Origin of the sequence: Neobacillus muris (assembly GCF_943193175.1) — a bacterium.
Lineage (GTDB): Bacteria > Bacillota > Bacilli > Bacillales > Cytobacillaceae > Neobacillus > Neobacillus muris.
The window spans coordinates 1-57,671 of the sequence record NZ_CALPDF010000021.1; the positions used below are offsets into that span (position 1 = coordinate 1).

Annotated in this window: 61 protein-coding genes and 1 pseudogene (1 of these 62 running past the window's edge); 10 read left to right on the forward strand and 52 right to left on the reverse strand. The window is 40.5% G+C overall.

Annotation, left to right across the window (positions count from 1 at the left end):
- Window positions 1–214: 214 nt before the first annotated feature.
- The 11 genes from NFS43_RS14085 to NFS43_RS14135 all read right to left on the reverse strand — a co-directional run bounded on the left by NFS43_RS14085 (window position 215) and on the right by NFS43_RS14135 (window position 10,080).
- Window positions 215–388, reverse strand: a complete 174-nt coding sequence (locus NFS43_RS14085) for a YozD family protein (RefSeq protein ID WP_251552321.1) — start codon at window positions 386–388, stop codon at window positions 215–217.
- Between the two features lie 334 nt (window positions 389–722).
- Complete coding sequence (locus tag NFS43_RS14090) at window positions 723–1,418, reverse strand: hypothetical protein (protein ID WP_251552322.1); 696 nt, start codon at window positions 1,416–1,418, stop codon at window positions 723–725.
- Between the two features lie 133 nt (window positions 1,419–1,551).
- Window positions 1,552–1,779 carry a YozE family protein gene (locus NFS43_RS14095; protein ID WP_251552323.1) on the reverse strand — a complete coding sequence of 76 codons (228 nt, stop codon included), beginning with the start codon at window positions 1,777–1,779 and terminating at the stop codon, window positions 1,552–1,554.
- A 102-nt stretch (window positions 1,780–1,881) separates the two neighbouring features.
- The gene (locus tag NFS43_RS14100) at window positions 1,882–2,169 is read right to left on the reverse strand and encodes a YokU family protein (protein ID WP_251552325.1); all 288 of its coding nucleotides are present in this window, start codon (window positions 2,167–2,169) and stop codon (window positions 1,882–1,884) included.
- A gap of 18 nt (window positions 2,170–2,187) precedes the next feature.
- Window positions 2,188–3,585, reverse strand: coding sequence for a lysine 2,3-aminomutase (kamA, locus tag NFS43_RS14105; RefSeq protein ID WP_251552327.1), 1,398 nt, complete (start codon window positions 3,583–3,585; stop codon window positions 2,188–2,190).
- Window positions 3,586–3,713: 128 nt separating this feature from the next.
- A complete protein-coding gene (locus NFS43_RS14110) occupies window positions 3,714–5,105 on the reverse strand; it encodes a sigma-54 interaction domain-containing protein (RefSeq protein WP_251552398.1) in 1,392 nt (463 codons plus the stop codon).
- A 64-nt stretch (window positions 5,106–5,169) separates the two neighbouring features.
- Window positions 5,170–6,024: a putative beta-lysine N-acetyltransferase gene (ablB, locus tag NFS43_RS14115; protein WP_251552328.1), complete on the reverse strand. Its 855-nt coding sequence runs from the start codon at window positions 6,022–6,024 to the stop codon at window positions 5,170–5,172.
- 64 nt (window positions 6,025–6,088) lie between these two features.
- Window positions 6,089–7,354: a peptidase gene (locus tag NFS43_RS14120; RefSeq protein ID WP_251552329.1), complete on the reverse strand. Its 1,266-nt coding sequence runs from the start codon at window positions 7,352–7,354 to the stop codon at window positions 6,089–6,091.
- 24 nt (window positions 7,355–7,378) lie between these two features.
- Window positions 7,379–8,044 (reverse strand): 3-oxoacid CoA-transferase subunit B, encoded by a 666-nt coding sequence (locus tag NFS43_RS14125; RefSeq protein WP_251552330.1) that lies wholly within the window; start codon window positions 8,042–8,044, stop codon window positions 7,379–7,381.
- Window positions 8,029–8,721 carry a CoA transferase subunit A gene (locus NFS43_RS14130; protein WP_251552331.1) on the reverse strand — a complete coding sequence of 231 codons (693 nt, stop codon included), beginning with the start codon at window positions 8,719–8,721 and terminating at the stop codon, window positions 8,029–8,031. Before NFS43_RS14130 ends, NFS43_RS14125 begins: the two co-directional genes overlap by 16 nt.
- Complete coding sequence (locus NFS43_RS14135) at window positions 8,722–10,080, reverse strand: aspartate aminotransferase family protein (protein ID WP_251552332.1); 1,359 nt, start codon at window positions 10,078–10,080, stop codon at window positions 8,722–8,724.
- Window positions 10,081–10,284: 204 nt separating this feature from the next.
- Between NFS43_RS14135 and NFS43_RS14140 the strand changes: the two genes are divergently transcribed.
- Window positions 10,285–11,640 (forward strand): TrkH family potassium uptake protein, encoded by a 1,356-nt coding sequence (locus NFS43_RS14140; protein ID WP_478354353.1) that lies wholly within the window; start codon window positions 10,285–10,287, stop codon window positions 11,638–11,640.
- Between the two features lie 41 nt (window positions 11,641–11,681).
- Here the strand turns inward: NFS43_RS14140 and NFS43_RS14145 are convergent, their stop codons facing one another.
- The gene (locus NFS43_RS14145) at window positions 11,682–11,840 is read right to left on the reverse strand and encodes a YjcZ family sporulation protein (RefSeq protein ID WP_277613947.1); all 159 of its coding nucleotides are present in this window, start codon (window positions 11,838–11,840) and stop codon (window positions 11,682–11,684) included.
- A gap of 121 nt (window positions 11,841–11,961) precedes the next feature.
- On the opposite strand from NFS43_RS14145, the gene NFS43_RS14150 reads away from it, so the two are divergent.
- Complete coding sequence (locus NFS43_RS14150; protein WP_251552400.1) at window positions 11,962–12,573, forward strand: DUF502 domain-containing protein; 612 nt, start codon at window positions 11,962–11,964, stop codon at window positions 12,571–12,573.
- An 11-nt stretch (window positions 12,574–12,584) separates the two neighbouring features.
- Here the strand turns inward: NFS43_RS14150 and msrB are convergent, their stop codons facing one another.
- From msrB to NFS43_RS14175, 5 genes are all read right to left on the reverse strand, one after another.
- The gene (gene msrB, locus NFS43_RS14155; protein WP_251552335.1) at window positions 12,585–13,025 is read right to left on the reverse strand and encodes a peptide-methionine (R)-S-oxide reductase MsrB; all 441 of its coding nucleotides are present in this window, start codon (window positions 13,023–13,025) and stop codon (window positions 12,585–12,587) included.
- Window positions 13,015–13,560: a peptide-methionine (S)-S-oxide reductase MsrA gene (gene msrA, locus NFS43_RS14160; RefSeq protein ID WP_251552337.1), complete on the reverse strand. Its 546-nt coding sequence runs from the start codon at window positions 13,558–13,560 to the stop codon at window positions 13,015–13,017. Before msrA ends, msrB begins: the two co-directional genes overlap by 11 nt.
- Window positions 13,561–13,710: 150 nt before the next feature.
- Window positions 13,711–14,289 carry a YpmS family protein gene (locus tag NFS43_RS14165; protein ID WP_251552339.1) on the reverse strand — a complete coding sequence of 193 codons (579 nt, stop codon included), beginning with the start codon at window positions 14,287–14,289 and terminating at the stop codon, window positions 13,711–13,713.
- A gap of 5 nt (window positions 14,290–14,294) precedes the next feature.
- Window positions 14,295–15,119, reverse strand: a complete 825-nt coding sequence (locus NFS43_RS14170; RefSeq protein ID WP_251552340.1) for an SGNH/GDSL hydrolase family protein — start codon at window positions 15,117–15,119, stop codon at window positions 14,295–14,297.
- 107 nt (window positions 15,120–15,226) lie between these two features.
- The gene (locus NFS43_RS14175; RefSeq protein WP_251552341.1) at window positions 15,227–15,805 is read right to left on the reverse strand and encodes an SCO family protein; all 579 of its coding nucleotides are present in this window, start codon (window positions 15,803–15,805) and stop codon (window positions 15,227–15,229) included.
- 160 nt (window positions 15,806–15,965) lie between these two features.
- Between NFS43_RS14175 and NFS43_RS14180 the strand changes: the two genes are divergently transcribed.
- Window positions 15,966–16,859, forward strand: a complete 894-nt coding sequence (locus tag NFS43_RS14180; protein ID WP_251552342.1) for an MBL fold metallo-hydrolase — start codon at window positions 15,966–15,968, stop codon at window positions 16,857–16,859.
- 54 nt (window positions 16,860–16,913) lie between these two features.
- Here the strand turns inward: NFS43_RS14180 and hypE are convergent, their stop codons facing one another.
- The 13 genes from hypE to NFS43_RS14245 all read right to left on the reverse strand — a co-directional run bounded on the left by hypE (window position 16,914) and on the right by NFS43_RS14245 (window position 28,287).
- Window positions 16,914–17,915, reverse strand: coding sequence for a hydrogenase expression/formation protein HypE (gene hypE / locus NFS43_RS14185; protein WP_251552343.1), 1,002 nt, complete (start codon window positions 17,913–17,915; stop codon window positions 16,914–16,916).
- Complete coding sequence (gene hypD, locus NFS43_RS14190) at window positions 17,915–19,027, reverse strand: hydrogenase formation protein HypD (protein ID WP_251552401.1); 1,113 nt, start codon at window positions 19,025–19,027, stop codon at window positions 17,915–17,917. The genes hypE and hypD overlap by 1 nt, the downstream gene beginning before the upstream one ends.
- The gene (locus NFS43_RS14195; protein ID WP_251552344.1) at window positions 18,984–19,235 is read right to left on the reverse strand and encodes a HypC/HybG/HupF family hydrogenase formation chaperone; all 252 of its coding nucleotides are present in this window, start codon (window positions 19,233–19,235) and stop codon (window positions 18,984–18,986) included. The genes hypD and NFS43_RS14195 overlap by 44 nt, the downstream gene beginning before the upstream one ends.
- A complete protein-coding gene (gene hypF, locus NFS43_RS14200; protein ID WP_251552345.1) occupies window positions 19,226–21,517 on the reverse strand; it encodes a carbamoyltransferase HypF in 2,292 nt (763 codons plus the stop codon). Before hypF ends, NFS43_RS14195 begins: the two co-directional genes overlap by 10 nt.
- Complete coding sequence (hypB, locus tag NFS43_RS14205) at window positions 21,502–22,161, reverse strand: hydrogenase nickel incorporation protein HypB (protein ID WP_251552347.1); 660 nt, start codon at window positions 22,159–22,161, stop codon at window positions 21,502–21,504. The genes hypF and hypB overlap by 16 nt, the downstream gene beginning before the upstream one ends.
- Window positions 22,124–22,516 carry a hydrogenase maturation nickel metallochaperone HypA/HybF gene (locus NFS43_RS14210; protein ID WP_251552348.1) on the reverse strand — a complete coding sequence of 131 codons (393 nt, stop codon included), beginning with the start codon at window positions 22,514–22,516 and terminating at the stop codon, window positions 22,124–22,126. Before NFS43_RS14210 ends, hypB begins: the two co-directional genes overlap by 38 nt.
- On the reverse strand, window positions 22,509–22,952 hold the full coding sequence (locus NFS43_RS14215) for a hypothetical protein (RefSeq protein ID WP_251552349.1): 444 nt from the start codon (window positions 22,950–22,952) through the stop codon (window positions 22,509–22,511). Before NFS43_RS14215 ends, NFS43_RS14210 begins: the two co-directional genes overlap by 8 nt.
- Window positions 22,949–23,425, reverse strand: coding sequence for a HyaD/HybD family hydrogenase maturation endopeptidase (locus NFS43_RS14220; RefSeq protein WP_251552350.1), 477 nt, complete (start codon window positions 23,423–23,425; stop codon window positions 22,949–22,951). The genes NFS43_RS14215 and NFS43_RS14220 overlap by 4 nt, the downstream gene beginning before the upstream one ends.
- Window position 23,426: 1 nt before the next feature.
- Entirely contained in the window at window positions 23,427–24,110 is a 684-nt protein-coding gene (cybH, locus tag NFS43_RS14225) for a Ni/Fe-hydrogenase, b-type cytochrome subunit (RefSeq protein WP_251552402.1), read from the reverse strand.
- Window positions 24,111–24,232: 122 nt separating this feature from the next.
- On the reverse strand, window positions 24,233–25,954 hold the full coding sequence (locus NFS43_RS14230) for a nickel-dependent hydrogenase large subunit (RefSeq protein WP_251552351.1): 1,722 nt from the start codon (window positions 25,952–25,954) through the stop codon (window positions 24,233–24,235).
- Window positions 25,951–27,024: a hydrogenase small subunit gene (locus tag NFS43_RS14235; RefSeq protein ID WP_251552352.1), complete on the reverse strand. Its 1,074-nt coding sequence runs from the start codon at window positions 27,022–27,024 to the stop codon at window positions 25,951–25,953. The genes NFS43_RS14230 and NFS43_RS14235 overlap by 4 nt, the downstream gene beginning before the upstream one ends.
- A 230-nt stretch (window positions 27,025–27,254) precedes the next feature.
- The gene (gene tatC, locus NFS43_RS14240; RefSeq protein WP_251552353.1) at window positions 27,255–27,989 is read right to left on the reverse strand and encodes a twin-arginine translocase subunit TatC; all 735 of its coding nucleotides are present in this window, start codon (window positions 27,987–27,989) and stop codon (window positions 27,255–27,257) included.
- Window positions 27,990–28,092: 103 nt separating this feature from the next.
- Window positions 28,093–28,287 (reverse strand): twin-arginine translocase TatA/TatE family subunit, encoded by a 195-nt coding sequence (locus tag NFS43_RS14245; protein WP_251552354.1) that lies wholly within the window; start codon window positions 28,285–28,287, stop codon window positions 28,093–28,095.
- A 322-nt stretch (window positions 28,288–28,609) separates the two neighbouring features.
- Here NFS43_RS14245 and NFS43_RS14250 point away from each other — a divergent pair, with 322 nt between their 5' ends.
- A complete protein-coding gene (locus tag NFS43_RS14250) occupies window positions 28,610–28,831 on the forward strand; it encodes a hypothetical protein (protein WP_251552356.1) in 222 nt (73 codons plus the stop codon).
- Window positions 28,832–28,880: 49 nt separating this feature from the next.
- Here NFS43_RS14250 and NFS43_RS14255 read toward each other — a convergent pair whose 3' ends face one another.
- From NFS43_RS14255 to NFS43_RS14280, 6 genes are all read right to left on the reverse strand, one after another.
- Entirely contained in the window at window positions 28,881–29,384 is a 504-nt protein-coding gene (locus NFS43_RS14255; RefSeq protein WP_251552358.1) for a dihydrofolate reductase, read from the reverse strand.
- Entirely contained in the window at window positions 29,381–30,175 is a 795-nt protein-coding gene (locus NFS43_RS14260; RefSeq protein ID WP_251552359.1) for a thymidylate synthase, read from the reverse strand. The genes NFS43_RS14255 and NFS43_RS14260 overlap by 4 nt, the downstream gene beginning before the upstream one ends.
- 132 nt (window positions 30,176–30,307) lie before the next feature.
- Entirely contained in the window at window positions 30,308–30,886 is a 579-nt protein-coding gene (locus tag NFS43_RS14265; RefSeq protein WP_251552360.1) for a TerD family protein, read from the reverse strand.
- Window positions 30,887–30,958: 72 nt separating this feature from the next.
- The gene (locus tag NFS43_RS14270) at window positions 30,959–31,570 is read right to left on the reverse strand and encodes a TerD family protein (protein WP_251552361.1); all 612 of its coding nucleotides are present in this window, start codon (window positions 31,568–31,570) and stop codon (window positions 30,959–30,961) included.
- Window positions 31,571–31,607: 37 nt separating this feature from the next.
- Window positions 31,608–32,711, reverse strand: a complete 1,104-nt coding sequence (locus NFS43_RS14275; protein ID WP_251552362.1) for a toxic anion resistance protein — start codon at window positions 32,709–32,711, stop codon at window positions 31,608–31,610.
- Window positions 32,712–32,714: 3 nt separating this feature from the next.
- On the reverse strand, window positions 32,715–34,358 hold the full coding sequence (locus NFS43_RS14280) for a YceG family protein (RefSeq protein ID WP_251552363.1): 1,644 nt from the start codon (window positions 34,356–34,358) through the stop codon (window positions 32,715–32,717).
- A gap of 216 nt (window positions 34,359–34,574) precedes the next feature.
- Here NFS43_RS14280 and NFS43_RS14285 point away from each other — a divergent pair, with 216 nt between their 5' ends.
- Window positions 34,575–34,823: a hypothetical protein gene (locus NFS43_RS14285; protein ID WP_251552364.1), complete on the forward strand. Its 249-nt coding sequence runs from the start codon at window positions 34,575–34,577 to the stop codon at window positions 34,821–34,823.
- Here NFS43_RS14285 and NFS43_RS14290 read toward each other — a convergent pair.
- From NFS43_RS14290 to NFS43_RS14355, 14 genes are all read right to left on the reverse strand, one after another.
- A complete protein-coding gene (locus NFS43_RS14290) occupies window positions 34,816–35,613 on the reverse strand; it encodes an HAD family hydrolase (protein WP_251552365.1) in 798 nt (265 codons plus the stop codon). The genes NFS43_RS14285 and NFS43_RS14290 overlap by 8 nt on opposite strands.
- Window positions 35,610–36,731 carry a cysteine protease StiP family protein gene (locus NFS43_RS14295; RefSeq protein WP_251552367.1) on the reverse strand — a complete coding sequence of 374 codons (1,122 nt, stop codon included), beginning with the start codon at window positions 36,729–36,731 and terminating at the stop codon, window positions 35,610–35,612. The genes NFS43_RS14290 and NFS43_RS14295 overlap by 4 nt, the downstream gene beginning before the upstream one ends.
- Window positions 36,732–36,737: 6 nt before the next feature.
- The gene (locus tag NFS43_RS14300) at window positions 36,738–38,087 is read right to left on the reverse strand and encodes a phosphoribosyltransferase family protein (RefSeq protein WP_251552368.1); all 1,350 of its coding nucleotides are present in this window, start codon (window positions 38,085–38,087) and stop codon (window positions 36,738–36,740) included.
- Window positions 38,029–39,225: an HpcH/HpaI aldolase/citrate lyase family protein gene (locus NFS43_RS14305; RefSeq protein ID WP_251552369.1), complete on the reverse strand. Its 1,197-nt coding sequence runs from the start codon at window positions 39,223–39,225 to the stop codon at window positions 38,029–38,031. Before NFS43_RS14305 ends, NFS43_RS14300 begins: the two co-directional genes overlap by 59 nt.
- Before the next feature lie 74 nt (window positions 39,226–39,299).
- Window positions 39,300–40,082 carry a TerC family protein gene (locus tag NFS43_RS14310; RefSeq protein ID WP_251552370.1) on the reverse strand — a complete coding sequence of 261 codons (783 nt, stop codon included), beginning with the start codon at window positions 40,080–40,082 and terminating at the stop codon, window positions 39,300–39,302.
- A 75-nt stretch (window positions 40,083–40,157) separates the two neighbouring features.
- Window positions 40,158–40,739 carry a TerD family protein gene (locus tag NFS43_RS14315; RefSeq protein ID WP_251552371.1) on the reverse strand — a complete coding sequence of 194 codons (582 nt, stop codon included), beginning with the start codon at window positions 40,737–40,739 and terminating at the stop codon, window positions 40,158–40,160.
- A gap of 103 nt (window positions 40,740–40,842) precedes the next feature.
- The gene (locus NFS43_RS14320) at window positions 40,843–41,436 is read right to left on the reverse strand and encodes a YpjP family protein (protein ID WP_251552372.1); all 594 of its coding nucleotides are present in this window, start codon (window positions 41,434–41,436) and stop codon (window positions 40,843–40,845) included.
- 154 nt (window positions 41,437–41,590) lie between these two features.
- Window positions 41,591–42,025 carry a BrxA/BrxB family bacilliredoxin gene (locus tag NFS43_RS14325; protein WP_251552373.1) on the reverse strand — a complete coding sequence of 145 codons (435 nt, stop codon included), beginning with the start codon at window positions 42,023–42,025 and terminating at the stop codon, window positions 41,591–41,593.
- A gap of 63 nt (window positions 42,026–42,088) precedes the next feature.
- Entirely contained in the window at window positions 42,089–43,225 is a 1,137-nt protein-coding gene (locus NFS43_RS14330) for a conserved virulence factor C family protein (protein ID WP_251552374.1), read from the reverse strand.
- Between the two features lie 80 nt (window positions 43,226–43,305).
- Window positions 43,306–45,195 carry an ABC-F family ATP-binding cassette domain-containing protein gene (locus NFS43_RS14335; RefSeq protein WP_251552403.1) on the reverse strand — a complete coding sequence of 630 codons (1,890 nt, stop codon included), beginning with the start codon at window positions 45,193–45,195 and terminating at the stop codon, window positions 43,306–43,308.
- Entirely contained in the window at window positions 45,192–45,839 is a 648-nt protein-coding gene (locus tag NFS43_RS14340) for an HD domain-containing protein (protein WP_251552375.1), read from the reverse strand. Before NFS43_RS14340 ends, NFS43_RS14335 begins: the two co-directional genes overlap by 4 nt.
- Before the next feature lie 74 nt (window positions 45,840–45,913).
- Window positions 45,914–46,762 (reverse strand): DegV family protein, encoded by an 849-nt coding sequence (locus tag NFS43_RS14345; protein ID WP_251552376.1) that lies wholly within the window; start codon window positions 46,760–46,762, stop codon window positions 45,914–45,916.
- A gap of 151 nt (window positions 46,763–46,913) precedes the next feature.
- A complete protein-coding gene (locus NFS43_RS14350; RefSeq protein WP_251552377.1) occupies window positions 46,914–47,453 on the reverse strand; it encodes a hypothetical protein in 540 nt (179 codons plus the stop codon).
- 17 nt (window positions 47,454–47,470) lie between these two features.
- Window positions 47,471–49,153, reverse strand: a complete 1,683-nt coding sequence (locus NFS43_RS14355; protein ID WP_251552378.1) for a formate--tetrahydrofolate ligase — start codon at window positions 49,151–49,153, stop codon at window positions 47,471–47,473.
- A gap of 205 nt (window positions 49,154–49,358) precedes the next feature.
- On the opposite strand from NFS43_RS14355, the gene metA reads away from it, so the two are divergent.
- Window positions 49,359–50,267: a homoserine O-acetyltransferase MetA gene (gene metA, locus NFS43_RS14360; RefSeq protein WP_251552379.1), complete on the forward strand. Its 909-nt coding sequence runs from the start codon at window positions 49,359–49,361 to the stop codon at window positions 50,265–50,267.
- 90 nt (window positions 50,268–50,357) lie between these two features.
- Window positions 50,358–50,570: a hypothetical protein gene (locus NFS43_RS14365; RefSeq protein WP_251552380.1), complete on the forward strand. Its 213-nt coding sequence runs from the start codon at window positions 50,358–50,360 to the stop codon at window positions 50,568–50,570.
- Between the two features lie 34 nt (window positions 50,571–50,604).
- Here NFS43_RS14365 and mntR read toward each other — a convergent pair whose 3' ends face one another.
- Entirely contained in the window at window positions 50,605–51,027 is a 423-nt protein-coding gene (gene mntR, locus NFS43_RS14370; protein WP_251552382.1) for a transcriptional regulator MntR, read from the reverse strand.
- Window positions 51,028–51,113: 86 nt separating this feature from the next.
- Window positions 51,114–51,800 (reverse strand): annotated as a pseudogene (locus NFS43_RS14375) (topoisomerase C-terminal repeat-containing protein); the annotation flags it as partial.
- A gap of 201 nt (window positions 51,801–52,001) precedes the next feature.
- Here NFS43_RS14375 and NFS43_RS14380 point away from each other — a divergent pair.
- The 3 genes in view from NFS43_RS14380 to NFS43_RS14390 are tightly spaced (at most 32 nt apart) and all read left to right on the forward strand, a layout consistent with a single transcriptional unit that may run on beyond the window.
- The gene (locus NFS43_RS14380; RefSeq protein ID WP_251552383.1) at window positions 52,002–53,357 is read left to right on the forward strand and encodes a site-specific integrase; all 1,356 of its coding nucleotides are present in this window, start codon (window positions 52,002–52,004) and stop codon (window positions 53,355–53,357) included.
- A complete protein-coding gene (locus NFS43_RS14385; RefSeq protein WP_251552384.1) occupies window positions 53,338–56,082 on the forward strand; it encodes a hypothetical protein in 2,745 nt (914 codons plus the stop codon). The genes NFS43_RS14380 and NFS43_RS14385 overlap by 20 nt, the downstream gene beginning before the upstream one ends.
- A gap of 32 nt (window positions 56,083–56,114) precedes the next feature.
- Window positions 56,115–57,671 carry the 5' portion of a site-specific integrase gene (locus NFS43_RS14390; RefSeq protein WP_251552385.1) on the forward strand. The gene runs 153 nt beyond the window's last position, so the window shows 1,557 of its 1,710 coding nt (coding positions 1–1,557); its start codon is at window positions 56,115–56,117; its stop codon lies beyond the right edge, outside the window.

The following is a 57,671-nucleotide window of genomic DNA, read 5'->3' on the forward strand; positions in this document are numbered from 1 at the left end:
CACGCCCGCGGAAAGCGAAGCGCCTGGAGCGCAAATCAACCGACAATTCGCATAGACAACTATTAATAATATTATATTATATTAACGCGGTGAATTAATAAAGAATAAAGATAAATAAAAGCTGTCGAAGGTTTTTCGACAGCCTGACGAGCTAAATTGCTCGTTTTTTCACTCATCTATAGATAGGAGATGATCTCCAAGTAAGCAGAGGTGGCTAATCTTCCTGAATTTCCTCGTCGATGATGCATTTTTCAATTAAATATTCGAATGTGATGTCAGCCAGTTCCTCCAATTCTTCTTCACTAGGAACGTATCCCCGTTTAACAAGCTGATGAAAGAAAAATTCCGCAATTTCTTCGGTATCAATAATGACTTCAATTTCTCTCAAGCAATCGCCCCCTTTATACAGAATGTATGAGCGGCATTCATGTTTCATGCTAGTTTCTTTGACATGCCGCTCGGTTAAAGCGTTTTCTCGGGTGACTTCTAATATTTAGGAATTTTCGTTTGCGGACAAGCATAGGATGTTTTAAAAAGATTCCTGAGGTGAGAAAATGTCAAATTTGCCTTTGAAGTTTGCGGCATGGGTCGAAGATGTCAATAGGGAGGATGGGGTAACCATCCAATTATTCGGAAAAATTATGAATAAAATGTTTTTTTTCATTAAATGGGGTTGTGTACCATATCTTTTCTATTTGCTCGTTAAACTTTTTAATTAAAAGCTATACATGGCTTTTTCCATCGTTATTGGTTAACATTTCCAACTTTTTAAGTATGACCCGCATCACTTGGTAATATTCCTGGTCATGAAATAACTCATAAAGAATGCGATAGTCATTGAAGATATCCAACAGATGGTCAATTAATTGCTTCTTCTCTTTTACCCGGATTATTTCTTCCACTTCCGACTTCCTATTTGTGTTATTAAGTTTCGGGCTTCCTTTGATTTTATCTTGTTTATTCACTAAGTATAAAAGACCGAGCTTTTGAATAAAGGTGTCAGCATTTTCAGCATCAGCCACGAGAGTCAGCTCTTCCTCACCAACCTCAAGCCATTCTCCATCGCTGACCCTTGATAGCTCATAAATCACATCTTCCCATGCATCTTCTTTATACCGCCATATCTCCGTCCGAAAACCAATGATTTTAAATAAGTCAGCCCCGTACCCACTTACTTGAACAAGGTCACCGATAAAAAACTTATACTCAATATCAATTTGCTCCTGTTCCAGTGATTTCCCTTCATATTCTGAAAGCAGCTGCAATGCTGATTCATTAAATAATCCCTGGCCTTTATTAACTTCATAGACATAATCCGATTCAAGCCACTTTACATCCGTTACCTTCCCTACTGTCCCGTAGATCGTAATGACGACGGTATCACCTATTTTATATTTTGGTTTTTTCCTTCCAGTCATTTCCTCCCCTCCTTTTATGCAGTCGAATTAATTGATTACAATAGTATATGCGGGCAGCTAATTTAAGCGCACGGCAAATTGCAGAAAGAAAAAAATCGCCTCTTTTTTGAGACGATTTACCCTTTTTATTTATCTAGCTGCCTGATTCCGTTTGACTGTATAACTGCCACGCTTCATCGAAGACAGACATGGACTCCAAATAATCACCGTTCAGTTCAAGATACGTACTCAGTTCATGGTAGTCACTTGTGTGTTTTGGAAAGCTATGATCCGCATAAGCATAGTTGGCAAAGACACTGATGGCATCTTTTGGCTCGGGATGCCGAAATTTCATTAAAAAATGATAAAATGATTTTCTCATTTGTTACCCCTCACTAAATACATTTACTATTATTGTATCTACTATAGACGATATAGTTGCAATCGTCCAGCTTGATCCATAGGGATATCTGCTGCTAAATGATCACGGTGAAAAGTAATCAAAATAATTTTTCTTCAATAATCTTGGCACCGCCATTAGGTCCAGGTAGCTAATGACTTTCCCTATCTTTTTACAGTCTATTAGAAATAGTTGATCTTCTATTTTTTTAACAATCTGCTCACTTTGATACACCATCGAACAATCCGGACAAGAAAACGTGGGAGTATTCGTTATTTCAATGGCTCTGGTTCCATCAGGCAATTCCCAGAAAACAGAACCCGAGATCTGGGTAACATTTTTGCTATTACACCATTCACAGGCTTGATTCAAAACAATTCCTCCCTTCTTTTATTCTGTCTTCTCATGCTTTTGAATTTGTGCCTGGTATTTCTTTTCCTTTAACTCATCCCGTTTGCTTCGTTTATCCTTTAATGTATGATGGTTTGGATTCTGGTTGTATTCCTTACGGCGCTTTAACCGTGATAACCCTTCAGGCACAAGGTTAAACTGCTGATCATTCATAATGCCTGCAACCCCATTTACAGATTTATAGTCTTCCATCTCTGGATAGAGTTCGTTAAAATAATCCTCTGCCCTTCCAGGAATATAGTTTTCAGGTTCAGGATAGGAGGTAATGACGCCTTCAAAATTGCGCAAAACTACCTTTTCCGGGCTTTGTGAAATAAGATAGTTCGGCTGAAGGGCGATTTTCCCGCCGCCTCCAGGTGCATCCACCACAAAGGTCGGAACAGCATACCCGCTCGTGTGTCCGCGCAGCCCCTCAATAATTTCAAGTCCTTTCGAGACTGGTGCACGAAAGTGCCCAATCCCCTCAGACAAATCACATTGGTAAATATAGTATGGGCGGACACGGATTTTTACTAAATCATGCATCAGCCGTTTCATTATCGGGACACTGTCATTAATACCTGCGAGGATAACGGACTGATTGCCCACGGGCACCCCGGCATTGGCCAGCATCTCACAGGCACGTTTCGAATCCTCTGTGATCTCAATCGAAGTATTAAAATGGGTATTGAGCCAAATGGGATGATATTTTTTCAGGATATTGCATAGATTTTCGGTAATTCTCTGCGGGAATACAACAGGAGCTCTTGTACCAATGCGAATGATTTCCACATGGTCAATATCTCTAAGATTTTTTATAATATATTCCAATATATTATCATTAATTAACAGTCCATCCCCGCCCGAAATTAAGACGTCCCTTACCTTAGGTGTTTGGCGGATATAGGAAATGGCTGCATCCAGCTGCTTTTTTGGCACTCCCATGCCAATTTGGCCGGAAAATCGTCTCCTCGTACAATAGCGGCAATACATCGAACATTGATTGGTTACCAAAAACAAAACGCGGTCCGGATAGCGGTGGGTAAGGCCTGGCACAGGGGAATCTTCATCTTCATGCAATGGGTCTTCTAAATCATATTTTGTTTTATAAATTTCTTTTGAAATGGGAACGGACTGCATTCGGATCGGACACCGAGGGTCATCTGGATTCATTAATGATGCATAATAGGGTGTAATGTTTAATGGAATGGTTTTAGTGGAGATACGGACGCCTTCTTCCTCATCCGGTGTAAGATGAATAACCTTTTTTAAATCTTCCAGCGTACGGATGGTATTGGTTAGCTGCCATAGCCAATCATTCCATTGCTCCTCTGTGACATCCTTCCAAAGTTCTATATCTTTCCAATGCCTTGATGGCTTATATAAAAACTGTTTCATGCTGACTCCTCCTAACTTGCTTTGCTAAATACAATGCAAGAATCATGCCAACATCTAAAGGAAGAAAGTTTCCAGATTAGCAGCGCCAAACACCTGCAAAAAAATAAAAGCGCCAAATATTTGGCACTTCATGACATTTTTTTGAGCTTATATTGCAATGTCTGCCTAGGGATTTCCAGCAATTTAGCTGCCTGATTGATATTTCCCTTGCACAGCTTCATCGCATCCATGATCATTTTCTGCTCCAGATTCATTAAATTTTTCCTTAAAGCCAGTCCCTCCGAATGTGGATCTTCATTTGGCCTATCTGTCCTGTGCTTTAACATCACAGGCAAATCTGGAAAAGACAGCCGTTCTCCCTCACAGACATTGACCATATACTCAATGGTATGTTTCAATTCCCTCACATTTCCAGGCCAAGGATAATCGGCGAAAAATCGCTCTACTTTCCTCTCCATTCCTTTTACAGATTTCTGCAATTTTTGATTAAATTCCTTAATGAACAGTTCTGCTAAAAATAAAATATCCTCCTTTCTTTCTCTTAATGAGTGAAGTGAAAAGGTAAATACATTTAACCGATAATACAAATCGGAACGGAGTTGTTTTTCTTGAAGTGCCTGTGCCGGGGGGACATTAATGGCTGCAATCACACGCACATTTACCAGTGAACTTTCCAAACTTCCAACCCGCCTGATTTGTCCATCCTCTAACACTCTGAGAAGCTTAGCCTGCAATTCGATCGGCATTGCATGCAATTCATCGAGAAATAGAGTACCGCCATCAGCCAGTTCAAATAATCCTTTCCGGTCAACGGCCCCTGTGTAACTTCCTTTCGCTGTGCCAAAAAGGATACTTTCCAGTAAAGTTTCAGGAATCGCTGCACAGTTTTGGGCAATAAACGGTCCATCCCCTCTTCGCGAATCGTGATGAATGCCTTGGACGAACAATTCTTTTCCAGTGCCGGACTCCCCATAGACAAGAATCGGAGAATCCGATTTTGCCAGCTTTTTGGCTTCCTGTTTCATTTGAAGGAAATCTGGATTGATCGTCTTTAAGTCATCCAGCGTATACTTTACTTGCTTTGTTGTTTTTTTTCTTTTTCCCTTGTTTACTTCCCTTTGCAAATCAAGCAATCTTTCTGCGAGCAGCTTCATCCGGGAATAATCTTTCGCAATTTCAACTGCCCCGACAATTTCTTTGCCAATAAATATAGGTAATGTGGTATTAATTGTATCGATTCGATCCCCATGCAAATTAACATAAACCTGGGCCTGGTTGTAGATCGGCTTTCTGGTAGCCATCACTTTTAGCAAAGTGCTAGTTTGTTCAGATAAAGAAGGAAAGGCTTCAAATAAATGTTTTCCGAGCACCTCCCGTACCTCCATGCCATCATGTCTGGCTGCCACTGCATTATAAAAAATGGTTCTTCCTTCCGTATTGACCACATGAATTCCCTCATCAATGCTGCTTAATATAGCTGCCAAAACTTCTTTGGTCAACGCATTCTGCTGCTGCTCCATTTTTCTCACCAGCCTTTTACGAATTGCTTATGGTGCCGAAAAATTGTGGTAAGGTGCCGAAATTTCAGCTGTTAGATAGGTCCTTGACCCACATATTCATATCTTCCAGTTTGTCAAAAATATAACAATTGTTCATTAATCGGCCCCGATATGAAAATCCCAATTGGAATAGCGCAGCATTCATGCCAAAAGATAATGCTCTTGCAATCGAATAAGCGCAAAAAATTCCGCTTCCTATCAATTCCTGTTCCAGTGCTTTTAAGAGGAATTTCATTAACCCGTCTTTTCTATAATCAGGAAGCGTAGCACAATCTGTCAGTTCAGCATTTTTATAAGTTGCATTCACTTCTGCCGATGCTGCACTGACGATTCTTTCTTGATGGGAAAAGGCATAGTAGACGGTTCCATCCGCCATGGTTTTTTTTATATAGCCAGGGTCATCGAGCGGTGTCGGGTATATCTGAAATACTTGGCCGTATAGGGAAGCAAGCTCGGATGCCGAGCTTTCATCCGCCCGTTTTAATACATAGTCTTGAGGAACCTTCGATCTTTGATTTGTGAGGTCCAGCTGAGACACACTTTGAATAATTTGATCCTCTGTAACCCAATGTTCATTTTTCTTCCGGTCAGCCGTATAAAACTTTGAGAAAAAATAGGCATGAGAACCGCAAAAATAACGGTCAATCATAGCTTCAGGCTGCAGCCCATGTTCAAAAAGTAAGCTGACATCTTCTTTGCGTGCCTTCATAATTAATTTTTCCACTTGATGCTGGGCTGCTAATTCTTCTGCCTTTTTTAAAACAGCCTGGATCTTCCCGCGGTAATCATCGATGCGGATTCGTTTATTAAATGGATCTAGATAAATTTTTACAGAAAAATCACGTTCATCCAGACAAATCGACGCTGCCAATTGTGCCATTCTTTCACTCCTCTTATCCCCATATAAAATATGCCTGGCCGTGTGTTAGCCAGGCACCTATCCACTAGTCTTCACATCCGCACCACGCCAGAATTGTCAGGGCTATGATCTCACTTGATGTAAACAGATCATCCAGATAAATATGCTCATTTGCATCATGAGCCACCTCGGTTATGCCTGGCCCAAATACAACAACTGGTGTATTTCCGACAGAGGAGAGAATGCCTCCATCTGTTCCCCAAGGGCTTGCTTCAATGACCGGTTCTTTCCCAGTGACTTGCTTGAAGGACTTGGATAACTCCTGCATTAATGGGTGATCCGGTTCCAAACTCCCCGGCTGCCATCTTCCCCCAAACCACTCAAGCCCCAGCGGATGACTAGAGAACCATTCATCCTGTTCATTGAGCTCCCGTAAGCAATTTTCCATCTCTTCCTGTGCGCCAAAAATCGTTTCTTCTGGAGCCACTCCCATTCTTCCCTCGATTATCGCCTTATCCGGAACGGATGAGGGCCATTCGCCGCTTTGGATTTTTCCAACATTGATCGGAATCGGAATCGGAATGTTTTCATACAGGGAATCGGTAATTTTAGCATTCCTGACTTTCTCCAACTGCAGCAGTCTCTGGATCACAAGCTGTGCCTTTTCAATTGCATTGACCCCTTCATAGCGAGTCCCTCCATGGGCTGCCTTGCCGGGCACCGTGATCCGAAACCACATCGAACCTTGCTGTTTGGGAAATAGCTTCATATTCGTCGGCTCTGGAATGAGGGCCCCATCAGCCTTGTACCCTCTTAACACTGCTGCGAGCGTTCCGGCTCCTCCGCTTTCTTCTTCAATGACGCTTTGAAAAATCAGGTCCCCTTTTAACTTCACTCCCGCTGCTACAATCGATTCCAACGCCATTAATAGAGCAACGGTTCCCCCCTTCATGTCGGTTGCCCCCCGGCCATAAAGCTTTCCAGATTCAATCCAGCCGCTGAATGGGTCACGTTCCCAGCTGCTCACGTCACCAACCGGCACCACATCTATATGGCCATTTAAGATGATTGACCTGCCTCCTCCAACCCCTTTTAGCACAGCAACGAAATTGGGGCTGCCTGCAAAACTGGATCGGTCACAGCAAAAGGCCGGATGGCCGGTTAATTCATTCCTGTCAATTTCCCAAATGTCCAATGTTAGCCCAAGCTGGCGGCATTTCTCTATAATGATCGCTTGTGCGCTGCTTTCATTTCCTCTGGTACTGTTTTCTCTCACCAATAATTGCAATAGTCTTGCCCCTCTAGCTCGATTTTCCTTCAGCCAACGCCTAATTCGATCTTCCTCTTTCATGAATCAGTCCTCCTTTAGGCATCCTTAGTAAGAGATTTTTCGTAAATCTTCACTCACGCAGAAATCGGCAGCTGTCTTTGATTTGACCGTATCGATATCAAATGGTTCAAATATTTCTGTGAGCACGAGACCTGAATTGGTTACATGGAAAACAGCTAATTCAGTTACTATGAGGTTAACCGATTCCGAGGAGGTTAAAGGCAACGTGCATTTCCTTACGATTTTCGGTTTTCCGTGTTTGTCACAGTGATTCATAAGCACAATTACTTTCTTTGCTTTTTGTGCCAGTTCCATTGCTCCACCCATTCCCGGCACTTTTTTCCCAGGCACAATCCAATTGGCTAGATCTCCTGTTTGGCTTACCTGAAGGGAGCCTAAAATGGTTAAATCAATTCTGCCGCTGCGGATTATTCCAAATGCAAGGGAGCTGTCAAAATAAGAGCCGCCAATGTTTAAAGTGACAGGAAAGCCGCCTGCATTGCATAAATTCTCATCTTCTTCCCCGTTTTTTGGACTTGGGCCCATTCCGACAATGCCATTTTCAGCGTGAAACATCACCTTGATATCCTTAGGAAGGTGATTGGGAACAAGTGATGGAATGCCAATGCCGAGATTGACAACCATGCCTGATTTGATTTCTTCAGCCGCTCTCTTTGCCAAGCGATGGCGTATCTCTACTCCCAAGCCCATTTCCAATTGACCCCCTTCGAAGGAATGATATAGTCGACAAATACACCCGGCGTAATAATTTCCTCCGGATTCAATTCCCCAAGACGGACAATTTCCTCGGCTTCCGCTATGGTTATTTGTCCAGCCATTGCCACCAATGGGTTCGTATTGCGGGCACTTTTATCGTAGATTAAATTTCCGTATTCATCCGCCTTTTTGGCATAAATAATCGAAACCTGTGCTGTTAATGCTGTTTCGATTAGATACTTTTTTCCATTAATGTCGACCATCGGTTTGTTTTTGGAAACAATCTCATTATCTGTTCCGATATCCGATAAAACACCCGGTAGACCTACACCGCCAGCTCGAATGCGCTCTGCCAGGATTCCTTGCGGAGAAAATTCCACCTCAAGCTTCCCTTCGTGCATCAGCCTGCCGGCAATCGGATTAGAGCCAATATGGGACGCTATGACCTTATCTGCACTGCCATTGCTGACTAATTTTCCAATGCCGATGTCCGGGAAACCTGTATCATTCCCAATCAACGTCAGGTGCTTGACCCCTTTATCCAGGATGCCGCTAATTAGGCCGGGCGGCGACCCCACACCGCCAAAGCCGCCAAACATCAAGGTCATTCCATCATGAAATAAATGAAGCACTTGGTTCAGCGTCGTAATTTTATTAAACTGATTATCCATCTATCCCTCACCAGCCGTCTCTTGGTCACCAAGCTGATTTGAAAATGCTTCTAAGGTTTTGTTTAATAAATCGATTAGTTCATCAATTTCTTTTTCTGAAATGGTTAATGGCGGTGCGATGATGATGGCGTCACCATTTACTCCGTCTATTCCTGCACCCGCCGGGTAAACCAGAAGCCCCTGTTCCCGTGCCAGACTAATGACTTTTTGGGTTACCGAAGCAGTTCTTGAAAAGGGCTGCTTTGTTTTTCGATTTTGAACAAACTCTATCCCGAGAAGCAAGCCCTTGCCGCGAATATCGCCAATAAAGGAAAATAGATTTTTAAGCTTTTCCAATGATTTCATTAGGTTATCAGATTTAGATTTTACTTGTTTCATAAGATTATTTTTTTGTACGTATTCGAGCACTGCCAATGAAACAGCACATGATAACGGGTTCGCGCTAAAGGTATGGCCGCTCATGACCGATTTCGTCCCGTTAAGGATTGGTTTCATTACTTTCTCACTGGCAACAGCTGCTGCAATTGGTGTATAGCCTGCCCCCAGCCCTTTTCCAAGTGCGGCGATATCCGGCAGCACTCCCCAATGTTCACAGGCAAACATAGTCCCCGTTCGTCCAGTACCTGTCATCACTTCATCGGCAATAAACAGAATCTGATGATCATCACAAATTTTCCTAATGGTTTTAAAGTAGTCTTTTGGGGGAGCAATGGCTCCTCCGGCCGCACCGATTACCGGTTCAGCAATGAATGCAGCGATTTTGTCGGCACCGATTCTTTTAATGGCGGTTTCCAATTCTCTAGCGCATAAATAATCACAGGAAGGGGCTTGAAGCTGGTAGGGGCAGCGGTAGCAATAGGGGGGATGGATCGCTGGAAAATCCTCAAGCAATGGAACAAAGCGCTCTCGTCTGCTTGTGTGCCCAGACATAGAAAGCGCACCAAGTGTTATCCCATGGTAACTGACCCATCTTGATAAAATCTTAGTCTTCGTATAAATCCCTTGTTCCTGCCAATATTGAATTGCCATCTTCATCGCTGTTTCCGTTGCCTCAGAACCGCTGTTAACAAAAAAACTCCAGTTCAGGTCTCCGGGGGTAAGTCTGGCAATTTTCTCTGCTAACTGTTCAGCTGCTGCACTAGTAAACTGGGATCGATAAACAAACGAAACCTTTTCAGCCTGGTCCGACATCGCCTTCAAAATTTCTGCCACTCCATGGCCAATATTAGCGGTAACAGCACCAGAGGAGGCATCCAAGTATTTTTTTCCCTCCTCATCGTATAGAAAAACACCTTTTCCATAGGAAATGACCGGATAATCCTCACCGAGCATCGGTTTTATTAAAAAAGAATGTGCCACAGAGAACACCGCTTTCTTTAAAAAAAATCAGTTGTTATAAAAATTGTATGACGGATTATTCTGTTTCTTTCGTGTTATTGACAGTAATGAAAAATAAATAGCTTATAAAGGGCTTGTCCGCATAAATCCCAGACAACCTTTTCTTTCTGCTGCAATTATTATAGAATTACAGGGAGATTTGTTTAAGGATGGGAAGAAATGAAAATACGGAATTTACAGCGGACAAAATTAAGGGATTTATCAGCCATTCAATTAATTGTGATTTTTTATATGTCTGCATTAATTGTATCCACTTTACTGCTGCTAATGCCATTGGGACATCGTCCCAATACTGGTTTGAGCTTTATTGACGCATTATTTACCTCCGCGAGCGCCATTAGTGTAACCGGTTTAAGTGTCGTATCGATAAATGATACCTTTAATAATTTTGGCATTTTTTTATTATGTGTGATCCTGCAGCTGGGAGGATTAGGTGTCATGTCTTTAAGCACCTTCTTATGGATTGTAGTCGGAAAAAAGGTGGGTCTTAAAGAGCGGCAGCTGATTATGATTGACCAAAATCAATCCAGCTTATCTGGCTTAGTCCATCTGGCCAAGAGAATTCTGATCATGATGTTTTCCATTGAGATAATCGGGGGCATCATTTTAACGATCGCCTATATGGATTATTATGAAAGTTTCGCCACTGCTTTAAAGCATGGATTCTTCTCCTCCATCAGTGCAACGACAAATGCAGGTTTTGATATTACCAATGCTTCACTCATTCCTTTTGAGAATAATTATTTGATCCAGTCTATCATTATATTCTTAATTATTTTTGGAGCCATTGGTTTTCCTGTCATTATTGAATTATATGAGTTTTTATTAAATTTTAGGGTTAAGAAAAAATTTCACTTCACCTTGTTTACAAAACTGACAACCACGACATTTGTGATCCTGACAATTTTTGGTGCGCTTGTTATCTTTCTGCTGGACATGGACCATTTCTTTCAAAATAAAGACTGGCAGGAATCTTTCTTTTTCTCTCTTTTTCATTCTGTTACTACAAAAAGCGCTGGACTCGCAACGACAGATATCAATCAATTTACACCAACCAATCAATTGTTTCTGTCCATCTTAATGTTTATCGGCGGGTCGCCAAGCAGCGCCAGCGGCGGGATTCGAACCACGACCTTTGCCATTGCCCTATTAGCGGTTTTCTTTTATGCACAGGGAAAAGGGTCCATAAAAATATTTAAACGGGAACTAAAGAGTGAGGATGTGTTTAAATCATTTATTGTGATAACGACAGGCGCTATGCTTTGCTTGTCTTCCATTATTATTCTCTCTATCACGGAGAAAGGCACAATGATGATGATTATTTTTGAAGTGGCTTCCGCTTTTGGGACCAACGGGTTATCAATGGGCCTTACTCCCAATCTGACAACCTTTGGCAAACTAGTAATTATCCTGCTCATGTTTATTGGAAGAGTGGGAATTATTACTTGCTTGCTGCTATTAAGAGGTAAAGGAAGTAAAGAAACCTTCCACTATCCTAAAGAGAAAGTGATTATTGGTTAAGAAAAAGAGATGGTCCACTTGGCCATCTCTTTTCAAATTTATTAGTAAGCCCAGCTTGCGCCAATAATAATTAATAAGATGAACAGAACGACAATTAGCGCAAACCCGCCAAAGCCGAAGCCAACTCCAACTCCTCCATAACCAAAACCGCCGCCCATTGGCTGTCCGCAGCCGCAGCCATCAAAGCCATATCCATACATTCGCATTCACTCCTCTAATTATTTGTTTCTTTTCCCTGTTAGATTATGTAATAGGTGCTTGACCTGTATGTGCATACGCCTATATTATTTTAGAGACGAAATGAAAGATGCAGGTGAAACCATGAAGACGATTATAAAAAGCTTTCTCAATGGAATTCTAACCATTGTTCCCATCATCCTGGTTGTTTATGTGATTTATAAAACCTTTTTATTTTTGGATGGGTTACTTGGCAACACGCTCAAGCCATATTTTAGAGAGGATTATATTCCTGGTATAGGACTATTAACTACGATTATTTTGATTACCTTGTTAGGCTGGATGTCTACCAAGTACGTAACAGGAAAACTGTTCAAACTGATTGACTATCTTCTTGATCAGATACCGGTTGTGAAAACGATTTATTCAGTCATCAAAGATACGATTCAATCGTTTCTTGGGGACAAAAAGTCCTTTTCGAAGGTGGCTCTTGTGGTGATTCCGGGGACAGAAATGCGCAGCCTTGGCTTCATTACCTCGGAGCAATTAGAAGAATTTTATAGTCCCTTAAAGGATTATATTGCGGTATATGTCCCGCAGACCTTTCAAGTTGCCGGCTTCACGTTTTTGATTCCAAAGCAACAGGTGGAGATCATTGATGTCAAACCGGAGGATGCAATGAAATTTATCCTGTCGGGCGGCATGACTTCCACAACCTCACAGGCAGCTGAAAAGGCGAAACTAAAAAGCCGCTAAATGGCGGCTTTTCAGTTTCCCTCAAACAACTTGAGATATTCCCCATATCCTTCTTCTTCCAGTTTTTCTTTTGGAATGAACCTTAGGGCTGCAGAGTTAATGCAATACCTTAACCCGGCAGGTTGAGGACCATCATTAAATACATGGCCAAGATGGGAATCAGCCGACTTGCTTCTAACTTCCGTCCGAATCATAAAATGGCTGTAATCATCTTTTTCAACCATTTCTTCCTCATCGATTGGTTTCGTAAAACTTGGCCAGCCGCAGCCCGCATCAAATTTATCCAACGAACTGAATAAAGGTTTGCCGGAGACAATGTCGACGTAAATTCCATCTCTAGTTTCATTCCAATATTCATTACGAAACGGAGGTTCCGTTGCACTATTTTGCGTTACTTCATATTGGAGCTCGGTTAATTTTTTCTTCAAATCCGCTGTTTCTTTATTTGCCATTGCTTTGATTCCCCCAATGTGCTTGAATAAATCCTGCCCGACCTGACCCAATCTGATATCTTGTATAGTGGACCGGATTTTTCTTATAGTAGTGCTGATGATATTCCTCAGCAGGATAAAACGGTTTTGCAGGGAGGATAGGTGTTACGATTGGCTTATCAAACCGGCCGCTTGAGGCTAGATGCTGTTTTGATTCTTCCGCCAGGCTCCTTTGTGTATCATTATGGTAAAAAATTGCTGTTTGATAGGACTGGCCGCGATCATAAAATTGGCCGCCTGGGTCTGTCGGGTCAATCTGCTGCCAAAATAATTCAAGTAATCTTTCATACGGAAAAATCTGCGGATCAAATGTAATTTGTACAGCTTCATAATGTCCGGTTGTACCTGAACATACCTGCTCATACGTCGGATTACTGACAGTACCGCCAGTATATCCTGAAATGACGCTGATAATGCCTGGCTGTTCATCAAATGGCTTTACCATGCACCAAAAGCAGCCTCCGGCAAATGTGGCTACTTGCCGATTGTTATCCATATTACCACCTCTTCTATAGAGATAACCCATCTAGTTTGAGTATACAGAATGGCAGAGGAAAAATAAAATCTCCAGGCTTGTACAAGTTTATAGAAGAGGAAAAAGCCGAACCATTCATTAGTTCCGCTTTTAGGTCCAAATTTCAACGCTCTATTTTACTGGAACTAAAATCGTAAAAGCAATATCATCATTTTTCAGGTCGAATTTATCAGCCTTAATTTTCATATCACTTTTCAGCTTTAATTGCTGCATATGAACATAAATCAATTGGTCGTCCGGTTTGATCTCTACCCCATTTGGCAGTTGATAATTCTCTGCAATAAACTGAAGTACATAGGATATGGGAAGAGGCAGCCTGCCGATTGACATGGATTTTTGCTTTAATCTTAAATCACCATTGTTGAGCGCCTCTGGTTCGAAAGTTAGTTTCATATTTACTTGATCATTAAACACTGGGAGGGTGCCATACAACTCCACCTCTTCACCAAGGTTCACACGATAATCGACTGCAGAGCCAGACGATTCTTCCTGCAAATAATGGTTAATCAGTTTATTTAAATCAGATTTATTTGAGTTAACATGAAAAGACACGTAATCACTTGTCTGTGCCGCCAATTGATCATTCTTCATTTCCTTTGGCGGGATAAGCATTAATGCGATAACAACTATTGTCACTAAAAGATTAACTCCCAGCAAAACAAGGAAGCCAATTTTCCATTTGTTCTTCATACCATCTAATTCCCCTCTGTACTTACCATGAACGGCTTATTCTCAATAGCAGGCAATACTTGTTCCTCCATTGCCTTATTAAGCCGGCCAGCAATCAATTCATACCCTTTGTCATTCGGATGAAAATTATCAGTGTATAATAGATCCTCAGTGGACTTTTCAAACAAGTCCTCAATTTCAACGAAATAGGCATTAGAATAGTTGGCAATGACTGTTTGGCCAGTTACATTCCATTCTTCTACAATTTCATCCAATTCCTGAATATCAGAGAACCACTTATAAAAAGGATTATAAAGACCTACCAACACAATCGAAGCATTTGGATTCTCTTGAACCACCGTATCCATAATCTGAGTTAAATGCTCCTGGTAGTTTTCTTTTTCCTCGATAAAATCATTAATCTGAAGGCTTGAAATATTGTCCCTTACCACCTTCATAATATCATTGCCGCCAATCGTTATAATAACCAAGTCTGCTTTTTGTATAGCTAATTTCATTTCAGTTGATTGCAGCCGTTTAAGCAATTGGGTGGTTCGATTCCCCTTTACTCCATAGTTTAAAAAATCCACTTCATTAATTCCTTTAGATTTTTCAAGCATCGATTTTAAATACGGCAGGTACCCGCCTTGACCCGTACTGTCGCCGATTCCTTCTGTCAAAGAATCACCGGCTGATACAATCGTTAAATGCCTTGGAAAGAAATCAGCAGGCAATGGAGCAAACGCTTCGAGCGCCGACTGCTTCTCCTTGTGCAGCACTACTGGATCAGACTCCCTGCAGGAGCTTAAAACAAAAATGGAGAGAAATAGAAGGATGATTAATTTTTTCATATCAAGCACCTTCCTTCTAAGATGCTTTTATTATAACACGTCTGGAAAACATACATGATTCTGTACTATTATCCTATACTTGGAAAAAAATAGACCATGTAAACGGTCTATTGTAATGCTTTTATATCATGAATCATTTCGTCATAGGGTACATTTTTATACAAATCATAGCTTTTTTTAATTTTCCCATCAGGACTGACAAGATAAACAAAGGTCTGATGAATGACTTGACTGCCTTCTTCTGGTTTTTTGACGATTGTTTTAAAGTTTTCCCGGGCAAAGGATTCAATAAACTCTTGATTATACCCTGTTAAAAACGTCCAATTAGTAAAGTCCGCCTGAAACTGCTGAGCATATCTAGTTAATATCTCAGGGGTATCCACAGCTGGATCCACACTAAAGGAAACAAATTCCACATTGTTTAGGCCTTCATCCTTAACTTTTTTTTGCAGATTTGCCATATTTGCCGTCATAGGCGGACAGACGTCAGCACAACTGGTAAAAATAAAATCTGCAATCCAAATCTTCCCCTTTAAATCTTTTAAGCCAATAGACTTGTTTTCCTGTGTTGTTGCGGTAAAATCCTTAACCGGCCAATCTACGGCATTTTCTATCTTTTGCTGCCCGCAGGAAACTAATAGCATGGAAATAATAAGAAGAAAAATAATTGAAATTCGTATTTTCATATCTTCACCTACAGCCTGTTCAATTTACCAAAATAAGTTTACCAAAGTTTCTTTAAAGAGGAAAGGAAATCAGACTCAAGAGTTTTCGAACCAAATTTGTTATGGTATAATGAATGAGCATTCACTCATAATATGGTAAAAAAACAATGGAGAGGTGATGATGATGCATCGTATAGGTCCGCTGCTGATTATTGAAGGCCCGAACAGAAGTAAGGTCCCCTATTCCCGAAGCCTATATATTGATTGTTCAGAAAAGGTGCTGATCGACACGGGGGCAGATCCACAAGCACTCCTGGATCTGGATCATGAATACGGGGTCGAGTTAATCATCAACACCCATTATCATCCCGATCATACCCTTCATAACCACCTATTTAAGGACACTGTCAAATTAATTAACCCCAAAGAATATGAAACAGCCCTAACCATAGAAGGTGTGGCCCAATTAAATGGGGTCTATCAAGAATGGGGGGAAAAAGGGGTTGAGCTGTGGAAGAAGTCCCTTCCGGAGGCATGGTCCAAAAATCTGGGAGAGATTTCAGGAGCGTATGAGTATGAGACAGAATATGCCTTTGGGGATGTCAAGGTTCATTTCTTACATATCCCCGGACATACTAGCGGCATCGCCTGTCCCTATTTTCCAGAATTAGGATCTGCCTTTGTAGGGGATTATGATATGACCACATTTGGCCCATGGTACAACGGAAGTGATGGAAATATTGAGGACTTTATCCGCTCCGGAAATCGATTGCTTGAACTTGATTGCCATACTTATATTACCGGACACCAAAAGGGAATCTTCACGAAGCAGGAGTTTAAACAGGCCATGGAAAAGTATCTGGCTGTTATTGATCATCGGGACCAGCTCATTGAACAATATGTTCTTAAAGGGCTGGATTTTAACGAACTGACCAGCATTGGCATCTTTTATCCTGCCCATTTGTTAGAGGGCCCTATCTTAAAAACATGGGAACGAAGCGGCATTCGAAAGCATCTTAAACGTCTCGGCTACACCGTTTCTGAGGCAACCCAAGAATTAGTCAAAACAAAATAGGATGGAGGGTCCTCCCTTCCATCCTGCTATTTTAATTGGACAGCCCTATTTTTGTTAACAAATTCTCGGAAACATGGATCCTGTTAATCTCGATAATCCTCGAGTTGAACCAAGAGGTGTTTCCAGCAATAATTGCCCTTTATCTTTCCCAATAATCGAGCCGATAATAGCGGCCTGTTTTCCTTCAGGATAGGTTCGTAAAATATCCAATACCATCTGTTTATCGTTATCTGAGCAGATAATGATGGCTTTCCCCTCATTGGCAAGATAAAGCGGATCGAACCCCAGAAGATCGCATACGCCATGAACTTCTCTTTTCACCGGAATTTCAAGTTCTTTAATTTTCATAGTTACATGAAAATCTTCGGCTATTTCGACCAAGGTTGTGGCTAGCCCTCCTCTAGTCGGATCACGCATAATCCGTATACCTTTTGTTTGTTCCAGAACATCCCAAAGCATCCGGTTTAGAGAGGCACAGTCACTGTAAATGGGTGAAGAAATCCCTAGTTCTTCCCTGGAAGAAAAAACAGCTATACCATGGTCACCAATCGATCCTGTGACAATAATGGCATCCCCTTCTTCAAAGTTTAGACTGCAGCCGATGCCAGTCTCATAAACACCAATCCCTGTCGTGTTAATATAAACTCCGTCTGCACTGCCCCGCTCCACCACTTTCGTATCACCCGCAATAATTTGAACCCCAGTCTTTTTCGCCTCCGCAGCCATATCCTCAACAATTCTTTTTAACTTTCCAATTGGAAATCCTTCCTCTATCACAAAGCCGCATGTTAGAAAGGCAGGCCTTGATCCGCTGACAGCGAGGTCATTTACCGTGCCTGCCACCGCCAGTTTACCAATAGATCCTCCTGGAAAGAAAAGCGGCTTAATAACAAATGAATCAGTGGTCACTGCCACTTGGCGGGAAGACATCGTTATGGCAGCTGCGTCAAATAACGCAGCCATTTTATCATCAAATGCTTCCACAAAAATATCACGAATTAACCGATGACTTAATTCTCCCCCATCTCCGTGTGCTAAACTGATTAATTTTTCCATTAATAGCTCTCCCTCATGTATTGGTAATAGGCAGCACAACTGCCCTCTGCTGAAACCATGCAGGGGCCAATTGGGTTCATTGGATGGCAGGCCTTCCCAAACAGCGGACATTCGTTTGGTGCAATTACTCCACGAATCACTTCGCCGCAGCGGCATTTTGTTTTGCGAGGTTCGATTGTTTCAACGCCAAACCTAATTTTGGCGTTATACTTGTCATACTCCTGTCTAAGGTCCAATCCGCTGCCCTTTATCACCCCTATGCCCCGCCATGCTTCATCGCACTTGCTTAAATAGCGGCCAATCCACCTTTGGGTCATTTGATTGCCTTTTTTTGTGACTACAGCTGGATGATCATTTTGAATTCTGGGCATTTCGGATAAGGCAAGCCCGATTAACTTATAGATTCCTGACAGCAGTTCCGCCGTTTCAAATCCAGTTATCACGCCTGATATATGATAATCCTTTACTAAAAACGAATAGGAGTCTTCTCCCAAAACGATGGAAACATGGCCTGGGAGAATAAACCCATCCAACTGAACATCACCGGCATCAAGCAGGTATCGCAGCACAGGCTCTAATAATTTTGTTGCCATCCAAATTGAAAAGTTATTGATTCCCCGTTTCTCTGCTTCCCCGACCATCAATGCCAGAATGGGTATCGTGGTCTCAAAGCCAATCCCCAAAAAAATCACATCTTTTTCCGGGTTTGCCTCTGCAATTGAAACCGCCTCTATGGGTGAATAAAGAACGCGAATATCCTTCCCGGCGATTTTGCAGTCTAGCAAAGATTTGTTGGAGCCTGGCACCCGCATCATATCACCAAATGTGCAGATAATCCGGTTATCCCCTTCAGCAAGTGCTATCATGCTATCAATAGAACGCTGGTCGGTTACGCATACTGGGCATCCTGGTCCAGAGATTAGTTGAACATGATCCTTTAACAATGGCTTTATCCCCGTACGGGCGAGCGCCATCGTATGCGAGCCGCACACTTCCATTAACACCGGGCGCCGCCCGAACGTTTCATGGAAGTGCTTTGCCCTCTCTATGACCGCTTTTGCCATCGGTTTACATATTTCTGGATTGCTGGATTGTTTCAGGACCTCGAGCATCGACAAGTTTTTTCCACTCCTCCACACTTTGCCTTGCATAAAATTCATCTACAATACTCATTGCCTGGCCTGCATGGACAATAACAAAATCCCCCACTTTTACTTCCGGAACTAAAATGATTCCTACCTGTGTACGGGAGCCCATTACATCCACTACGGCACTATACTCTTGTTTATTAATAATTTTGGCAGGTACGCCTACACACATTTAGATGCCCTCCTTTTTGCGGCTGCAGCTGCTAATTGGCCGTATGATATACCACCATCGTTACAAGGCACTTTTTCTGGCACATATACCTGAAATCCACTTTCCTGCAAAAGGGCTGAGAGCCTTTTTCTTAAATAACGATTATGGAAGCTGCCACCAGATAAAACCACTGTCCGTACAAGATCCAACTTTGTTTCTCCCAGTCGTTCAATTGCTGACATAATCGCTTGTACGACAGTTTCATGGAAGCTGCCGCTAATCTGTCCCTTGCTCTTCTTTGCTAATACATCTAATGCAATTTGTTTCAACATGGGTGAAAAGTCTATCGTTAAAATCGAGCTCTCCAGCAAATGAAAGGAATATGCCGGATAAATGAAATCTTCGTCAGCCAGTTCCGCTAATTGAATCGCTGCCTCTCCTTCGTAGCTGGAGAAGGTGGTGACCCCGGATAAAGCGCTGACAGCATCAAACAGCCTGCCGCAAGTACCGGCAAATACTGTATTCATGCCTCGGTCAATCATTAGTTTTAAAATGTCTATCTCTTTCACTTTATCTGGAAAAATCGCTTTTGCCAGCTGGAGTCCTTCAATACCGTGAAGATCGATCAGCATGGCGGCTGCATTTCTCCACGGTTCGCGGATACACTTTTCACCTCCAGGAAGTGGGGTATAGTGTAAATGGGCCAGACGTTCAAAATCCAAAGCATCTCCATAAAATATTTCAAATCCCCATACATTTCCATCCATTCCGTACCCGGTGCCATCAAGAATAATTCCCAACGCTTTTCCTGACAAACGGTGTTCTGCCATGCATGCTGCCATATGGGCATGATGATGCTGGATTTCAATTACTTCATCAAAATCATATTCCTTTACTATTTTCTGATTTTCATAATCGGGATGGGCATCAATGACTGCTGCCATTTTGGGTGTATCAATCCATTTTAGTAAATGGTCCAGTTCTTGCTTAAAATGTGCAATGGTTTCCATATTCTCCAAGTCACCAATATGGGGCCCAATAAAGATTTGCTGATTACGGCCGATGGTAAAAGTGTTTTTTTGCTGGCTGCCAAATGCAATCACTCCGGTTACATCCTCTGCTGCCGAAAAAGGATCTGGAACATATCCTCTTGAGCGTCTCAAAAAGTCCAATTTACCGTTATTAACTTGAATAACAGAGTCATCAACAGGATGAAGAATTTCCCGATTATGCACTAGATAGTAATCACTTATTCCTGCAAGGTACTGAAAAGCTTCTTCATCTTTGTAAAGAATCGGCATGCCCGAAGGATTAGCGCTAGTCATGACCAAACAGGATAAGCCAGCATTTGAAAACAATAAATGATGCAAGGGAGAATAAGGCAGCATGACACCTATTGTTTTCATATTTGGTGCCACACCGTCTGCCAGATCATAACTTTTCTGTTTCCTCAATATCACAATCGGCGCTTCGGGACTTTCTAGCAATTCCTCTTCAAAGTCGCTGATTTCTGCAAACTCTCTAGCGATAGATACAGATGCCGCCATGACGGCCAGAGGCCTTACCGGACGATTTTTCCGGTTGCGCAGCAATAAAACAGCTTGTTTATTTCGTGCATCGCAGCAAAGATGATACCCGCCTATCCCTTTTATGGCAATAATCTTTCCTTCCTTAAGCAGTGCAATTGTATCTTTAATCGGGTTTTCTGAAATGATTTCTTTCGCATCCTGATTCACCAGCCTCACTTTTGGGCCACATTTTGGACAAGCAATCGGCTGCGCATGATGCCTCCGGTTTGCCGGGTCTTCATATTCCCGGCGGCAATCTTCACACATCGGAAAACTTTTCATCGTTGTATAGGGACGGTCGTAAGGCAATTCTTCAATTATGGTGTAGCGCGGGCCGCATTGAGTGCAGTTAATGAATGGATACTGGTAACGAAAATCATTAGGATCATTCATTTCTTTTAGACAGTCATCACAAACTGCTGAATCGATGGGGATCACAAGTTTCGATGTCCCAGACCTCTCACTCTCGATGATTGAAAAATCCACTGCATGAAGAATGGGGCTGTCCTCAACCATGATTTCATCAATCTTTGACAGCCTAGGAGCCTTCTTTCGCAAATCTTCCAAAAATGCCTGTATCATCTCTAATTGCCCTTCAAGATAAATCTTTACCCCATCCATGTTATTTTGTACGGTTCCACAAAGCTGATAGGAATGGGCTAACTGAAAAACGAACGGACGGAAACCAACCCCCTGCACTCTGCCCCGGACGGCAATGTTTACAGCTGCAGGCATTTTTGGAAAGCCCCTTCAATCCAAGAGAACCATTCATCGAGCCCCTCTTTTGTTCTGGCAGACAATGGAAGCAGACTTGATGCTGGATTGATTTCACCTAGGTCCTTTCTGGCTTCCTCTACACTAAAATCAAGGAAGGGAAGCAGGTCGATTTTATTTAATAAAACGAGCTCAGTCCGCATAAACATCTGCGGGTATTTTGGGATCTTGTCATTCCCTTCCGGAATGCTTAATACCGCCACTTTATGATTTTGGCCGAGATCATAACCTGATGGGCACACGAGGTTCCCAACGTTCTCAATAAATAGCAAATCAATTACCTCTAAATCTAATTCCGCCAATGCTGCTGCCACCATTCGTGCATCCAAATGACAACCGCCATGTGTATTAATTTGAACCGCTTTTGCCCCCATTGCTCGGATCCTATTGGCATCCCTTTCGGTAGCTAGGTCCCCTTCGATGACAGCAATCCGATACTTTTCTGCTAGGGCTCTTACCGTTTCCTCCAATAGAGTGGTCTTTCCTGCACCAGGTGAACTCATTAGATTAACCACCATAACTTTCATTTTTTGGAAAAGGTCTCTATTGAATTCTGCAGCCTTATCATTATTCGTCAGTACGTCTGTTCTTAATGTTACTTTCATCTACCTTACTCCCTTCATAGGATAAAACTTGAAATGTGTCCCCCGATAGTACCCGTCCTGCGGGAACATGGCAGTTTGGACAAAGAGCTATTTTTTGGTCAGGACGATATTCCAAATCACAAATCACACATTTGGCTTTGGCTGCCTCAAGATGAATAATCAGCTCAGCTTTTTCAGTGAAAATTTGAGGGTTTTGCTCATGAAAAATGGCAAAGGCCATTCTTAAAGCATCAGGCATTGCATTGGAAATTTCCCCTACTGTCAGTTCAATCTTTTCTATCCTCTTAATGCCTCTTGTTGCAGCATCATCACAAACAAGCTGAATGATGTCACCCATCAATGACATTTCATGCATGTAACCCACCTTGTTTCTTTACACTTTGGAGTCCCACATAATACCTATGATCCTTTACCTTTATTGGAAGAGGATCTAGCCTTAAGCCCCCTTCATTTGTCTTAAAATTGATTTCTTTTTGACAATTCAAGCATTTTCCAGTTGAATATAGTGTTGTTAGAATAATAATATTCGAACATACTGGGCATACCCCGCTCATAGTCCTTATTTCCGTTCCTTTCTTGGAAACAATGATTGGTTTTCCTATAAGAAACCTCATTTCAAGATTGGAAATCTTCTCGTTCTCATTCATCAACGGAACCCAGTTGATGCCCAGTATTAAGTCAGCTGCCGTTTCTACTTTTTCTAAATCGTCTAGCAAAAAAGGGTCATAGGCGGACTTAATAGCATCTATCAGACCGCCTGCCATTTCCTTAAAAAACTCGCTGCGCTTCATGACAGATTTCTCCAGTCATTTATCTGCCCGACCACAAGGCTGGCAAGGTTACCTAGCTGCTCTCGATTGATTTCGGTTAATTCAACTCCTAATTCTAACGAAGTGGGCTGCATGCCCAACATAACAATTCGCTTAGGGTAGCGTTCCCGCATTTTTGCTGCCATTAAAACTTCTTGGAATCCGAGCTGGTGAATCGACATTTTAATTCCGAAATAGGCGGGGATTTTATCCCCCTCAAGCTTAATAATTGTCCCTCCTGGTTCTCCCGCGTTAATGGCATCGATGATAATTAAATTTTCCGCATCCTCTACCGGACCGAGCAACCTCATTCCATCTGTTGAACCCTCAATAATCTCAATATTTTCATAGTCTCTCAGAGCTTTCTCCAAGATTGGCAAAAGGTGGATGGCAACACCCTCATCTGAAAACAGAGTGTTGCCAATTCCTAAAATAGTAATAGGTTGACTGTCCATTTTATTTGTCATGTTCTTCACCAACAGCATGTTTCGGTTCTGTTTTATATCCGGTAAACATGGAGGAAATGGAACCGCAGCGTTCCAGGTAATCATCACGGAACGCCAAGTACACGTGCAAAACAATAAACAGCATAAAAGCCCAAGCAACTAAATGATGCCATGAACGGAGTGAATAGCTATCCCCAAATATGTATGGCACCCAAGCAAACAGTTTTCCCAAGACTGATTGCTTTTGCGGCTCTGCATACATATAGAACCCAGTTAATATGATAATGGCGGAACCTAAGTAATTAAATATCCAATAGCTCAAAAATGCGAGCGGATTATGCCCCATAAAATGGGGTTTTTTATTTTTGAGAAATAGATAAAACTTAATTGTTTCCCATAAATCTTTCCAAAAAAGCAGCCGTAAAGGATTAAATCTTGCAAATTTATTACCTGCAAAGCACCAAAACATCCGATAAATAAAAGCAGCTGTGAACACAAAGGCGGTAAAGAAATGGATATATCTTGCCCAGCCCATAAGATTAGAGTAATAGGCTTCTTCGGGAATGCTTGCGGCAGCAAAAGGCTTTCCAATATAGATCCCCGTCACCATCAAGATGACAATGCACACCGCATTTATCCAGTGGTACAACCTCACTGGCAAATCCCATACATAAACCTTTACATCTTTTTCCATGGTGGTATAGATAATTTGTTCCTCTGGGTGATAGGAATTCTCGCTGTTTAACCCCGCTTTTGAAGCAGGAATGGAGCCAGATCTTATCCAAGGTAACTTCGGCGCACCCATTTATCTCCCTCCTATCCTAAACGTATTTCAGTTGCATGATTTGTTTCCAAATCCGTTAAGTGCACAGCACAGGCAAGACACGGGTCAAAGGAATGCACAATCCGCAGGATTTCCAATGGCTTTTCCTTATCCAACAATGGAGTCCCTTTAAGAGCTGCCTCATAGGCGCCAATTTTTTCTTTATTGTCTCTTGGGGATGCATTCCATGTGGAAGGAACCACTGCCTGGTAATTTTTCGTTTTTCCATTTTCAATATCAATCCAGTGTCCCAGTGCTCCTCGCGGCGCTTCCATCCAGCCAACGCCCTGTGCACGTTCCGGCCATGTGCTTGGGTCCCATTTTGAGCGGTCAAATGTAACTTGGTCACCGTTTTTAATATTTTTCAGCAGGGCGTCCATGTCATTTCTCATCCAACCCGCAACTAACACACTTTCAAGTCCCCTGGAAACCGTGCGTCCCAATGCAGATTGCAATGCGGAAATGGGCAATTGCAATTTTTGCAATGTATCATTAACAAGATCGACAATTTCTGTTTTCCCCGCAGCATATCCGACGATCAACCTTGCTAAAGGGCCTGTTTCCATTGGATTGCCTTTCCAGCGCGGTGACTTCAGCCAACTATATTTCTTATCCGTTTCCAAAGTTTTATAAGGTGCTTTGGGGCCTGTATAATGGAGGTCAGTTTCACCAACAAACGGGTGTTTTCCCTTCCCGCCATCTTTTCCATCATATTGGTACCAAGAGTGGTCAATAAACTCCTGAACCTGCTTATCGTCCTTTAAATCTACATCTAACACTTCATTTAAATTCCCGTTTAACACAACCCCCCGGGGCATCCGATAGAGCTTGTAATCGTAAATATCTCCGGTCGAGAAATCTCCATAGCACAGGTAATTGTTTAATCCGCCTCCATAAGTCCAATCTTTGTAATAGGAACCTATCGCAAGCAAATCTGGTATATAAACTTGATTGACAAATTCTTTTGCTTGGTCGATAATCTGTGACACATGCATCAGCCGTTCAGAATGAATGCCATTGTCGCTGTCAATATCCAAAGGAGTTGCCATCCCGCCTACCACATAATGCGGATGCGGGTTTTTGCCGCCAAAGATTGTATGGATTTTGACAATTTCCTTCTGCCAATCCAACGCTTCCAAGTAATGGGCAACCGCAAGCAGGTTAACTTCCGGCGGCAGTTTGTATGCTTTATGGCCCCAATAACCGTTTGCAAATATGCCAAGCTGGCCGCTGGCAATTAATTTTTTAATCTTGTTTTGGACGTCTGTGAAATAGCCAGGAGATGAATTTGGCCAGCTGGAGATGGACTGGGCAATTCTTGAAGTTTCAGCAGGATTAGCCTGCGTTGCGCTTACCACATCCACCCAGTCAAGTGCGTGCAAATGATAAAAATGGACAACGTGGTCATGAATGTAAATGGCCTCGTTCATAATATCGCGAATCAGGTGGGCATTTCTTGGAATTTTAATTTTTAAAGCATCTTCAACAGATCGAACGGAGGCAAGAGCATGTACCGTAGTGCAAACACCGCAAATTCTCTGGACATATGCCCATACATCCCTGGGATCACGGTCCCTTACGATTAACTCCAATCCTCTTACGGCAGTTCCAGAGCTGAATGCATCTTTAATAACTCCCGTTTCATCTATATCCGCTTCAATCCGAAGATGCCCTTCAATTCTTGTAATTGGATCTACAACAATATGTTCACTCATTCGTTTTCACCTCGTTTGTCATCTAGCTTTTTCTTGACTACCGTCCCTGCTGCATGGACAGCGACTCCGGCTGTTGCTAAACCAACAACTCCCAAACCAACCGCATCTGGATTAATGGTTGTTTGAGTCCCAGGAATTTTGGCTCTTCTAGTGTAAAACGGGCCATTATCCCAAAAGTCTTTTTCTGAACATCCGATGCAAGGGTTGCCGGATTGAATCGGGTAGCTGACCCCGCCGTTCCAGCGCATTTCAGCGCAGGAGTTGTATGTAGTCGGCCCCTTACACCCCACTTTATATAAACAATAGCCTTGTTTAGCCCCCTCATCATCGAAGGATTCAACAAATAGGCCTGCATCAAAATACGCTCTTCTGTTGCATTTATCATGGATACGATGACGGTAAAATGCTTTGGGCCGGCCAAACACATCAAGTTCAGGTAATTTGCCAAAGGTAATAATATGTGCGATTACACCTGTCATCACTTCTGCAATAGGGGGGCAACCTGGAACTAAAATTACCGGTGTGTCATTGATAAAACCAGTAACTGGTTTTGCACCTGTAGGGTTGGGGTTTGCTCCGGGAATTCCTCCCCAGGAGGAGCAAGAACCATATGCTACAACAGCCATGGCATCTTCAGCCATTTCCCTTAAAGTCTCTTTTGCAGATTTTCCTCCAACTGCTAAGTAATCATCCTCTGGGATACTGCCTTCAACGGCCAGAATATATTTCCCTTTATAATCTTTTAATACTTGTTTCATGTTGTCTTCAACTTGTTGTCCAGATGCTGCAGATAAAACTTCCGTATATTCCAGCGAAATCATATCAAGTAAAACGCTTTCAACCTTAGGCTGTGATGACCGAATAAATGATTCTGAGCAGCCAGTACAATCCTGGAATTGCAGCCAGACTACCGGGACCCTTGACCCGTTTTCCATGGCATGAACCACTTGTTTGGATTGTGAATATTCGAGCCCGAGTGTGGCTGCCAGCGCCGTACACATTTTCAAGAAATCACGCCGGCTAACTCCACTTTCAATTGCAGCCTCATACACTGTTCTCTGCCTTTTCATCCGCTTTCTTTCCCTCCCATTTTCCTAGAAATTAGGATTGACTTGATTTCAAGGCAATTGTAGTACACTTTAGTTCCTTCGTCCTGAAATTTCAAAAAAGTACACAAAGAATCCTTATATGCATTATTATGGTAATTTCAGTTAGTATGATGGTAATGGAGCAATACAGGAGCAAACTAGTGAATACAAGCATAAAAAAAGACCTTAAGTCATCTGCTTAAGGTCTTTTTTTATGCTTCTATCAACTCTTCTTGTTGTTTTTTTAGCTTTTTCCGAAATACAAATTTGGATAGGTTAATGCTGATTTCATAAAGCAGCAAAAGCGGCAGTGTAACCACAAAATCAGACATAAAATCTGGTGGTGTAATAACGACTGCAATAATAATCAATACAAAATAGGCATATTTTCGGATCTTTGACAATACAATCGGATTAATGATTCCTAAGGAAGTTAGGAACATCACGACCACCGGCAATTCGAACAGTACACCAAATGGCAGGCTCATATGCAAAATAAACCGAAAATATTTGTCTGCTGTAAAATTGGTGACAAACATATTACCGCCCATATTAACTAGGAACTTAAGCACCATTGGATAAATAACGAAATACCCAAATGCCAAACCAAGAATGAATAGCAGAAACAGCGCCGGAATATAAGATAAGGTTAATCGTCTTTCATTAGGCTTAAGGGCTGGTTTTACAAACAGCCAGATTTGAATAGCCAAGACTGGAATCGTTCCGGCTATTGCCACTAAAGTAGCGATCATGAAATAAACCCCGATAATATCGCTTGGTCCAAGTACAATCAGCTTCACGTCGAGATCTTTAACGAACCAATTATAAATATCTTGCACGTAAATAAAACCGGCGATAAAGAATATCACAAATGCTATGGCGGTAATTATAATCCGCTTGCGCAATTCTTCCAGATGATCGACTAATTGTAATTCTTTATCTTCCATGTTTTTCCCCTGCCAATTTTTTTAAATAAAATATACAAGTTTTTCTCCACATCAGTATAGTTCAAAAAACGAGAAGAAAAGGTGCAAGATGGGATCTTACACCTTATTTTGTCAATTTTTTCTTTTCTTCTTCAACGTCGCTCATAACGTCTTCTGTTAATTCACGTGTGGATTTTTTAAATTCTTTTAATGTCTGTCCGAAGGCACGGCCAATTTCAGGCAATTTCTTTGGTCCAAAAATAATCAGTGCGAGTGTTAATATCAAAATTAATCCCGGAATTCCAATGTTAGAAAACATAGTTTACATCCCCTTATAATAGTGGTTAATGCCTCTAATGTAATTATAATATTGATCATAGATTTTGGGGTCATTATCGGTGATAATTCATAGTAAATTCACAATATCCAATAAAAATAACCTTAGTGTGATACATATCATATAAAATCAGAGATTCTCCACTCTCTATAACAATTTAACAAGAAGCTCCATGTAAGTCAATGTCCAAATGACAAAAATATTATTTGAATTTTTTGACAATTAAAGTTATTTTGCATATAATTACATCACTAGCGTAAAATATACGAAATGGGTAATTTTTCATGGATAGGAAGTGATTTGGATGGAATTTTCACTCTTCAGTTTTGACGGTGCCCTTCCTGTAGAGGTAACAATCGATGAGGACAATGGCAGGTATACGATTCGTAAAAGTGACACCAGTGGTGAATACTTTAATACCCCTAAAGAACTAATTGCCTGGATCAAAGCACATTTCCGTGAGGAAGAATTTTGCCATCCAGATGAATTCCGTGGAATGCTGAAGATTTTAGCAGAATTTGAATGATCGCAAACCACTCATCAGCGGGCCAAGCGATCCCGCTGATGAATAGAAGTTAAATAGAATGGCCGCTGGTTTTGCGAACGTAAGTCCTAAACTCATAGTCATATGGGTTTTTTTCATTTTTATTCCCTATTTGGGAGGAAACAAGTTCCCATTCTATTAACTCGAATTTAGGGAAGAAGGTATCTCCTTCAAACTCTTCGTTAATAAAGGTTATATACAATCGATCCGCAAACGGAAACGTTTCTTTAAAAATTTCTGCTCCGCCTATTACAAAGATCTCCTCATTTCTTCCGCGGCAATACTGCACAAATTCCTCAACAGAATTCACAACGGTGCAGCCTTCACTATGAAAACTCGGCTGACGGGTAATCACGATATTTTCCCTGCCTGGAAGGGCACGTCCAATCGATTGATGGGTTTTCCTTCCCATTGCAATCGGGTGCCCCATCGTTACCTGTTTAAAAAATTTCAAATCCTCCGGAAGATGCCACGGAAGCTGATTATCTTTTCCGATTACTCCATTCCTGTCCATTGCCACGATAAACGAAATCATACACTGACTGCTCCCTTAATGGCTGGATGAGGGTTGTAATTTTCTAATGAAAAATCATCATAGGAAAAGGAAAACAAATCTGTAACCTGAGGATTCAGCCTCATTACAGGCAATGGACGGGGCTCTCGTTGTAATTGCAGTTTCACGTTATCCAGATGATTTTTGTAAATGTGAACATCCCCGAAAGTATGGATAAACTCTCCAGGCTGCAGGCCGCAAACTTGGGCAATCATCATTGTTAATAAAGCATAGGAGGCAATGTTAAACGGAACTCCTAAAAACAAGTCTGCAGACCTCTGATATAATTGGCATGATAGTTTCCCATCTGCGACATAAAATTGAAACATGCAGTGGCACGGAGGAAGGGCCATTTTATCAATTTCCGCAACATTCCAAGCGTTTACCAAGAGTCTTCTTGAATTTGGGTTCGTTTTTATTTGGTTTACCAATTCACTTATTTGATCCACGGTTGTCCCATCCGCACCTGTCCATGACCGCCATTGACGGCCATAAACCGGACCAAGATCCCCATTTTCATCGGCCCATTCATTCCAGATCCGAACTCCATTTTCCTGCAGGTACCGGACATTGGTATCGCCATTTAAAAACCAAAGCAGTTCATAAATGATCGACTTTAAATGCAGCTTTTTAGTTGTCAGGAGTGGAAAACCCTCTTCTAAATTAAACCGCATTTGATAACCAAAGGTGCTGATTGTCCCGGTTCCAGTACGGTCATCCTTAACAACGCCATTTTCTAACACGTGTTTGCATAGATCTAAATATTGCTTCAAAACGATACACTCCCTAAATGATTCATATCCTCCTATTTTAACACAGATTCGTGAAGTTGTTCATCTAACAAAAGAGACTGACCCTCAGGATGTCAGTCTCCTTCACAAAACTATTGTTCTAAAATGTTTTTTTTACACTTGCAATCCAAAATTGCGGCAAAGTGCAGCCAACCCGCCGGAAAAGCCGCTGCCAACCGCATTGAACTTCCAATCGCCGTTATGGCGGTATAATTCGCATACAACGACAGCCGTTTCAACGGAGAAATCCTCGCCTAAATCAAACCTTAATATTTCCCGATTCGTCTCTTCGTCCACAACACGGACAAATGCATTGCTCACCTGCCCAAAGTTTTGATTGCGCCCTTCCGCCTCATGGATAGTAACAGCAATCGCAATACGATGAACATGCGCCGGGACTTTACTGAAGTCGATTTTGATTTGTTCATCGTCCCCATCACCTTCACCAGTACGGTTGTCCCCTGTATGTTCCACTGCACCGGAAGGATCTGTTAAATTATTGTAAAAAATAAAATCTAAATCATTGATGACGCGGCTGTTGGCATCGGTCAAAAACGCGGATGCATCCAGATCAAAATCATGGCCGCCATTATAACGGTTTGTATCCCAACCAAGTCCGACAATTACCTTCGTTAGTCCCGGATTGGTTTTAGTCAAATCAATTCTTTGTCCTTTAGATAGATTGATGCCCAAAAGAATCACCCCATTTACTTTGAATCAAAACCAGTTCCTTATACAAAAGACATTGCCTATCTACATTTTGGCTTAGCTGTAAGAACGGACTATCTCGCTTAAGCCGGCTGCATTAGTACCGCTGCCAATCGCGGCAAACTTCCACTCATTTCCGTGCCGGTAAATTTCACCAGTAACAAGGCAGGTCAGACCGCTGTAATTATCCGTTAAATTATAATGGATTAATTCCTGATTTGTTGCAGGGTTTACGACCCTAATGAAAGCATTGCGAATCATGCCAAAATGCTGTTTGCGTTTTACGCAGTCATATATATTCACCACGAAGACCAATTTTTGAATATGCGATGGCACCCTGCTCAAATCAATCATGATTTGCTCGTCATCGCCTTCCCCGTCTCCAGTTAAATTATCCCCTGAATGTTGGACACTGCCATCATTGCTTCTTAAATTGCCGAAATAGATGACATCTTTGTTATTACGCAGCTTATCATTTTCGCCAAGCATGATAACGGAAGCGTCACAGTCAATATTCGGTGCTCCGCCGCCTCCAAACAGGGAGCCGAACAACCCGCCGCCACCGCCGCTTTGGACCGGATCCCAGCCAAGACCCACCATAATCTTTGTCAGTCCTGGATTGCTTTTTGTCAAATCGACACGCTGGCCTTTTTGTAAATTAATCGCCATTTCTATCACTCCATCCTAATGTTTGTCTTTTATTTTATTATTGCTGCTTCAGTTTCTTAAAGTTTTCCTGCAGCTGTTCCAGCCGTTTGGTGCCTTCTTCACGTAAGCGCTTGTTCTCGTCTTCAATTGCCTTCGTTTCCTGCATTCCTTTGATAATAATGTTCCAGGATTCTTCAATTGTTTCAATTTTTATGCTTGGGCCACCCGCAAGTCTGGCAATATCTGCACTTTGCTGTGAGATATTTTGGGCATTTCGGAGCAGCATTTCATTGGTCCTGCGGTCCAGTTCACTCATGGAGTCAGCCACAAGCTTTTGCCGTTTGGCTGCAACCGCTTGGATTAAACCATTTTTAAAAATCGGAATCGTTGTTACAAACGCTGAATTAATTTTTCCAATCAATTTTGTATTTCCCCGCTGAAGCATACGAATCTGCGGAGCAGTCTGCAAGGCAACCATTTTCGCCATTTCCAGGTCATAGATACGCTGCTCTAATAGCTCTATGGCATTTTTTAATGAGTCCAGCTGCATCGAAGCAAGCTGGTCCCCGGAAGCCGCCTTTGCCTCCAGCTGTGGAAGTTGATTGGCCTTTAATTCTTCAACTTTCAGTTCACCGGCAACAATATATTTTTCCAGGGTCATATAATATTGGTAGTTTTGCTCATACATTCCTTCCAGCATGCTGGTTGAATCGACCATTTCCTCACGATACTTCGAAATCTCTACATATACCTTATCAATTTCAGAACCCATGGTTTGATATTTGCCAAATATTTTCTCAACCATTTTTCCGCCCTTTTTAAAGAGCTTGCCGAAAAGTCCGCCCGAGGATTTCTGAAAATCTTTTGGATCGAATTTATCCATGATTCGGCCTAGCTGTTTTAACAGTTCACCGGAGTCCTCTACCTTTGTTGTTCTCATGTTCGCTAATATTTGATCAGAAAATCGTGAAATCTGGACAGCCGGTTCCTTGCCAAACTCTAAAATCTGAATTTGGTCGCGTTCATCAATCGAGCGGGCCAAATTTTGAATCTCTGGTTCCTTGCGGAGAGCAAGCTTGATGTCTGATACTTTATCCTCTGTCAGCAGGTCTTCTGCTGGCACCGGCGTTAAGTTACTGGATGGATTAGGTGATAAATTCACTGATTAATCTCCCCTTAAATTTTTTAAAATGCCTTGAAAAATTCCTTTTTTAAAAATGGAATTGGATGGCTCTTTATAAGCCAGATCAAAAACAACATCTTCAAGCCAATGGATATCAAAAATTCCAGGAGCCAAAAAAGTTTCAACATCATTGTGGCCAGTTGGATTGTAAAGAATGATATCAATGCCAAATTGATTCAATAAAAGCATTAATGCAGCGTCAGAGCGTGATAACCTGCCTGTTGTTTCGTTGTTGAAAAGAATCAGTTTTGGCACATGCTGGGAATAATCAAATCGTTCCAGCAATTGAATGATGCTTTTCGGCATAAACATTGACTGGGTGAACAGGAAAATTTTCACTTCCTCTAAACTTTCCATTGGCAACGGCTTTAAATCCGGTTTATCACATATGTTCCGAATGGCATGGGCTATTCCTTTTTGCAAGCCTGCCGGCAAAAAAGAATAGGGCCAATAATGCGATTTCATGATAATTTCCGGCTGTACACAACCGTCTTTACCTAACGCATTCCGATAATGAAAGCGAAAATCACTGGAACTGGGAACGGTAAATGGGAGCTGGCGCATAAGCAGGCTGTTATCTGTTTCAAGCAAGGAATGTAGACGTTCCCAATACTCTTTTCGATCTTTACTGACTCCCTGAATTTTAGCGAAAATAGACGGTATTTTCACTTCTCCATTTTTCACCTCAAATTCTGGGCGGATCATGGCTATTTCTTTACTGAGGATAAACAGTTCATCATAAGTAGTCCTCAGTGTCAGCGACGATGGGGTATAATCCCTTAACTGCCATGGCTTATACAAACCCGTACCTTCCTGATTAAGAATGGTTTCAATCTCTCTGGAAGCTCTGTAAGCCACAGTTGTCTTTCTGCTTCGTCTCTCAGTTGGGAAGGGTTCTGGCTTTTCTTGATTGGGAAAATGATGCTTGAAAATGGGATCCTGGATGAAACCATCCAAAATGTCCCGTCCTTCAGGATGAAAAATAATCATGTCGCAGCCAAGTGAAATTAAATAATATAAAAAATACTGGTGGCTCTTTTTATAATCGCCGTACCACAAAAACCTTGGCATAACCTGTTCAGGATCTGCCGTTTCCAATGCAGGCTGCAAATGATTAAAAGACCACTTGATGATATCAACCAATATCCGTCTCAGCTCATGATTTTTTAATCCGCCATGTTCCAATCGAGTATATAATTCCAAAGTTTCAATCATCGCTTCTCTAAGTTTGCGATGAAGCACAGGAACATTTGATTTCAATAGGAGCTGTTCACCATCGAGGAAAGCCGTAAAGCGGTTGACAGACAGGTTTTGCTCCTGGCTGATATTCAGAATTTTTTGTATCGCTTGGAAACGGGTGTTATCTAGCGTTTTAATTAGAGTATCCTCACTCAATAAACATAGATGAAGATCCCTTGAATTTACATAGTCATACAGCTGATTGTAATAATCGTCAGTATCAATTGGAATCCCTAGGAATTCTCCTACTACTTGCCCAATTTGAATCGTCCCATTTTCTACTAAATAATTAGGCCTTTCCGGCAACGGTTTTTTTAATGTACTTTGCCAATTTTCAAATGAAAGGGATACAGGACAGATGTTTAATTGTTGTAAAGGTGGATACATTTAAAATCCCTTCCTCTATTAGCGCAAGTTTTTTTCCTATAAGGAAGAATTATAACGTGTTTTGCAAAGTATGTAATGTTTTTACCATTCTATCTTATCATAGTTAGCTAAACCGTTCATTTGTTTATATAAAAACAAAATGAAAAAGTTTTGTTTTTTCACCTTTATTCCCGTCCCTACATATATTTGAGTACGATACTAAAGTAGGTGACTTGAATGAGATTTCTTTATAAACGTTCCAGGGTGGACCTCGCCAATGAGGAATTGAATACCGTGATGGATGTGGTGTCATCCGATTTGTTTATCTATTTAGATTTATTTGTCTTCAGTATCATATTTACTTTGCTGCTTTCTCCGGCAATTGCCTCTGTCAGTCATATGATTTTGTTTCTTGTAGTTTGCTATAGTTTATTTGCGTGTGTTTATTACTTTGTTGTCAGCCGGATTAAGGCAGACATTAGATAGCCAGCGGCAGCAATTTTAAAAATTGCTGAAGGATTTCTTCCCCGGCTTTTATCCCTGATTGGTTGGTAACGGTTAGACTTGGATCTAAGTCTTCCTTAGCAATTTCCCCATGTTTGGGAACAAATCCAAGCTGACAATGCGTTAAAAAATCCAAGTCAAGGCGGGAATCTCCAGCCCCGGCCATCGCCTTTTGGCCTTCCAGCCTGCAAATAAATTCAAGAGCGTCCCCTTTATTGATGGCTTTCGGGATAAAATAAAGTTTTCTGCCTTGCAGGGATATTCGCCAGCCGCTTGCCTGCGCTACGGCGGCAATCTGTTTTAGTGTGGATTCAGGTAATATTTCGGCTAATATAGAATATAAAAATAAATCCTCGGCTTGTTTCCATTCCCCTTTCCATTCCAAACCGCTGCGCGTTATTGCTGAAAGGAATTCGGCGGGAGGTAAAGATTCTTCCAGGCTTTTTGAAATACAGTTTGTCCATTCATCCATTGGATTTCCGTTCACTAATATCCGGGCTCCATTTGAGGTAATCGCATATTTAACAGGAATATCCTGGCCAAAGATGATAATTCGGTTGTACTGTTCCGTTGTTCTCGTTGTAACAGGAATGAACAAACTGCTTTGTGCCAGCTCTTTTAATGCTGAAAAGGCGCCATCCGACATGTAGGCAGCCCAGCGGCTCCCCATCCTTTCAACAGGTTTAAGGGTTGCTGTTTCCCTTGAGCCAACGGAAGCGATGGCCCGATTCGAGTAAATCAAGGTACGGTCCAGATCAGAGGCAAATATCATTTCTTTGGCCCCTTGATTGTTTTAATGATTCCGCAGCACAAGTAGTTAAGCCCTGAATACTCCTCTACTTCCACATTCCTCTCAGCTGCCAGCAAGAGAATATGCTGTACATACGGACTCGTTTTGTCCCTCATTAGGATCTTCCATGGCACCCTTCTTAATAAGACCCTTGTTGTTTCACCCACACCAGGTTTGATCAAGTGAGTGTTCTCAACTGAAAATTCTTCTTGAATTTTTTTCACATCCTGCATGCCTAAAAATATAGCGCCTGGTTCATCCTCTTTTTTTTGCGCAGCACTTTTATGAGCCTGATCGGCTATTTTGGGAAATTCTCCTTCGATGATGTCAATAAATTGATTGGAAACATCTTCATCCGCTAGTTCTTTATAAAACTTTGCGCCATGGAAGTCATCCTTGCCAATATATTGATTGTTTAAAACGGTACGGCTCACAAGACCCGATACAGTAGAATTCAAGCATGCGCTTGGAATCAAAAAATCCTCTCTTGTTCCATACATTGTGGTGCAAAAACCTGGGTCCGCAATGACAGCTAATGTATCATCCAGATGGACATCATATTTCTGTTCATATTCTTGGCACGCCTTGGATAATTCAATGGAAATCGCCCCTTTTCCGGTCCAGCCGTCAATAAATTGGATTTTTCCATTCGGGTATGCCTTTCGGATATAATGAATGGCATTTTCATCGATGCCCTTATCCCGAATGATGGAGACACTATAGTGTGGCAATGATAGGTTAAAGCGGTACTTAATATACCTTTTTATTAATATGCCTGCCGGGGTGCCTGCACGCGCCAAAGACACAAGAACCGCTTGCTTTCCCTTTAGCTGATAAATTTGTTCTGCCACGATGCCTATACACAAGGCAACCTTTTCTTTATATTCATGCAATGCTTTCCAAAACAGATCCACATATGGCTGTGGAGGCTGATACTCGATAGGCAAAGACTCACTGTAATGCCCGCCAGATTGCATCTTCCATTCCCGGTTGTCTGTTGTATCCTCAAGCTGGACTTCGCTTAAATCCTTTAACAGAAATAATACGTCATCGTCGGAATACGAACCAATTTTAGCAGGTTTATTCATCAACTCCTGCATTTCATATCACCTCTCTTTTGAACAGCTGACAAGTTTTACTGACCGTATTTGAGTTTTGGCCAGCTCCTCTAAAAACGGTTTAAGTGCCTTTAATGAAGGCTCTCTTTCAAAAAATATAAATATTTCATCATAATGTCCCGGTGGAATATTATAGACGAAATGGGCAATATCGTTATCTTCTGGTGAAGGGAAGGCTAAACCATATCTGGCACCATAACCAGCTTCATTTGCAACAAAAATGGGACTCCTCGTCGTAGATTGATAGAATATCCCGCTGCCCATCTCGGCTGCCAATCTCATCGGAAGATAGATAAATTCTCCTGTTCCGAGACAAAGTGTCCGATTTCCATGGCGCTGGGAGGATAGAAATTCACCAGCCCGGACAATCGTTTGATAAAGCCGCTTGTTTTCATCACTAGCAAGTCCAAATCTCCCGGTTTCTTTAATAAATGGTGCCCTATTCTCCTCTTTAATCGATGAAAATTGGATAGGGGTAAAAAATGCCGACAAATCCAAGGATTCAATGAGCAGCTCTGGCTTTTCTGCCATCATGTTTTTCTCGGCTAAAGGAGGAAGTTCTTTGAGCTCCCGAACACGGACATTTCCGGATAGCAAACTGACTGTATGAATTTTAATCTCAAATTTCTGCTCTATGCGGGAAAATTGCTGGCGATTTTCTTCAGACCGCCAATCCAATATTGAAACAACCGTATATTCCTTTCTGGGGAATCTTGCGTGTATCGATTGGATAATATTAAGGGCGGTTTTTCCTGTCGTCATTTCATCATCGACCAGAACAATCTCCCGGCCATTCTGCAGGATTTCAAGCGGAATATAACAGCGATGCGAGGTCGCATGGGAATGCTCTTCCTCAAATGTGATATCCGGTTTTCTTTCGGCAAGCTCCTCCCTGGTCGTATGAAAATAGTCGGCAGCCTGAAAGCAATCAAAGAAGGCATGGCCAAGGGCAGTAGCCGTTTCTGCAAAACCGATGATGACTGGACTCACAGAAGCAGGAATAAAAGGAACACTCGTAAATCGTTCCTCGTTATAAAATAATGATAATAGCGCTTGCCTTTGAGTACAGTCAGCCCCCTTTACATGCTCCATGAATCTGGCAGCCAAAAGGGCAGCCGCTGCCAGCCCTTTATGCGGATTGATGGGGAGATGCTTTCCTAAGACCTTGCTTACAAATAAAAACGAGCGCTTTTTATTGATCCGCGCCGCCATGGCAAACAGCTGATCTATCTTCAAATTGTAGGGATTCTCTGAAACTTCAATTTCCGTTTCAATCGAATCAAGAATAGGATAGGTATCCTTCTTTTTTGATAAGGTCAAGGTTTGTGACGTCTTCATGTAACACCCCATATAACTTTGATTTCAATATCGTCTTTTGGGCCCAATAAAAATGGGGCTTAATTTCATTCATTTTGTTGGAAAACTTACTTTTCATTACGCCGACCTCACCTGTTGCCGCATTCACTATATTCATGGCATCAATATATTCCTCATGCGTCACAACATTAAGAGCTTGCACGACTTTTATGTGTGTTGGGTGAATAATCGTTTTTCCTGTTAATCCATTGGCAACATCCATCATTACTTCTTGTATCAAACCATCCAAATGCTGGTTAATTAATTGTTTTCTCCATTTGACCCCTTCCTCGCCATAGCGTTCTCGAAAGGGAGTCTGTCTTAGCTGCGGCTTAAGGATCCGGTCACCTGAAGAGAAATACTCCCATACTGGACCGGATACGATATATGGGCTGTCATGCCTCTGAAAAATATTGATAATATCTGAGATGGTATCTCGTAAAACAGCAATATCATAAACTGCGCTTTCTGCACTTCGTCGTATACCGTATAATCCGCAAAAATCAGTCGCACCAATCCGAATATTTAAAACATTTTCTTTATAGTCATCCGTCAATGCTTTAATCGCCAATAATTCTTTGATTCTCGTTTCTTTTTGAATCACCCGCGCCGTTTCAAGAATCGGCATCGCATAAAACGGGTGGTGTTCAGAATGAATACGATGAACTTCTTTTAAAAGTTCCTCCCCCGTTTCAGGGCTAAACTTTGGCAAAACCACTCCTGTCAATATTCGAATGGATTCTTCAACCTGCACTAAAATTCGCTGCAATTGCTCGAGTGACCGGATTCTTACGAACATCAACGGCAAATCTGTTAACGAGATAAACCCTTTATCGAGCTCTTCATCCAGTTTAATCAATTCTTTGATTAATGATTGCTCCGCAGTTTCAACCTCTTTATCACCGACGGCATCTTCCAAATCAATAACAAGCGAGGTTAAGCCTACATGCTTATTTGATAGAATTTCCTGATGAATATTCGGGCGAGTCGCGGGCATATAAAGGGTTGCTCCCAATCCGAAAGCCAGAAGCTCTCGGTTGGTGTATTTATTAAAGTCCTGGGGTTTTTGATAGAAGAAATGCTCCAGTTCATCATCGTAAAAATAGGAAAAAAACCTCATATCTTTATGCTCCTCATTTTAAGGTAAAAAATAAGGGAGACAACTCTCGTCCTCTCCCACTGTTCAACAGATTGCTATGAATGATTTTCTTTAGCCGCTTCTTTTTTCTTATTCATAAAATGGATGATAAATGTAATACCAAATGTTAAAACCAGAATGATGAAGAAAGTGATGTGTCCCATTTCAATATGGAATACGGTTAAGAACATTTTCACAGCAATGATTAGAATGAGAATATATGCCGTTGTCTCGAGTTCAGGAACTCGGTCAATCAGAGTCAAGAATACTCCTGCAACCCCCCGCATCATTAGGACACCAAGCATACCGCCAATTAACAGGATCCAAACCTCGCTGCTCACTCCAAATGCGGCCAGTACACTGTCAACAGAAAAGGCGATATCCATTAACTCTACTGAAGCAACCGTTCCCCAAAAAGTACCAAACATCCGAATCAACAAACCGCCTTTTTTAATGCCCTCTTCTGCTTCATCAGCATGTTCGTCCGATTCCCCTTTCCGCTTGTCCATAAAGTACTTAATGGACAGCCAGGCAAGGTATCCAGCACCGATTATTTTTACCCACCAGAACTTAATGAGGTATACCCCAATGCCGATGGCGATAAACCGGAATATATAAGCTCCTAATAAGCCGTAGAATAATGCCTTTTTCCGTTTGTCTGGCGGCAGATGTTTAACCATAACAGCCAATACAAGCGCATTGTCGGCAGACAACAATCCTTCAAGAACGATCAGCGTCCCAATAAGCCCCCAAGATACTGGATCTGTTAAGACTTCTCCCCACATTTGCCAATCGAAAAATTGTGCATATGTATCTAAAATTCCTTGTAAAACTGACATGAATGTTGTTCCTCCAAACGATGATGAAAAATTTGTAAGAGACCCAAGCTTAACGCTGGGTCTCTATCTCTTAGTTTAACCAACCTGTAAGCCAAAATCCGTTGCAAGTGCTGCCAGGCCGCCCTGATAGCCGCTGCCAATCGCGCTGAATTTCCATTCTCCATTGTGACGGTACAACTCACCAACAACAATGGCTGTTTCAATTGAAAAATCCTCTCCCAAATCATAACGGATTAGTTCTTCTCCTGTAGCTTCGTTAAAAATACGGGCATAAGCGTTAGAGACTTGTCCAAAGTTTTGATTTCTGCTGGCAGCTTCATGAATGGTAATGGTAAATGCAATCCGCTGAATAGATGCAGGCACTGAAGAAAGGTCAACTTTCACCTGCTCATCATCACCATCCCCGGCACCTGTCCGGTTATCTCCTGTATGTACAACAGCGCCGTTTGCGCCCTGTGGATTGTTATAGAAAACAAAATCCGTTTCGGTTGTCACTTTTCCATTTTCGCCCAACAAAAATACAGATGAATCCAAGTCAAAATCGTTGCCGCCATCATACTTATTGGTATCCCAGCCAAGTCCAACGACTACTTTTGTCAGCCCTGGATTCGTTTTGGTTAAATCCACTTTTTGCCCTTTTGATAAACTAATTGCCATGTTCATTCCTCCTATTGGTTATAAATTATTTACGAGTTGTTTTAGAAAAAGTTTCATTTATACTATAAATTTTTTTAGCTCCCGTACGCAACTATTAACTCATCTAACTCATCCACTTTGGCGGAGTATCTTTTGCCCAGTAAATGGCTCCCAGCTGATGGTGAGTTTGGAAATTGTCTTCATAGGTGTGATAGTGGAAATTGAACCAATAGCCCTCTTGCGGCGGTTGATCTCTTCTCACATGGAATCGAAGAATATCTTTCCCTGATTCACCATTTTTTATATGAAAAATTTTTTCCGAATATCCGCTGCCGGGCTGTTCGGTGATCACGAGGTATTTTAACTGCTCATCCGCTAATCGGTTAGCCGTTTCCTCTATGGCCAGTTCAATATTTGGAAGGATGATATCCCGAAACTCATTTTCGATAACCGGCTTGATTTTGCTGCCAAACTTTTGATAAGACTGCTCTTCAGCTTGTTTAAATAGAGTATCCATCAAACGCACTCTATTAAACTCAGATTCTTGATTACTATTATCCGTAATGTGTGAGAAAGTGCCTGAAGAAGAAAGTTCAAAAGCATCGCGTTCATTTGGACTATCAGCCTCAGCAGGGTTAATCAGCTGGGTTGGTGTGATAAGTCCAAAGGTTAATACAGATACTGCGACAAAAAGTGTTTTTCGGAGCCATTTATTCATGTCAAACTCACCCAACTATAATTTTTATTGTTGTAACAATATGGAAGGACAAATCTATTTCTTATTATACTGCTTTTTAGAATAAATGGAAAATTAACTTTTAAAAAAACTGGCAGTCATTAAAAAACCGCCAGTTTTTCATCCTATAAAAGTTTTAGCAATGAGTTTCTAAAGCATTCAACACATTTTGCATAACAGCTTCCATCGGCATTCCTTCAATATCATGCCTTGGTATAAAATGAACCACTTCTTTGCCCTTTAAAACGGCCATAGATGGCGAGGATGGCTCAATACCTGTAAAATACTCACGCATTTTAGCCGTCGCTTCCTTATCCTGTCCAGCAAACACCGTAATAAGATGGTCTGGCTTTTTCTCACTCGCCGCAACGGCTTGTGTTACGGCAGGACGGGCTAATCCTGCTGCACAACCGCAAACAGAGTTAACGACGACTAATGTAGTCCCGCTTACGTTATCCATGAATCCCTGCACTTCTTCTTCAGTATTTAATTCCTTAAACCCAGCTCTCGTTAGTTCTTCACGCATCGGGAGCACCATTTGGCGCATATATTCTTCATAGGCATTGGACATTCGAATCACTCCATTTGAATTAAAGTACTTTATTTATTATTATACTTACCTTACCATTTCAGCTCAAGAATCGCCTTTTCGAGCTTCGGTCATTTGCTTCCATACAGAGCCCTTGGCTTTCTCGCCGCCTTCGATTCTTTCAATGGCCATTTTTATCTGCAGACTGACTTCAAATTCTGGATCGTTCTCTGCTTCCTTTAATGCCGGCAGCGCCTGCTCATCCCCCTGTTCGTATAAAAACATGGCTGCCCGCCAGCGGACCAATTTGCTAGGGTCTTTCAACGCCTTAATCATTTCAGGAATGGCCTCGGGAAACCCTAAGTCGGATAAGCAATCCCCTGCCGTTCTTCGGACCGTTACTGTTTTATCATGCAACGCTTTATATAATAGCGGCAGGACGGATTTATCTTCAATCATCCCAAGATAGACGGCTGCCAATCGGCGGACGGAAGGTTTTTCATCCTCCAGCGCTTTTCCCAAAACTGGCAGATCATCAATCTCCGGATCATCCATTTGCTCAAGAAGCTGATAGCGTATCTGCCAATCGGGGTGGGCCAAATCTTCAACGGTTATTTTTTTTCGGGGTTTTCTTGGTTTAGCAGCAATCCCGCTTTCATTTTCAATTGCCTTGGCAATAAGTTCTTCCAGCCGCTCACGGGGATAGGCAGCCATTAACTCATCAATCACCTCTTGGCCCACTTGGTCAAACTCACCATATCGGACCCCTTGGTTCTTCCATTTGCGGAGCAAAATATAATTATCTTCAGGAAGCTGGGCTCTTTCCCTTGCCTTTAAAAAGTGCTCCGGCATCCCATACCGTTTTTCTGTTGTTCCATCAGTCAGTTTCACTTGAAGCGGAATGTCCTTAAACATTTGCACTTCTACCTTTATTTCGCCAAAATGCTCGTTGATCACCGCTTGTGTGCCAGACATTTCGGATGCATTTTCCCCAAAAGCCTGGCGGACCTTTGGCAGCAGCTCCTGCCAATCATATTTGGCGTTCCGTTCCACAGCCAGAAAATCTGCTACATGGTAGACACCCTTTATCCCTTCAATTTGAAGGATAGCTTGAATGGCCGGGGGCGCACCATCTACTGTGTCTTTTTTATAATTATGGCTTTTCCCCATCGGAAGTTCTTGGTCGAGGATAATCTTCATTGTATTCGGGCTGGGCGTTGGTTCTATCGAATTTATTTTCACCGCAATCACCTAAATTCATCTATTTTCTTTAAACAGTTTAACATAATGAATACGATTCATTCACATATTATGCACTTGTTTTAGCTATTCTCGGCCATTTCTGCCAGGTAGGTCCATCGTTCAATCAAATGCTCCAGCTTATTATTTAGTTCGGCCGCTTCTGTCATTAACTCCTGCAATTTGGTAAAATCGCTTCCGCACTTATCCATTTTGGATGTGATTGTTTCCAGTTTTGCTTCGGTATCCGCGATTTCCCCATCAATTTCTTCCCATTCTTTTTGTTCCTTAAAGGTAAGTTTTTTCTTTTTTTCCTTTTCCGGAGCCTTAGCTGGAACAGGTGAAGGTTTTGCTTCTTTTTTTGGTTCCTGGCTCACTGCTTTTTCGAGATATTCGCTATAATTTCCGTAAAATGCATCAATTTTTGCATTGCCCTTAAATATAAGCAGCTGGCTGGCCACTTTATCAAGGAAATAGCGATCATGCGATACCGTTATCACGACACCAGGAAATTCTTCCAGATAATCCTCAAGAATGGTCAAGGTTTGCGTATCAAGATCATTTGTGGGCTCATCCAGCAGCAGGACATTAGGAGCAGACATTAAGATTTTCAATAAATATAGCCGCCGTTTCTCACCGCCTGAGAGCTTGCGGATGGGCGTTCCATGGGTATAGCTTGGAAACAGGAATCGTTCCAGCATTTGGGCTGCTGAAATCGTCTTTCCATCGGATGTCTCCACGATTTCAGCGGTCTCCTTAATATATTCAATCATCCGCCTGGTTTCGTCCATATCTTCACTTTCCTGCGTGTAATAGGCAATTTTAACCGTTTGACCGATGTTGAACACACCCGAATCAAGCGGAATCTGCTGGGCTAAAATATTTAAAAAGGTCGATTTTCCCGTTCCATTATTCCCGATAATGCCAATTCGGTCGCCAGGCTTAATGAGCAAATCATAGGATTCGAGAATAAGCTTGTCCCCATATCGCTTTGTGGCTCCTTTGAGCTCAAATACCTGCTTGCCTAACCTGCTGCCATTAAGGGAAATATCCAGCTTCTCTGCTGCAGGCTTTCCGTTTGACAGCTGGTCATCCAACTCTTCGAACCTGCCAATCCTGGCCTTTTGCTTAGTGGATCTTGCTTGTGCCCCGCGCCTGATCCATTCCAATTCCCTCCGGAATAGATTTTTCCTTTTTTCAAATGTTGCCGCTTCATTCTCTTCACGAATTGCCTTTGCTTCCAAGAAAGCCGCATAATTTCCTTTATAGCTGTACAGCTTTCCTCCGTCCAATTCAAAAATTCTGTTGGTGACACGGTCCAAAAAGTATCGGTCATGGGTAACTACCAATATGGATCCTTTATATCGGCTTAAATAATCTTCCAGCCATTTAACCGTATCAAAATCCAAGTGGTTGGTCGGTTCATCCAAAATGAGCAAATCAGGTTCGGCAATTAAAACTTGAGCCAAGGCAACCCGCTTCTTTTGTCCGCCAGAAAGCTGCCCAACCATTTGATTAAAATCCATAATTCCCAATTTGGTTAATATTGATTTGGCATTGCTGCTGGCATCCCAAGCATTTAGGGCATCCATCTGTTTTTGCAGGCGGTAAAGTTCCTCTAAGTTAGCCGTATTGTCTGGAGCATGATTCAGCTTAAGTAATGTTCTTTCATATTCGCGCAATAGCTTTAAAATGGGCGCATCCCCGTGGAATACTTGTTCAAGTACCGTTCGATCCGTTTCAAAATCAGGCTTTTGCTGTAAGAAGGAAATGGAATAATCTTTTCCAGTGATGACTTTCCCTTCATCCGGAGTATCTAATCCGGCCACAATCTTTAGCAACGAAGACTTCCCTGTTCCATTTACACCAATGAGACCTGCCCGCTCCTTCTCACCGATCGTAAAAGAAATCTGATCAAATAACTGTTTTTCACCGTAAGTTTTCGTTGCATTTTCGACCGTTAACATTTTCATGCTTGACCATTCCATTCCTGATAAAATTGTTCTAAAAAGTTCTCCATGACGCGATGGCGTTTCTCAGCCAGATTTCTCGCAGCATCTGTATTTAATAAATCTCTTAGTTTCAGTAATTTTTCATAAAAATGATTGATGCTGGAAGATTTGCCGTTTCGATACTCGGCCAAACTCATATTTTCCCGGATCGTTAAACTCGGTTCGTAAATCGGCTGTCCCTTTTTCCCTCCATACGCAAACGCGCGGGCAATGCCAATGGCGCCAATGGCATCTAAACGATCGGCATCTTGGACAATTTTTGCCTCAATGGATATGAGTTCCGAACCTCTCCCGCCTTTATATGAAATGGTAGCTATTATATTTTTGATATGGTTTTTTTCGTTTTCACCCAGCGAAATCGTATGTAGAAAGTCTTCTAGTTTTCGTTCCCCGGCTTCTAGACTCTCATTTAGTTTCTCATCCGGTATATCATGAAGAAGCGCGGCCATTTCAATAATAAACGGGTCTCCTGCTTGTTCTTCTTTACAAATAAGAAGGGCATTCTTTCGGACCCGGTCAACATGATACCAATCATGGCCTGTTGCATCGCTTCTTAATTGATTTTTGACAAAATCCTCCGTTGTTTTAATTATCTGTTTTTCCATTTCACTGCACCTGCCTTCATCCTTGCTATTTTAACATGAACAAACATAAAAAAATAACCCCAAGAGCTTTGGGGTTATGCCAATCCATTATACCAGCTGATGCCCAATGTATTTTCTCCTGCGTGCACGCCAATAACTGCACCAAGCGGGCAGCGGACTATTTTTAACTGAGGATATCCCTTCTTAAGTTCCCGCCGCCATTCCTCGGCATGATTCTCCTGCGAACCATATAGAATATACACTTCTTTGATAGGATTTTTTTCATAGGCCAGATGGAAATAATCAAGAATTTTTTCCTTTGCCTTTTTCTCGCTCCTCACCTTTTCCTTGATAAATAAAGCGCCATTGTCAAATGAGATGATCGGCTTTACATTCAGCAGGCTTCCGAGGAAAAATTGCAGCCCTGACATTCTTCCGCCGCGGTGAAGCTGCTCCAAACTTCCGACAAGAACATAAGTTTCACCTGTATCTCTAATGTTTTCAAGTTTTTCGATGACGTTCTCCAATGATTCTCCTGCCTCTATCCACTGCATTCCGCATTTTAATAATGCAGACATCGGATAGGTAAGGATATGGGAATCGAATGTCGTTACAGGGATATCCACAAGCTTTGCTGCCTGTTCACTTGAGGAAACAGTTCCGCTTAATTTGCTTGAAAGAAGCACTGCCACAACTTGATCATAATCCTTTGCTAACTGATTATATAATGTTTGAAATGCTCCTACAGACGGCTGTGAGGTTTTTGGAGGCGTTTTCAAAAACTTTAGTCTTTCGAATAATTGAGCTGGTGTTAAATCAACCCCGTCCGTATATTCTTCACCATCTAGTGAAATCGTTAATGGGACAGTATATATATCAGGATGATATTGTAACTCTTCATCTAAAAATACAGTGCTGTCGGTTACCCATGCCGTTCTTGCCAAGGACATCTCCCCTTATTTTGAAAATTTCGTTCCAATTAGCACATGGTCATAATATCTAGTTATAAATATGTTACATCGTATTCTGAGTATTGTAAATATATGTTTTTAAAAAAAGGATAACTCCTTATATACGGAGTCACCCTTTCCATTTTTAGTGCGTATTGAAAATTAAATCGTCTAATTTCTGTATCGTTGTCCGCATTATTCCTGTCATTTCCACCAAATCTTCTAACTGATCCTCACTGACTAGTCTCAGGAAATCAATCGTTACCACATTTTTTATTATATCGGATCGAAGCAATGGATTATATTCGGCAGATTGGGAAATTTTCCTCGTGTTCCCCCATGTTTCAGTAAGCAATCTTTCAATTTTTTCAAACAGGTCCAGATCATTTTTATGATTGAGGAAGTATTTCAGCTTTACATAACATCCTGTTAATGGCTCTGATTGGATACCCGGAAGCAGTTCTGCGGCCAAATTTTCCAAAGTGGATTCCAGTTCCATCTTTGCGGTTATTTTGGCTTGGCTCGCCCCGGGCAATTGAAAGCTGATGGTAAACAAGCGGGACATTTTTGCTATATTTATCCAATCGTTACGGTCCGTAATCAGCACTTCGCCACTTAAATCCATATCATAAAAGGCGCCTTCGATGACAACTTTCATATTATCAAATGCCGTTGGATCAAACATTCGCTTTCATTCTCCTTTTAAAACAGTCCAACCGCATTGCCGGCTTCATCAACATCCATATTTAAAGCTGCAGGCTTTTTAGGGAGACCTGGCATAGTCATGACATCACCGGTTAAAGCAACGATAAATCCCGCACCGATAGATGGCTTAAATTCCCTTACCGTCACTGTAAAATCAGCTGGTCTGCCTAATTTAACAGGATTATCTGATAAAGAGTATTGCGTTTTCGCCATGCAGACAGGTAGATTGGACCAGCCATTTTTTTCAAAAACGTCTATTTGTCTTTTGGCAGCTGGCGAAAACTCCACTTCCTTTCCCCCATAAACTTTTTGAACAACCGTTCTGACCTTTTGTTCAATTGAATCGGACAGTTCATACAAGGGATGGAAATGATTTTCTTCTCCAGACAATACCTCTAAAAGTTTTTCAGCTAGTACGATTCCCCCTTCGCCGCCTTTTTCCCAAACCTCCGTCAATGCCGCAGGGACATTTTCTCGGCTGCATAAATCCATTAATGTTTGAATCTCAGCATCCGTATCTGAAACAAATTTATTAATGGCAACCACCACTGGAAGTCCAAAGTTCTTGATCGTTTCAATATGTTTTTGCAGGTTGGCAAAACCATTTTCCAATGCGGATGCATTTTCTCTGGCGAGTTCGCTTTTTGGAACGCCTCCATGCATTTTTAAGGCACGGATAGTGGCGACAATCACAACTGCTTCTGGTTTAATGCCTGCCATTCTTGCTTTAATATGTAAAAACTTCTCTGCTCCTAAATCCGCTCCAAAACCCGCTTCGGTTATCACATAATCTGCCAGCTTGGAGGCTGCCCGTGTGGCAATTACACTATTGCAGCCATGGGCGATATTGGCAAATGGCCCGCCATGTACAAGTGCAGGTGTATGTTCGATGGTTTGAACAAGATTTGGCTTAATCGCATCCTTCAGCAATAACGTTAAAGCACCCTCAACACCTAAGTCCCCTACCGTTACCGGCTCTTTATGATTATTATAGGCAATGACTATTCTTGATAACCGAGCTTTCAAATCGTTAAGGCCGGATGCCAGGCATAACACAGCCATAATTTCCGAAGCTACCGTGATATCGAACCCATCTTCTCTGGGGACTCCTTGCATTGGACCGCCAAGCCCAATCACTACCTTTCTTAGAGCACGGTCGTTCAAATCTACCGCGCGTTTCCAAACAATCCGCCTAGGGTCAATATTCAGTTCGTTTCCTTGGTGAAGATGGTTGTCAAGAAACGCAGCTAGAGCATTGTTAGCAGTCGTTATGGCGTGAAAATCACCAGTAAAATGCAAATTGATGTCTTCCATTGGGAGAACCTGTGAGAAACCTCCGCCCGTTGCACCGCCTTTTATTCCCATGGTCGGTCCCAAAGATGGCTCCCTTATGGCAATCATGGCCTTTTTCCCAATTCGATTGAAAGCATCGCCCAATCCAACAGTTACAGTTGATTTCCCTTCTCCTGCAGGTGTTGGATTAATCGATGTGACCAGAATAATTTTTCCCGTATTATTCTTTTGCATTTTGACTAATGCATCGTTCGATAGTTTCGCCTTGTACTTTCCAAAAAGTTCAAGGTCATCCTCTTCCAGGCCAATTTTTTCAGCAATTTTTTTAATTGGCAGCATTTTGGCTGCCTGGGCAATTTCAATATCTGTTCTGATTGTTGTATTCATAACCAACGCTAGTCCCTCGCAATCCAGATTAGAATGAAACTCTCCTAATATTGTATCAAATAATTTGTTTTATTCCGACATCTAATGATTATTCAAAATAGTGTCTTTCCTAAAATTCCAATAATGTATATAATTAAAACATTGAATTTTTATAATATTCGAGGATTGTTGAATTATATTTTTTACTTACAAAGGGGATGATCGTTTGCCAATTAACATTCCAAAACGCTTGCCAGCACGGGAAATCCTGGAGCAGGAAAATATTTTTATTATGGATGATGAGCGAGCTGTCAGCCAGGATATCAGGCCGCTGAATATTTTAATTTTAAACTTAATGCCGGAAAAAGAGAAGGCAGAAACACAGTTACTAAGGCTGCTCGGGAACTCGCCCCTGCAGGTGAATGTCCAATTTTTAAAAACGATATCCTATGAATCCACTCATACGAGCAGGCAGCATCTTGATCAGTTTTATACCGATTTTACCCAAATCAAAAATCAAAAGTTTGACGGCATGATCATTACCGGTGCGCCTGTAGAGCTTATGGATTTTGAACAGGTCAAGTATTGGTCAGAATTGACAGAAATCATGGAATGGACCAATACCAATGTAACGTCCACGCTGCATATATGCTGGGGTGCACAGGCTGCGCTTTATCATTATTATGGAATTGACAAGTTTGAATTGACCCGGAAATGCTCCGGCATTTATGCTCATCAGATTGTGGAGCAACATGACATCTTAATGCGCGGATTTGATGATCAGTTTTATGCACCGCATTCCCGCTACACTGACGTTCCGATCGAAGCCATCCAAAGTCATCCGCAGCTGAAGCTTTTGGCAGCCTCCAAGGAAGCCGGTGCCTTATTGATTGCATCGACTGATCGAAAGCATGTAATGATAACCGGCCATCTGGAATATGAGTCTGATTCATTGGCACAGGAGTATGAAAGAGATTTAAGCCGCGGATTAGAGATTCATATGCCGGAAAATTACTTTCCGGATAATGACCCCTCACAGCCGCCAATCAACCGCTGGCGGTCACATGGCCATTTATTTTTCTCTAACTGGCTCAATTACTATGTCTACCAAGAAACTCCTTTCTACTGGAGATAAACCGGATGACCTGCCAAAATGGCAGGTTTTTTATATTTTGGATGATTTTTGAAAAAATTGTAATACTTATATAGTAAAGGAGGGATTTTTTTGGAGTCTATTATTGGGGTGCATCGAAATCATTTTGGTGAGGTTATGAGTTTTGTTACCTCTAGCGGCAGGGTAATTTCCTATCAAAAAGCGTTGGTTGAGACAGATGCGGGCTTAATTGGAGGGATCCATAAACAAGAAGGCCCAAACGGGGATATCGTGTTACTTCCTGATGAGGCTGTAAATTTCGACCATTTGCCCAACCTATTTTAAAAGGCTGACTCCCCAGGAGCCAGCCTTTTATTGTTTACTCATTTTCATTTTGTTTTTGGATTTCTCTAAGTAGATCCAATCGTGAGGAATCCTCCTCGAAATATTGAACTAAATCTCCGATGCGGTCTATAGAATCCCAGCTAAGATGATGTTCAATGCCTTCCACATCATGATAAATATTTTCATCCTTAACGCCAATAATTTTTAAAAATTGCTCCAATAGCTCATGCCTGAAAACAAGCCGCTTGCCAACCTTTTTCCCCTTGACGGTCAACACAAGTCCGCGATATTTTTCATATACCAAATATTCATCTTTATCAAGTTTTTGTACCATCTTAGTCACTGAGGAGGGATGTACGGATAGCGCCTCCGCAATATCGGAAACCCGGGCATATCCTTTTTCTTCAATCAGAATATAAATTTGTTCAATATAATCTTCCATACTAGGTGTTGGCATCCCATACCCTCCAAAAAAAAGAATCATTAAAAGTTTACTATAGAAAAATAAGAGTGACAAGGCAGTTTATCACATTACTTGCACGATCATAAATTGACGTTGGCCTGTTCAAATAGAAATTTTATTTTATGATCCTTTTCATCCAGTGTGAGTCTGGCATTAAAAGTGCGATCTTTACTGGAAAATCCTTCAATTAAATCGGTTTCGCCTTCTGAAAGGAGTAATTTTACGTTCTTTTGCGTAATCGTTTTTCCTAATATTTTCTTTGAAATGGTGAAGTTACAATGATTGCTTTTATAATTGGAACAGCCGTAAAAATCTCCCTTATCAATAATAGCGCCATCACATTTCTTACAGGCGCCCAATTTAGTGGGATTGCGCTTTTTGAACTTTGATTTTCCTGGAGAAAAACTGTTTGCGACCTCTTCTGAAAAAGTCCAGCTGTTAGCTTGATTCACGGCGGCCAAAATGATATGCTGGACCATTTTTTTGGTTTGCTCCATAAATTGGGCCGGAGAAGCATCTCCTTCTGAAATCTCTTTCAATTTTTGTTCCCACTTAGCCGTCATTTCAGGCGAGGCAAGTATTTCCTTCCCGATCGCCCCAATTAATATTTTTGCTTTTGCTGTTGCATAAACGAGATTTTTTTTAACCTCGATATAGGCGCGGTCTCTCAACATAGTTATTATGCCGGCACGCGTAGCCTCCGTCCCCAATCCTTCCGTCTTGGATAATATTTTTTCGAGTTCTTTATCGTCGATATGTTTTCCCGCCTTATAGGTACACTCTTGGGTTATTAATTACCTAAACGTGAATAAATCAATGTTAAATCAATCCATTTTAACCCAAATTTACCAACCTTGTGTTATAATATGTAATATATAACTTATAAGTAACCTTACAAAAAGACCACTTTTACAACAACAACAATCGAACTTCTAATGTTGTTGTACTAAATTGGAGAGTGAAGTTTTTTGAAAAATTTTAATTACCTAACTAATTATGAATTTAAGCCCAAGGAACATCAAATCGAAGAATATGTTAATGGTGAGCTTATAAAACAAAAAGTTATAAGTATTGGCATCCATTTAAAAGATCTAGATATAACGATCCCTCATCCATTAACAAATTTCATCTGTACACAATATGAATATAACGGAGCAGAATTAAACAGTTCCAGAGCGCCTTCTTATACAATTTGCAGATTCTTAAATTATATAATAAAACAAATTGTTATTGAAGATGATGAATTTACCCCACTGCTATATGAGGGGCTAAGTGGTTTAACATTACTACACGGTAGCCGTTATATTACATATTTAACAACCAATCGTAAATTAAAAAGAAAAACTGTTCATTATTACGAAGGTTATTTAAAAGATTTTTATTTGTTCTTAACAAAGCACTCTTTACTAAAGGAAAAATACGATTTTAGTCCATTTTTAGATGGCGAGAAGTGGACAGGATCACCCTTCAGAAATAGCGACTTAGGTACAAAATACCCTTCAAAAAAACATAATAACAATAAACCGATGAAATTGAAAAATTTCGGCCCAAATATGTATGAGTTAATTGTTGATTTTCTTGAAGAAGCAAAAGAAATAGCCCCTGAAATTGCTTTTGCCCTTTGTTTACAATTTTTTGGCGGCCTCCGACGAGGTGAGGTTGTAAACCTAACACGTGCAGAATTGAATGTTAAAGTCAGAAATTCATTATCAGTTAATATTCGAGATAACAGAGATAATCTTTTTAAAAGGCTGAAAAACACGAGTTCTGAGGGGGTAAAACGTCTTAATTATCTAGATGTTAGCATGGCAAAACAAATGATATTAGATAGTGATTTATTGTGGGATTATTATGAAGATCATATGAAGGATCTTCAAATAAAAATTAAAAACAACTTTATAAAGGATCCTAACATTCTCTTTTATGATTCAAATGGTAAGGCCATGTCCGGTAAAGTCTTAGAAAGAAGATTTAAAAAGGTAAAAAAAGCTTTTCTAAAGAAATTACAGAACACACCGGGAAGAGAGGATGATTATTTTATAGTAAAGGAATCCTTTTGGTCAACTCATATTGGAAGAGGAATGTTTACCGAAATATTATTTGATATAGGTTTAAATATTGTGCAAGTAGCTATTGCTAGAGGTGATACAAGTCTTTCATCTGTGATTGATTACGTTGACCAAAAAAATACGATTCTAAATATAAACGAACTAATAAATGAGTTATCCGAAACACCAATAAATAAATTCGGCACTATTGATGGTAATCTCTATAATAATAATTGGATAAATGGGGTGTCTCAACGTGTCAGAAAATCTCGCTAGTTTTACTCGAATATATAATGACCCTAAATTCCGACATATTAAAACATCACCTAAAAAATTGAAAAATTTAGAAAAGGAAGGGCTTATAGAAACGAAAATTGACACTGATGGATTAAAAAAAGTTGTTGTTCCCTCATTAGAGGCTTATGTGAATAAAGAGAAACTTCTTTTGGAAAAATTTTATACAATTGGTCAGGCAGCACGCACTCTAATAAGCCATAAATATAAATATATAGGGGAGTTTAAATTAGAATCCTATAAAGCAAACATTATGAAAATGATTGAGGACGGTATATTAATATCTGAAATATTTCGTGGAATTATATATATTTCCAAAAAATCAGTTGAGGATTTTTTTTCCAACCATATTAGCCGCGAAGAAGCTCTAGAAAAATTTAATTCCGGTGAAGCCCCTTTTTGGAAGCTAATAAAAAGAAACAATATAAAAGATTTAAGAATATCACACCATCATATTTTTTACCCAAGAAAACAAGTTGAAGCATTAATTGCTGAATATAACTATCGAGTTTTACAGGATGATGTTAATAACGGAACTCTCATTAAAGGAAAACAGTATAACCCAGATAACTTATATACGGCAACTAAGGCAAGGGAGATGTTAGGTTTAACAAAAGGCCAATGGAAAACACTTATTGAAGTTGAACAAATGATTCCCATTATCCTTGGCGGAATAAGATTCTATGAAAAATCCAAAATAGATGATTTAAAAAAGTTGCAAAATAAAATGAGAAATGAATTCTACACTACAGACGAAACACAGCAGATACTAAAACTTCAATTCAACCAAATTTCCCATTCACTACTTGTAAAAAACAGAATGAAAATGCCGACCCTTTTTCGTGGACTTGTACCTAATACTGGATATAGATACATTTATCCTAAGAAACTCGTAGAGCAAATAGCTGCTGAATATGAATTAAAGGAAACTGTATCTACCCTTACAGATAATGTTGAAGCTTTTGAGTATTTATTAAATCAATTAGGGCTACACTTTAGCTCTAAAAACAGATACTCTATCAAGCTATGGAAAGACTTTGTTTATAGAACACTAGGGAACTCCACTGAAAGTTCCGAAACTGTTCAATACACAATATTTAGATATGCAAATTGTACACAAATTTTGAATGAAGTATTAGAGGGAAATGAGATATATGAGTATACCTCGAATCAACTAAATTTAAAATTATTCAATGAGAATATTCCTGTTAAATATCAAAGAATTTTTTACGCATTCATAAATTCTATTTATAAGACATTAATGGAAAAAACACAGAAAAAGTTATTTAAGTTTGAAATGATTATCAATCCAAATAAATTTAGTGGAGTAAATCATAGAGATAAATCTATTTATGAATATGAAGAATACAAAAAGTTAATAACTTTTACTACCAATGTACAAATACACAAGATTAATGCTATTAATGATGTTAAATATCAAATTTCTAATAATTTTAGCAAAAATAATAAAGAAAAAAAACAAAATTATCCGAAGGTATTTGACTATGATTCTGTATGGCTTTATGTGTTGATCCATATTAATAATGCATGGCGGCACTCTGATGTAGTTCAATTCCCAAAATTAGATCTAAGTAAACTCTCTGCAAAAGACATAAGCCTAGAATGGTTGTTACATAATGATATAGAAGCTGATGATGTTCGACGTATTATCACTCAAATTATGCAAAAAGATTTGAAAACTGAAAAGACAAACGCAACAAACCGATTTTTTTGTTCAGATAAGTTAAAACTTTCATTAGCTACTGCAGCAGTAATCTGTGAATTAAGGCGTTCAGCCTTAACTCCAAACTACGATTATTTAATAAATTTTAGTACCAAAAGAAATGAACTACCTGATAGGGTGAGAAAACACTTTTTTAAAGGATTTTTAAAAAAGTTTAAATTCGAGAGTCTTAAAATGAATCGGACGTTACTATCCTTTATGTATTACTTGTTAGTAAAAAAAGGAAATTCAAGTGCTGCTCTTGAAGTTGCTCAACGCCTGCGTGCGCATTTGGATTTTGAAACTACCAATATCTATATTTATATACCTGAAAGTGAATTAAATGACTTAACCCACCAGTTATTTATGAGAGAGAATTTTGGCTATATTTCTGACTTGTTTGCTGACATACTATATGGAAAAACAGTCAACCGTAAGGAAAGAACCGAGGAAATTTTGCACCTAAAAAAGACTTTTGGTAATCCGTACAATATTGAAGCTACCGCAGGATACTTAAATAATATCCTAGCCGAAAGAAAAAGTGTTTCACAAATGATATTAAGCATGGGCATAGATGAAGCAACAGAAACGATGTTTAAACTAGATGCACAATTGTTACCAAGTAAGGAAGATAATATCCAATGCTTGGTTGGTGTGGAGAATTGTATAAAAGATAAAATAAATTGTAAGAACTGTCAAATGTCAGTCCCTAATTTTTATGCTTTATCATCATTGGCCCAAAGTTTATCAGAGAGGGTTCAAAAACTTTCAAATATATATCATGATGAATTTGATGCAGAAAAAACAAAATTAGTAAATCTTTACAGCGTTGAGATAGACCAATGGAAAAGGGCCATTGAGGTTTTTGGTAAAGATGTGGTGTACCAGTTCGTAAGTGGCGGAAGTGATTTTCTGAAAAGTGAAATGCAAAAAATACCGTCTGACTTTGTTAATAAATACAGAACTTACATCCCCCAAAAATAAAGGAAGTGGAAACTATGATAAATGCCCAATCAATGAGTAATTCATTACAAGACATTGAAATAGATTCTCTTTCGGATTCTTCTTATTTAAGTGCTGAAAGTATAATAATTGCAAAGGAAAACTTAATAAATGATCCATTGCTAAAGTGCGGTGCTTTTGAGGATGATGAATGGGTCTTTTTTAGAATTAGTAATTCTGACGGAAGGATCCGTAATTTTAATTTCAGGGAACTCAATAATTACGAAAATCGTAATTATTTACCCAAAGATTTTAAATTAATGGTTAAGTGTTGGATTACGGATTTAATAAAAAAACATAAACCGGGTACGGTAGCTGGTTATTATGCTGCTTTTATGAAATTTTTAGAACAGTCTAATGGGCTGGACCCATCTTTGATTGATGAAACAATAAAATGGATTAACTCTACTAATTCATTAAAAAATAAATATAAATTAACTATGATATCCGTTGTTTTAAATTTCATGGATTATACAGATATTTTTGTAGGAGAATTATTTATTCCATCTTTACTTAATCTAAGGAGGAAGATTAAGGTAAAAAAGAAAATACGTGTACTTCCACCTTCTAAAGATATTTTAATTTTTTCTAAATGTCTTGATGATTATTATTTTGAACTAAAGTCTAATACTAATACTACTTCTGAAATGTCAAGTAATGAAGCTCGTTTTATGCCAATTATTATTTGGTGGAAAATTACAACAGTTATACCAATACGTCCATCAGAATTTTGTGATCTAGAAAGGAATTGTATTTTTGAGGAAAAAGGTAATTATTACTTACGACTCCCAAGACATAAATACCCGAAAAACCACCCAAATGTTATTGATACTGTTAGAATTGATAAAAAGTTATACGAAGTTATTCAATCATATATTATAAAAACCAACAGTTTCGGAAATTCAGTAACACTCATATCATATAATTCAATATTAAAAACTAGTTCTCCTTTTGAAAGACAAGTTATGGCGAGACAAAAAATTAATACCAATATATTCAATCATTCTGAGTTGTATAATCTACTAATTGATTTTTATCAGAAAATAGTATTTGAAAAATATAAATTTCCAATAAAAACCTCAAATATGCTTAAACCTAATGATTCAAGACATATAGCTATCTTTTCTTTAGTTATGCAAGGAATATCTCCAATTGAGATTGCTAGACTAGCAAATCATAGAACAATTTCTATGCAACTAAATTATGCTCATCATACAGAATATTGGATAGATTCTGAGGTCTTTTCTTTATTAAAGAAATTTAAGTTTACTCAAAAATCTCCACCTATAAAAAAGGGGTTGGTACTAAACAAGGATAGTACTATAGCTCTTGCCGCTCATATTCCAAATGATTTAAAAATCAAGGCTTTAAGCCCTCCTACTACACCTTATTGGAAAAAACCTTTAAGGGAGATAGGCTATTGCTCAGATAAACAACAACGCTGTGAAACTGAAGACTGTATTTTTTGCAGCCATTGGAGATCATCCTATGAGGAATTAATTAAAAAAAAGGAAATAATAAAGAATAAAATCCAAGATAGAAAAAGAAACATTGATGAACTTGTTACCTTT

Coding starts and splice junctions, on each gene's coding strand:
- NFS43_RS14090 (WP_251552322.1), bottom strand. CDS start 1,418: ATGACTGGAAGGAAAAAACCAAAATATAAAATAGGTGATACCGTCGTC.
- NFS43_RS14095 (WP_251552323.1), bottom strand. CDS start 1,779: ATGAGAAAATCATTTTATCATTTTTTAATGAAATTTCGGCATCCCGAG.
- kamA (WP_251552327.1), bottom strand. CDS start 3,585: ATGAAACAGTTTTTATATAAGCCATCAAGGCATTGGAAAGATATAGAA.
- NFS43_RS14110 (WP_251552398.1), bottom strand. CDS start 5,105: ATGGAGCAGCAGCAGAATGCGTTGACCAAAGAAGTTTTGGCAGCTATA.
- ablB (WP_251552328.1), bottom strand. CDS start 6,024: ATGGCACAATTGGCAGCGTCGATTTGTCTGGATGAACGTGATTTTTCT.
- NFS43_RS14120 (WP_251552329.1), bottom strand. CDS start 7,354: ATGAAAGAGGAAGATCGAATTAGGCGTTGGCTGAAGGAAAATCGAGCT.
- NFS43_RS14125 (WP_251552330.1), bottom strand. CDS start 8,044: ATGGGCTTGGGAGTAGAGATACGCCATCGCTTGGCAAAGAGAGCGGCT.
- NFS43_RS14130 (WP_251552331.1), bottom strand. CDS start 8,721: ATGGATAATCAGTTTAATAAAATTACGACGCTGAACCAAGTGCTTCAT.
- NFS43_RS14145 (WP_277613947.1), bottom strand. CDS start 11,840: ATGTATGGATATGGCTTTGATGGCTGCGGCTGCGGACAGCCAATGGGC.
- NFS43_RS14150 (WP_251552400.1), top strand. CDS start 11,962: ATGAAGACGATTATAAAAAGCTTTCTCAATGGAATTCTAACCATTGTT.
- msrB (WP_251552335.1), bottom strand. CDS start 13,025: ATGGCAAATAAAGAAACAGCGGATTTGAAGAAAAAATTAACCGAGCTC.
- msrA (WP_251552337.1), bottom strand. CDS start 13,560: ATGGATAACAATCGGCAAGTAGCCACATTTGCCGGAGGCTGCTTTTGG.
- NFS43_RS14165 (WP_251552339.1), bottom strand. CDS start 14,289: ATGAAGAACAAATGGAAAATTGGCTTCCTTGTTTTGCTGGGAGTTAAT.
- NFS43_RS14170 (WP_251552340.1), bottom strand. CDS start 15,119: ATGAAAAAATTAATCATCCTTCTATTTCTCTCCATTTTTGTTTTAAGC.
- NFS43_RS14175 (WP_251552341.1), bottom strand. CDS start 15,805: ATGAAAATACGAATTTCAATTATTTTTCTTCTTATTATTTCCATGCTA.
- NFS43_RS14180 (WP_251552342.1), top strand. CDS start 15,966: ATGATGCATCGTATAGGTCCGCTGCTGATTATTGAAGGCCCGAACAGA.
- hypE (WP_251552343.1), bottom strand. CDS start 17,915: ATGGAAAAATTAATCAGTTTAGCACACGGAGATGGGGGAGAATTAAGT.
- hypD (WP_251552401.1), bottom strand. CDS start 19,027: ATGCTCGAGGTCCTGAAACAATCCAGCAATCCAGAAATATGTAAACCG.
- NFS43_RS14195 (WP_251552344.1), bottom strand. CDS start 19,235: ATGTGTGTAGGCGTACCTGCCAAAATTATTAATAAACAAGAGTATAGT.
- hypF (WP_251552345.1), bottom strand. CDS start 21,517: ATGCCTGCAGCTGTAAACATTGCCGTCCGGGGCAGAGTGCAGGGGGTT.
- hypB (WP_251552347.1), bottom strand. CDS start 22,161: ATGAAAGTAACATTAAGAACAGACGTACTGACGAATAATGATAAGGCT.
- NFS43_RS14210 (WP_251552348.1), bottom strand. CDS start 22,516: ATGCATGAAATGTCATTGATGGGTGACATCATTCAGCTTGTTTGTGAT.
- NFS43_RS14215 (WP_251552349.1), bottom strand. CDS start 22,952: ATGAAGCGCAGCGAGTTTTTTAAGGAAATGGCAGGCGGTCTGATAGAT.
- NFS43_RS14220 (WP_251552350.1), bottom strand. CDS start 23,425: ATGGACAGTCAACCTATTACTATTTTAGGAATTGGCAACACTCTGTTT.
- cybH (WP_251552402.1), bottom strand. CDS start 24,110: ATGGAAAAAGATGTAAAGGTTTATGTATGGGATTTGCCAGTGAGGTTG.
- NFS43_RS14230 (WP_251552351.1), bottom strand. CDS start 25,954: ATGAGTGAACATATTGTTGTAGATCCAATTACAAGAATTGAAGGGCAT.
- NFS43_RS14235 (WP_251552352.1), bottom strand. CDS start 27,024: ATGAAAAGGCAGAGAACAGTGTATGAGGCTGCAATTGAAAGTGGAGTT.
- tatC (WP_251552353.1), bottom strand. CDS start 27,989: ATGGAAGATAAAGAATTACAATTAGTCGATCATCTGGAAGAATTGCGC.
- NFS43_RS14245 (WP_251552354.1), bottom strand. CDS start 28,287: ATGTTTTCTAACATTGGAATTCCGGGATTAATTTTGATATTAACACTC.
- NFS43_RS14250 (WP_251552356.1), top strand. CDS start 28,610: ATGGAATTTTCACTCTTCAGTTTTGACGGTGCCCTTCCTGTAGAGGTA.
- NFS43_RS14255 (WP_251552358.1), bottom strand. CDS start 29,384: ATGATTTCGTTTATCGTGGCAATGGACAGGAATGGAGTAATCGGAAAA.
- NFS43_RS14270 (WP_251552361.1), bottom strand. CDS start 31,570: ATGGCGATTAATTTACAAAAAGGCCAGCGTGTCGATTTGACAAAAAGC.
- NFS43_RS14280 (WP_251552363.1), bottom strand. CDS start 34,358: ATGTATCCACCTTTACAACAATTAAACATCTGTCCTGTATCCCTTTCA.
- NFS43_RS14285 (WP_251552364.1), top strand. CDS start 34,575: ATGAGATTTCTTTATAAACGTTCCAGGGTGGACCTCGCCAATGAGGAA.
- NFS43_RS14290 (WP_251552365.1), bottom strand. CDS start 35,613: ATGATATTTGCCTCTGATCTGGACCGTACCTTGATTTACTCGAATCGG.
- NFS43_RS14295 (WP_251552367.1), bottom strand. CDS start 36,731: ATGCAGGAGTTGATGAATAAACCTGCTAAAATTGGTTCGTATTCCGAC.
- NFS43_RS14300 (WP_251552368.1), bottom strand. CDS start 38,087: ATGAAGACGTCACAAACCTTGACCTTATCAAAAAAGAAGGATACCTAT.
- NFS43_RS14305 (WP_251552369.1), bottom strand. CDS start 39,225: ATGAGGTTTTTTTCCTATTTTTACGATGATGAACTGGAGCATTTCTTC.
- NFS43_RS14310 (WP_251552370.1), bottom strand. CDS start 40,082: ATGTCAGTTTTACAAGGAATTTTAGATACATATGCACAATTTTTCGAT.
- NFS43_RS14315 (WP_251552371.1), bottom strand. CDS start 40,739: ATGGCAATTAGTTTATCAAAAGGGCAAAAAGTGGATTTAACCAAAACG.
- NFS43_RS14320 (WP_251552372.1), bottom strand. CDS start 41,436: ATGAATAAATGGCTCCGAAAAACACTTTTTGTCGCAGTATCTGTATTA.
- NFS43_RS14325 (WP_251552373.1), bottom strand. CDS start 42,025: ATGTCCAATGCCTATGAAGAATATATGCGCCAAATGGTGCTCCCGATG.
- NFS43_RS14335 (WP_251552403.1), bottom strand. CDS start 45,195: ATGAAAATGTTAACGGTCGAAAATGCAACGAAAACTTACGGTGAAAAA.
- NFS43_RS14340 (WP_251552375.1), bottom strand. CDS start 45,839: ATGGAAAAACAGATAATTAAAACAACGGAGGATTTTGTCAAAAATCAA.
- NFS43_RS14350 (WP_251552377.1), bottom strand. CDS start 47,453: ATGTTTGATCCAACGGCATTTGATAATATGAAAGTTGTCATCGAAGGC.
- NFS43_RS14355 (WP_251552378.1), bottom strand. CDS start 49,153: ATGAATACAACAATCAGAACAGATATTGAAATTGCCCAGGCAGCCAAA.
- mntR (WP_251552382.1), bottom strand. CDS start 51,027: ATGCCAACACCTAGTATGGAAGATTATATTGAACAAATTTATATTCTG.